Here is a 53,307-nt window from a genome sequence, read left to right on the forward strand (position 1 = left end):
CGAGCTTGATCGCCTCGTCGAAGTCGTGGGTGACGAAGACGATGGTCTTGTGCAGTTCGTGCTGGAGCCGGATCAGCTCGTCCTGGAGGTGGTCGCGGGTGATCGGGTCGACCGCGCCGAACGGCTCGTCCATCAGCAGCACCGGCGGATCGGCGGCCAGCGCCCGCGCCACGCCCACCCGCTGCTGCTGGCCGCCGGAGAGGGCGCGCGGATAGCGGCCGTGGAACTCGCGTGGGTCGAGCCCGACCAGATCGAGCATCTCCTCGACCCGGTCCTTCACCTTCGGCTTCGACCAGCCGATCATCTTCGGGACCAGGGCGATGTTCTCCGCGACCGTCATGTGCGGGAAGAGCCCGGACGACTGGATCGCGTACCCGATCTTGCGGCGCAACTTCACCGGGTCGATGTCGGTGACGTCCTCGTCGCCGATCCTGATCCGGCCGGAGGTCGGCTCGATCAGCCGGTTGATCATCTTCAGCGTCGTCGACTTCCCGCAGCCGGACGGGCCGACGAGGATCACGGTCTCGCCTGCCTTGATGTCCATCGAGACGTTGTCCACGGCCGGGCTCGGGTTGCCCGGGTAGCGCTTGCTCAGGTTCTCCAGCTGGATGGTGGCACCGGAGGTGGCGTTCACGGCGGGTTTCTGTCCGGCTTCCGCCGCGGTCTCAGACACGGATCCCCCTCGGGATGGTGAGCCGCCCCAGCAGTACGTACGCGGCGTCGAAGAGCAGGGCGAGTACGACGATGCCGAGCGTGCCGGCGAGCACCTGGTTGATCGCGTTGGCGCTGCCCAGCGAGGCGATCCCGCGGAAGATCTCGTTGCCGAGTCCGGGCCCGGAGGCGTACGCGGCGATGGCGGCGATGCCCATCAGCATCTGGGTGGAGACCCGGATGCCGGTGAGGATCGGCGGCCAGGCGAGCGGCAGCTCCACCTTGCGGAGCCGGGTGATTCGAGACATCCCGATGCCCTTCGCCGCGTCCACGAGCGCCGGGTCGACGCCGCGCAGCCCGACGATGGAGTTCCGGACGATGGGCAGCAGTCCGTACAGCGTCAGCGTGATCACGGTCGGCGCCACACCGAGTCCGACCAGCGGGATCAGCAGACCGATCGCGGCGAGCGACGGAATGGTCAGGATCGCCGCCGTCGAGGTGATCGCCAGCGATCCGCCCCAGCCGCTGCGATAGCTGACCACGCCGATCAGGACGCCCAGCACCGTCGCGATGACCATGCACTGGAACACCGCGCTGACGTGCTGGAAGGCGTCGGTGAGCAGTTGCTGGTGCCGACTGTCCAGATACTCCCAGAAGCTCAACTCGGCACTCCTCGGCTCAGTCGATGTCCTCCGCCGCCTGTTCGACGAGGGGGATGATGCGCAGGGGTACGGGGTTCTCCATGACGATGGCCGTGGAGGCCCGGACAATGCCATCAAATCCGACAACAAGGTCGATCACCCGTTGGAGATCCGCGTTGGAACGGGCCACGAGCCGGCAGAACATATCGCCGTGCCCGGTGGTGGTGTGCAGTTCGAGCACCTCCGGTACGCCGCCCAAGTGCGCCCGTACGTCGGCCCCTTGACCCTGCTTGATCTCCAGCGTCGCGAAAGCGGTGACCGGGTAGCCGAGGGCGGCCGGGTCCACGTCCGGGCCGAATCCGCGGATGACGCCATTCGACTGAAGACGGTCCAGGCGTGCCTGCACCGTCCCGCGCGCCACGCCGAGCCGGCGTGAAGCCTCCAGTACGCCGATCCTGGGCTCACGCGCCAGCAGCACGATGAGCCGCCCGTCCAGCCGGTCGATCGCCAAGGTCTGCCTCCGGGACGTCGCAACGATGGTCAGTGTGTACAGATAGTCCGCCCATCATGGCCACCCACTGAACAGACTGCCCAGTGAATTCGCGAACTGTTGCGCATCTTGCGAAGCGGGGAGAACCTTCGGACATGACTGAGACGATGCACAGCACCCCCGACAGTGCCCGGCAGGCCGACCCCTTCCCGGTCAAGGGAATGGACGCCGTCGTCTTCGCCGTCGGCAACGCCAAGCAGGCCGCGCACTACTACTCGACCGCCTTCGGCATGAAGCTGGTCGCCTACTCCGGACCGGAGAACGGCAGCCGCGAGACGGCCAGTTACGTCCTGACGGCCGGCTCCGCCCGCTTCGTCTTCACCTCCGTCATCAAGCCGGCCACCGACCACGGCCGCTTCCTCGCCGACCACGTCACCGAGCACGGCGACGGCGTCGTCGACCTGGCCATCGAGGTCCCGGACGCGCGGGCCGCGTACGCCTACGCGGTCGAGCACGGCGCCCTCGGCCTGACCGAGCCGCACGAGGTGAAGGACGAGCACGGCACGGTCGTCCTGGCCGCCATCGCCACGTACGGCAAGACCCGCCACACCCTGGTGGAGCGCGGCGGCTACGACGGCCCGTACCTCCCCGGCTACGCCTCGGCCGACCCCATCGTCGAGCCGCCCGCCAAGCGCACGTTCCAGGCCATCGACCACTGCGTCGGTAACGTCGAGCTCGGCCGGATGAACGAGTGGGTCGGGTTCTACAACAAGGTCATGGGCTTCACCAACATGAAGGAGTTCGTGGGCGACGACATCGCCACCGAGTACTCCGCCCTCATGTCCAAGGTGGTCGCGGACGGCACGCTGAAGGTCAAGTTCCCGATCAACGAGCCGGCCGTCGCCAAGAAGAAGTCCCAGATCGACGAGTACCTGGAGTTCTACGGCAGCGCCGGTGTCCAGCACATCGCGCTCGCCACGAACGACATCGTCGCCTCGGTGCGCGCGATGCGCGCGGCCGGCGTCCAGTTCCTGGACACCCCGGACTCGTACTACGACACCCTGGGCGAGTGGGCGGGCGAGACCCGGGTGCCCGTGGAGACCCTGCGCGAGGAGAAGATCCTCGTGGACCGCGACGAGGACGGCTACCTGCTCCAGATCTTCACCAAGCCGGTCCAGGACCGGCCGACGGTCTTCTTCGAGATGATCGAGCGCCACGGCTCGATGGGCTTCGGCAAGGGCAACTTCAAGGCCCTCTTCGAGGCGATCGAGCGCGAGCAGGAGCGCCGCGGCAACCTCTGAGGGGTACGGGGCCGGGGCACCCGGCTGCGGGGCGACCGCGACGGGCGGGCCGGAGGTTTCCGGCCCGCCCGTCGCGGTTGTGAGGTGTGCTCAGGAACTCTGCTTCGCCCCGGTGACGGAGGCCCCAGTCCCGGTCGCCGAGTGGGTCTGTATCGGTCAACAGTCTTTCCCCGTAAGGCATGTGCCGTCTCCTCGGCCGAGACGACTGGTCCGGCCGGCAGACGGGCCGCGACGGGAGCCCGCTCCGGTTACCCGGGACCTGACGCGAGCGGCGGCCGTGATGGCGATGGGCTGCCCGAGCACGATCCCGAGCAGGACGAGGATCAGTCCGCATGTCTGTTGCAGAGTGAGGGTCTCTTTGGTGATGACGGTGCCGAGCAGTACGCCGGTGACCGGGTTCAGCAGTCCGACCAGGCCGACAGTGGCCGTCGGCAGCCGACGCAGGCCGGCGAACCAGGCGGCGAAGGCGACCGCGGTCGCGACGACGCTGACGTAGGCGAACCCGAGGGCCGCGCCCGCACTGAGCGCGGGCGGTGCGCCTTCGCGGACGACGGCCAACGGCAGCACGACCAGGCCTCCGGCGATGAGCTGCCACGAGGTCGAGGCGAGGACGTCGACCTCGGCGCTCCACCGCTTCGCGAGCACGTAGCCGCAGGAGGACGTCACCATCGCTGTGGCCGATGCCAGGACGCCGAGTGCGTTCAGGGTCACGGTGCCGGTGAGCAGCATCAGGCAGACGCCTGCGATACCGATGCCGCCGCCCAGCAGCGGGAGGCCGCGGGGGCGTTCCGCGATCACGGCCCAGGCGAGCAGCATCAGGACCACCGGTGAGGCCGCCATGACGGTGGAGGCGATGCTCGTCGGCAGCAATTGGGCCGCGAGGTAGACCAGGGCGAAGAAGGACCCCACGTTGAGGGTGCCGAGAACGAGCGACTTCCACCACCACGCCCCGTGAGGGATCTGCCGGCACAACGCCAGCAGCATGGCCCCTGCGGGCAGGGCCCTGATCGCTGATCCGTAGAGCGGGTGGTCCGTGGGCAGGTATTCGTGGGTGACGAAGTAGTTCGTCCCCCAGGCGACGGGGGCAATCGCCGTCACGAGCGTCCATCGCATAGTAGCTTCCACGGAAGCAATATAGCTTCCTCGGAAGCTATGATGAAGCCGTGAACGACTACGAGGATCACGTTGCCCGCATCCAGGCCGAGTGGGCTCGCGAGCGCCCGGATGTGGATGTGAGCCCCCAGGGCGTGATCGGCCGGCTCCACCGCCTCGCCGGTCTTCTGACCGAGCAGTTGTGCCTGGTCTACCGGCGTTACGGGCTGAACGAGGGAGAGTTCGACGTCCTGGCGGCGCTGCGGCGGGCCGGGGACCCCTTCGAGCGCGCTCCGGGCGAGCTGGCCGCGTTCACCATGGTCACCACGGGCGCGATGACCAAGCGCATCGACCGGCTCGAACGCGACGGGCTGGTCACACGCCGCCGGTCCGCCGAGGACGGCCGGGGGCGCGTGGTCGCGCTCACCCCGGCGGGACGGGAGCTCATCGACCGGGCCTTCGCCGACCACATGAGTAACGAACGCCGCATGCTCGACGAGCTCGACCCCGATGAGGCCGCACGTCTGGAAACACTGCTCACCGCCTGGCTGGCACGCGTCGAGCCGCCTCCCGGCGCACCGTGGTGACTTCTTCGGATGTCACGGCCGACGCTTTTCGGCTCGCGGAGACGGTCCCGTGAGGCGCGAGGCGGCCGACGCACAAGGCGTGCGGTTGCCCTGTCCGACGGTCATGGCAGCGGTCACCCTGACGGGCAGGGGCGTGGAGTGTGCGGCCCGCGCGGTGGGTGGGCTCCCTGTGGGGTCACGCGGGCCGGTCCACGTCCCCGCCGTCCCGCACCACATGCGCGTGCCCGGGTCGGGGCGGCTCTCCCGGGGCGCTACGCCGGGAGCATCGCGCGGCGTCCGGGGGCGGCGGAGGACTGTGCCGTCATGCCGCCGTCCACCACGAGGAGCTGGCCGGTGAGGTAGCGGGACTCGTCCGAGGCGAGGAAGACCATGGTGTGGCCGATGTCCTCGGGAGTGCCGAGGTAGGGGAGGGCGTTGCCCCGCCTGAGGCTGTCGACCACCTCCTGGGGGAGGTTGTTCTCCAGGGCGGGGGTCATCACCGCGCCGGGGGCGACGGCGTTGCAGCGGATGTTCTGCGGACCGTACTGGGTGGCGACGGACTTGGTGATGCTGACCACCGCCGCCTTCACGGCGCCGTAGGAGGTCTGGAGTACGTCGCCGACGAGTGCCGCGACGGAGGCGGTGTTGATGATCGAGCCGCCGCCCGCGCGGATCATGTGGGGGATCGCGTGCCGGGAGCCGATGAGGGTGCTGCGCGTGTTGAGGGCGACGGCGCGGTCGAACTCGTCCATGTCCATACGGAGCACGTCGAGGTCGGTGCGCGGGTTGGTGCCGCCGACGTGGTTGCACAGGACGTGGAGGGCGCCGTACTCGTTCACCGTGGCGCTGATCATGTCCGCGATGGAGTCCTCCTCCAGGACGTTCACCGCGAGCGGCAGCGCCTCGCCGCCCGCCGCGGTGATGAGGGCGGCGGTCTCGTCGGCGGCCCGGGTGTCGTGGTCGGCGACGACGACGCGGGCGCCCTCCTTGCTCATGAGCTGGGCGGCGGCGCGGCCGATGCCGCTTCCGGCTCCGGTGATGACGGCCACTTTCTCGTGCAGGCGGTTCATGTTCGTCTTCCTGTCCCTGGGTGTGCTTGCGGGGCTCGCGGTGCGTGCGGCGCCCCGTCGAGGCGGCCGTGACCGGTGCGGCCTCATGCCCCGGACTCCGCCTCGGGCCTCGGTGCCGCAGATGCGGGGCACGGCCTCGGGGCGGCAGTGTGCGCTATGCACGCCTAGTTCAAAGTACACATGATGTGCACTGTGCACAAACTGTCGGGGTGGCGTCGGGCATGCGGGATGATGAGGCGAGGCGTTGCTACGGAAGGGCAGGACCATGGACGAGGCCGAGCGTCGGCTGCGTGATCTCGAACGGGAGCTGACCCTCCTGTCGCGCCACTTCGTCGCCTCGCGCGGTCCCCGCATCGGCCAGAGCCTCGAACGTTCCGCCTACGTCCTGCTCACCCGACTGGAGGACGGCGGTCCGCTCACCCTCAAGGAGCTGGCCCATACGTTCCACGTGGACGTCTCCACCATCAACCGTCAGGTCAGCCCCATGCTGAGGAACGGCCTGGTGGAGCGCATCCCGGATCCCGACGGCGGCATGGCGCGCAAGTACCGGCCCACCGCTTCCGGGCTGGAGCGGCTGAAGGCGGACCGGGAGATCAGTCTCGAAGGGACCACGCGCCTCATCGAGGCGACCGGGTGGGCCGATGGGACGGCCGATCGTTTCGTGGCCCTGCTGGTCGAGCTCAACGCGGGCATCGAGCAGCTCGAAGGGCTCAACGGGACACGCGGCAGGTAGCGGACCGGTCCACTACCCGGTCCGTGCGGCTCTGCTCCGCCTCATTGGCCGGCGAGCAGCTGGTCAGTGCCCAGTGGCGGCGGACTCTTCGGAATCGTCCTCGTCGTCTCCCGCGAACTCGGCCGCATCGGGGAAGACGCCGGTGCTGATGTCACCCGACAGCCAGCCGACCAGGAACTCGACCGCGCCCACCGGATGGGCGTCGTAGTACCAGCCCCGCGGGTTCCAGCAGACGACCGTCCACTCGTCCGGCTTCCCGTCGGTGAGCCAGCACACCCGGTCCCCGTTGTCGGTCCCCGCCCACGGCAGGAGCCCGCCCGGCTCCGGGTAGAAGGGGTACGGACACTTCTCGGGGTTCCGCTTCCGGAAGCCGCGCTCCTGGTCCAGCAGCCGCTTCGCCGGGCCGACGAGCAGGTCCCGCCTGCCGAAGGGCGCAAGCGGTGTCAGGAACTCGGAGAAGTGGTAGGCCCCGTACGTCTCGGCCAACCGCTTGAATTCGGAGGGGAGTTCCAGGGCCAGAGCCGCCTCCACCCCGTCCCAGTCGCCCGTTCCCCACCGGGGCTGCGACGGCGGAGGTACGAGGCGGGTGAGGTCGTCGAACGCGGTCATGGGCCGAGCCTAGGGCCTGTTCGGGACGTACTCCCCGACCGCGGCGCAAGCGCAGGGCGGCAAGCCCGTGCCGTTTCCCGGGCCCGCCCCCGGGGGCGGGCCCGGGAGGGGCGTCAGTGCCCCGACGGCGCCCCCGGCGCCGAGGGCTTCGCCGATGCCCCCGGGGGGCCGGCCGCGCCCTGCTTCGGGGGCGCGGGGGACGGGGCCGGGGCCTGCGGCGGGGCGGACCGTGACGGCTGCGGTTCCGGCGCGGGGGCCGGGGCCTGCGGCGGTGCGGGCGGGGGAGCGGGCTGCATGTCCTGGGGGCCGCCCGAGGGCGGCATGCCCATGGTGTCCAGGGCCTCCTGGGCCCTCGGGGCATCCAGCGGCGAGAACTGCGGGTTGGTGCGCAGCGCCCCCTCCAGGTTGCGGCGGGCCGGACCGAAGTCGCGCAACGCGCTCTGGACCATGCCCAGGTGGTACGCGTACGACGCGTTCTGGCCGCCCGTGTCGACCGCCTTCTGCGCGTACTCCAGCGCCGAGTCCGAATCGCCCGAGCGGTGCAGCGCCCAGCCCAGCGCATCGGCCACCGCCGCGCTGCGGTGCCCGAGGTCCCACTCCGCGCGCAGTTGCTCCGCCGCCGCGTCCGCGTCGCCGTGGGCGGCCTCGAAGCGGCCGAGGAGCAGGGCCTCGTCCACGCCCTGGGTCCGGGCCCGGGACAGCGCCTTGCGCAGCCGCGTGTACTGGTTGACGGAGTCCCCGTCCAGGCCGAGCGACTCGTACAACTCGCCCAGCTCCAGCAGGTACTCGGGCCGAGGGGACCTGGCCAGGGCCGCCTGGTAGTCCCGCTGCGCCTCGTCGGTGCGGCCGAGCGCCGCCAGCGCCCGTGCCCGGCCCGCGAGGGAGGCGTGGTGGGCGCGGTCGGTGCGCAGCGCCGCCCCGTACTGGGCCACGGCCTCCTTCGGCTCGCCCCGCTCCCAGGCCAGATCGCCCAGCCGGGAGAGGCAGGCCGCCTTCTCCGCAGGCGACTTGGCCCGGCTCGCGGCGTCCTGCGCGGTGGCGAGCGCGTCCTCGCGCCAGCCCCGGTCGCGGTACATCTCGGCCGTCCGGCCCAGCGCGGGCACCCCGGCCCGCAGCGCCGTGTACTTCTCCACCGCCGTGATCGCCGACTTCTGGTCGCCGAGGCCGTTGTACGCGTCGATCAGCTCCGGGTACACCGTCCACTGCTTCGGCTGCCGGGCCCGTACCGTCTCGCCCCACTTCTTCGCCGTCACGTAGTCGTGCCGGGCGTTGGCGAGCGAGGCGAGCCCCACCCACGCCGCCTCGTTGCCCCGGTCGCCCGGCTGTACGTTCAGCGAGCGCTTCAGCGCCTGCTCGGCCCGGGTGTAGTACGCCGGGTCCGCCGCCCGCCGCCCCCACTCCACGTACGCCGAGCCCAGCACCGCCCACGACTGCGCGTCCGAGGGATGGGTGCCCACCCACGCCTGCCGGTCCCCGATGAGCGCCGTCAGGTCGGAGAGCGAGGCGGGGGAGCCGGCCGCCGTCGCGGTCATCGCCCGCGACACCGGGCCGGACACCGGCGGCGCCGCGTCCTTGTCCTCGTCGGGCACGGCGACCACCGCACCCGTCACCAGCACCGCACCCGCCACCACGCCGAACGCGGCCCGGCGCAGCGTCGTGCGCAGCGTGGCGGGCGGCGGCTCGGCCAGGGACGCGGGGTCCGGCGGCAGGGCCGGAGGGGATTCACAGGGCGGGGCGTAGGCGGTCTCGGGGGTCTCGGGGAGGCGGTCCGGCCCGGGGGCCGCCGAGGGCTGCTGCGGAGTGACGTCCATGCCGATCACTCTGCGTCAGTACGAAGATCGCACCGCGTCTTGTGATGGCAGGCGCATACGGGTTCACACCAATGGGCCCGGGTGCGAGTCTTGGATCATGGACGATCTTCTCGAACTACTGCGTGCGGGGCTCCCGGCCGAGGCCCTGATCACCGACCCGGACATCACCGCCTCCTACGCCAACGACATGGCGAGCTTCTGCGACGCGGGCACCCCGGCCGTCGTCGCGCTCCCACGCAATGTCGAGCAGGTCCAGCACATCATGCGCACCGCGACGGCGCTGCGCGTCCCGGTCGTTCCGCAGGGCGCCCGCACGGGCCTGTCGGGCGCCGCCAACGCCTCCGACGGCTGCATCGTGCTCTCCCTGATCAAGATGGACCGCATCCTGGAGATCAGCCCGGTCGACCGGATCGCCGTGGTGGAGCCGGGCGTCGTCAACGCGGTGCTGTCCCGCGCGGTCGACGAGCACGGTCTCTACTACCCGCCGGACCCCTCCAGCTGGGAGATGTGCACCATCGGCGGCAACATCGGGACCGCCTCGGGCGGGCTGTGCTGCGTCAAGTACGGGGTCACCGCCGAATACGTCCTCGGCCTCGACGTCGTCCTCGCGGACGGACGCCTCCTCAGCACCGGCCGCCGCACCGCGAAGGGCGTCGCGGGATACGACCTCACCCGGCTCCTGGTCGGCTCCGAGGGCAGCCTCGGCATCGTTGTCAAAGCCGTGCTCGCGCTCAAGCCGAAGCCGCCCAGGCAGCTCGCCCTGGCCGCCGAGTTCCCCACCGCGGCCGCCGCCTGCGAGGCCATCTGCGCGATCATGGAACGGGGTCACACTCCGTCACTCCTCGAACTGATGGACCGTACGACAGTCCGAGCCGTCAACAAGATGGCGAACATGGGCCTCCCCGACTCCACCGAGGCGCTCCTGCTCGCCGCCTTCGACACACCCGACCCTGCCGCCGATCTGGCCGCCGTCGCGGAGCTCTGCACGGCCGCCGGCGCCACCGAGGTCGTCCCGGCGGAGGACGCGGCCGAGTCCGAAATGCTGCTCCAGGCCCGGCGGATGTCGCTGACCGCGCTGGAGACCATCAAGTCCGCCACGATGATCGACGACGTGTGCGTACCGCGCTCCAAGCTCGGGGCCATGCTGGAGGGCACCGCCGCCATCGCTGAGAAGTACGGCCTCACCATCGGTGTCTGCGCCCACGCGGGCGACGGCAACACCCACCCCGTCGTCTGTTTCGACCAGGCCGACGCCGACGAGTCCCGGCGGGCCCGCGAGTCCTTCGACGAGATCATGGCGCTCGGCCTCGAACTCGGCGGCACGATCACCGGCGAACACGGCGTGGGCGTACTCAAGAAGGAGTGGCTCGCCCGGGAGCTCGGCGAGGTGAGCGTGGAGCTGCACAGGGGCATCAAGCAGGCCTTCGACCCGCTGGGACTCCTCAACCCCGGCAAGGTGTTCTGAGCGCGGAACCCCGGCCCACGCGGCCGCCGCCTCCTCGGCCCGCCCCCTCAACTCTCCCCGTCCTGCGCGTCGTCCGACGGCCAGGGATCACTCATCCACAGGTCGTCGGCCGGCAGCGGCGCGAGCAGCTCGGCGAGCCCCTCGTCGATGCCGAGCCGCTCGGACTCCGTGCCGGGCGGGACCACCCGCAGCGTCCGCTCCACCCAGGCGGCCACCGCGGCGGACGGCACCTCCAGCAGCGCGTTGCCGTCCGGAGAGGTCAGCGCCACGCAGATGATGCCGCGCCCCTCGATCTTGGTCGGCCAGATCCGTACGTCCCCGTGCCCGCACGGCCGGAACACGCCCTCCACCAGCAGATCGCGGGCGAAAGTCCAGTACACGGGGGCGTCCGAGCCGATGTGAAAGGTGATGTGCACGGCGTACGGGTCCTGGGTGCGATACGTCAGCCTGGCCGGCACGGGGATGCTGCGCTCGGGCGACAGGACCAGCTTGAGCTCCAGCTCGCGTTCCACGACGGTGTGCATGAGGCGTCCTTTCGAGACCTGTGAGCCGGTCCCGCGACCGGCCTTCACAGGGAGAGAGCGCCCTCCCCGCCATCCATTACGCGACTTCGGGGAAAAAAGTTTGGCGTGACCGGAAAGTGGCCCAAACACCCGGACCGGCACGGGGGTACGCGGGTGTCTGGTAGATGTGGACCCCTGTACTGAGACTCGAAGAGATACGGGACCACGGTGATGAGCGCCCCAACCCCGGCACCCGGTGACGAAAGCCCCCGCGAGGGCTACTACCCCGATCCGTCCATTCCCGGATACGTCCGGTACTGGAACGGCGCCTCCTGGGTGCCCGGTACGAGCAGGCCCGCCCCGCAGAGCGGCGAGGCGATGCCTTCGGGGCCCGCCCCGGAGCCGGCCGAACCGCAACGGCCGGGCCCCGCGCCGGTGGACGAGACCGGCCCGATGTTCTTCGACGAGGATCCGCCGGCCGACGTCCGGTCCGAACCCTCGCCCGCCTGGCAGGCCGACGTCTCCCGGCAGAACGGCTTCGGCGGCGAGCGCGACCGCCGGGTCTCCTGGGGCGGCGGGCAGCCCGCGCAGCAGGGCGGCCGGCCGGAGCCGGGTCCCGATCCGCGTTCGCCCGAGGGCAGTTCGCCGGTGGCCGACACGCCCGGGGACCGCTCCCCGGCGCTCCGTTCCTCAGGTGACCGTTCACCGGCCCTCCGCCCGCGTGCCGACGTCGTACCTGCGGACCCGCGCCTGCCCGTGCCCCAGGCCCCGGCCCCGGGCCCGGCCCCGGCCGCCGGTGCGCTGCCGGGCATGCGGGACGGCGGTGACCGGGCGGAGAACACCGTCGCCATCCGGGTCGCCCGCTCCGGCCGGTCCGGACAGTCCGGCCGCCCGGGTCGCGGGAACCGCGATGCGCAGGAGCCGCCCGCCGAGGGCACGATGACGATCCGCGCGATCGGCCCGGCCACGCCTGCCACCCCGACAGCCCCACAGGCCCCGGGGCCGGCCGCACCGGTCGCACCGGTCGCACCGGGCCCCGCGGGGCAGCAGGGGCCCGCGTTCCCTCAGCAGGCTCAGGCACCGCAGCAGGCTCAGGCGCCTCAGCAGATCCAGACACCTCGGCAGGCTCAGGCGCCCCACCAGCCCCAGGCCCCCCAGCAGCCCAGCCAGATCCGCCAGCCCAGCCAGACCCGTCAGCCGAACCAGTCCAACCAAGCCCACCAGACCCCACAGCCTCAGGCATCACACCAGGAACGCCAGGAACACCAGGCCCAGGGGCCCGACCAGCCCGTCGTGCCCTGGAAGCCGCCGGTGAACGACCACTTCCAGCAGTTGGCGGCGGCGCAGTCGGCCGCCCGTCCGGCCGCGCTGGGCAAGCGGTTCGCCGCCCGGCTCATCGACACCGTGGTGCTGGCCGCGCTCGTCGGCGCCGTGGCCTTCCCCCTCGCGACCCGGGCCACGGACCACATCAACGAGAAGATCGACGCGGCCAAGCTGTCCGGTGAGACCGTCACCGTCTGGCTGCTGGACTCCACCACGGCCGGCCTGGCCGGCGGGGTCCTCGTCGCGTTCCTGGTGCTGGGCGTGCTCCTGGAGGCCGTGCCGACCGCGAAGTGGGGCCGTACGCTCGGGAAGAAGCTCTGCGGGCTCGGCGTACGGGACATCGAGTCCGGTTCGTCGCCCACCTTCGGTGCCGCCCTGCGCCGCTGGCTGGTGTACGGCGTGCTGGGGCTCCTGGCCATCGGCGTGCTCAACGTGCTGTGGTGCCTGTTCGACCGGCCGTGGCGCCAGTGCTGGCACGACAAGGCGGCCCGCACCTTCGTGGCCGGCTGAGGAACCGTACGGCCGAGAGACCGGCACGGCCCACAGACCCGCACGGCTGACGGCTCATCGGGTGATGGGCCGTCGGGCGGTCTCCGTTCCCCCGAAAGCACCTGAGCCGTTGCGGGCGCCCCTGCGGCGGGGTGCACTGCCCCCATGAGCAACGATCAGCCGACGTCCGGTCAGCCGCCCGAGGACGACCCGTTCCTCAAGAAGCCGCAGGAGCCCCAGCCGCCGTCGGGCTCGCCCTACGACAGCGCGCCGCCGCCCCCGCCGTACGGCCCCGGCCCCCACGGCGGAGGCCAGTTCGGGGCCGCCGATCCGCTGGCGGGCATGCCGCCGCTCGCGGAACCCGGCAAGCGCATCCTGGCCCGGCTGATCGACTTCCTGATCATCTCGATCCCGCTGTATCTGATCTCCCTGCCCTGGGGCGGCGCGGTGGAGGTCTCGAACGACAACAACGGGAACGACGGCGTCGGCGACATCTTCGCCCAGACGTACAGCGGCCATCAGCTGCTCTGGTCGCTGATCGGCCTGGTGATCTACGTCGGCTACGACACGTACTTCACGCACAAGGACGGCCGCACGCCCGGCAAGCGGCTGCTGAAGCTGCGGGTCGCGATGCTCAACGACGGCAGCGTGCCGGACACCGGGAGTTCCTTCCTGCGGGCCGTGGTGCTGTGGCTGCCGGCGCTGCTGTGCTGCCCGTGCCTGTGGTGGCTGATCAACATCGTGCTGATGTTCACGGACAAGCCGTACCGGCAGGCACTGCAGGACAAGGCGGGCAAGACGGTGGTGGTCACCACCAACGGCCGGAACACCGCCTGAGCCGAACCGGGCGGGCCGTCAGCCCGTCAGCGCCGCAGCGAATGCTCGCCCACCTGCGCGGAGGCGCGTGCGGCCGGGATCGTGCGCTGTACGCGGCCCAGGTCGTGGCCCTCGGCCTCGTGGGCGGGGCCGGCTTCCCGGTGGGCGGAGACCGAGGTACCGGACGGCGCGGTGCGGCGGTGCGTCGGCGCGGGCACCCTGACGGCCACCAGCAGCCCGAGCGCGAGCCCGGCCGCGGCGATCACGGCGATGCCGAGGTCCGAACTCGTCCGGGACAGCAGCAACATGGCGAGGGTCGAGAAGACAACGGTGACCGAACCGTAGGAGAGCTGTGCAGCAGTAGGACGCGGCATGGCGTTATCCGTCCTCGGGGCGTCGGATGGGCGGTCTCTCAACACGGTCGCACTGTCAAGCGACTCTACGACGGTGGATGCCCTCGCGGAACGGGTAGTAAGCATGACCTAACCCACAGTGCCGGTGCACGGGGGGCGCACGGAGTCATTCTCTCCGCCAATCATGGCCATCGGCGCGCCGGTTGGCTGCGGAGCAGTCGTCCGGATAGCGGAAATGTGCTCCTGCATAGTGCACTTGGTCTGTTCAAGTCAAGGTCTGTCTTTTCTCGCGTAACTCCGGTCAAATGTCGTCACTTGTGACGCGTTTCCGCGCGCGGCCCTCTCACACCCCCAGGTCGCAGTCGCGGGCGCCGGGGAGGACTGCATCACGTGATCATTAAGAGACGGGCGCTTCGTACCGGAGCGGTTGTCGTGGCCATGGCCGCGACCGCTGCCACCGCATCCGCCTTCGCCACCGCTCAGGCTGATGAAAAGGCGTCGGGCACCACTGCCTCCGCCGTCGACCGCCGGGACCCGGGGTCGAACGAGGGCAACGCGCACAACCTGGAGGGCCCGTTCAGCAAGCAGCAGGACGCTCAGCGTCAGGCCGCGCTCGAACAGGTCATATCCGGCGACAAGAAGGTCTCGACGCGCGGCGGTTCCAACGTCGTCAAGCTCGACGACAAGAAGTACGTCGAGCTCGGCCGCGAGAAGACCGACAAGATCTTCACCATCCTGGTGGAGTTCGGCGACAAGGTCGACAACACGACCATGTTCGACCCGGACGGCGACGGCCCCAAGCCCGCCGTCCCGAAGTACGGCGGCACGCCGGGACCGGCGCACAACAAGATAGCCAAGCCGGACCCCAAGAAGGACAACAGCACCGCCTGGCAGGCCGACTACAACCAGGCCCACTTCCAGGACCTGTACTTCGGCACGGGCGCGGGCAAGAACTCGCTCAAGACGTACTACGAGAAGACGTCCTCCGGGCGCTACTCGGTGGACGGCGAGGTCTCCGACTGGGTCAAGGTCCCGTACAACGAGGCCCGTTACGGCTCGAACTACTGCGGATCGACCAACTGCGCCAACGCCTGGGACATGATCAAGGACGGCACCAACGCCTGGGCCGCCGATCAGAAGGCCAAGGGCCGTACACCCGCGCAGATCAAGGCGGATCTCGCGCAGTACGACCAGTGGGACCGTTACGACTTCGACGGTGACGGCAACTTCAACGAGCCCGACGGCTACATCGATCACTTCCAGATCGTGCACGCCGGCGAGGACGAGTCCGCCGGTGGCGGCGTCGAGGGCACCAACGCCATCTGGGCGCACCGCTGGTACGCCTACGGCACGGACGCCGGCGCGACCGGCCCGTCCGACAACAAGGCCGGCGGCACCCAGATCGGTGACACCGGCATCTGGGTCGGCGACTACACCGCGCAGCCCGAGAACGGCGGCCTGGGCGTCTTCGCCCACGAGTACGGCCACGACCTCGGTCTCCCGGACCTCTACGACACCACCAACACCGCCGAGAACTCGGTCGGTTTCTGGTCCCTGATGTCGGCGGGATCCTGGCTCGGCACCGGTAAGAACAGCATCGGTGACCTGCCCGGTGACATGACCGCCTGGGACAAGCTCCAGCTGGGCTGGCTCAACTACGGCGAGGCCAAGGCCGCGACGAAGTCCACCCACAAGCTGGGCGTGTCCGAGTACAACACCAAGGACAAGCAGGCGCTCGTCGTCACGCTGCCCGACAAGGAAGTCACCACCGCCGTCACGGCGCCCGCCGAGGGTGCCAAGCAGTGGTGGAGCGACATGGGTGACAACCTCAACAACACCCTGTCCCGCCCGGTCGACCTCACCGGCAAGTCCAAGGCCTCCCTCGACCTCGCCGGCTGGTGGGACATCGAGGCGGACTACGACTACCTCTACACCGAGGTCTCCGACAACGGCGGCACCAGCTGGACCGCGATCGACGGCACCGCCGACGGCAAGGCCATCCCGCGCGACGCCAGTGACAAGCCGGCCCTGACCGACGTCTCGGGCAAGTACCAGAAGCTCTCGTACTCGCTGGACGCCTACGCGGGCAAGAAGATCGACGTCCGCTTCCGCTACGCCACCGACGGCGGCGCGGGCGGTGTGGGCTTCGCGGCCGACACCATCGCGGTCAACGCCGACGGTGCCGCGCTCTTCACGGACAACGCCGAGGGCGACGACAACGGCTGGACCGCCAAGGGCTTCTCGCGGGTCGGCACGTCGTTCACCAAGGACTACCCGCAGTACTACCTCGCGGAGAACCGCCAGTACGTCAGCTACGACCAGACCCTCAAGGTCGGCCCGTACAACTTCGGCTTCTCCAAGACCCGTCCGGACTGGGTCGAGCACTACCCGTACCAGAACGGTCTGCTGATCTGGCTCTGGGACACCTCCCAGAAGGACAACAACGTCTCGGTCCACCCGGGCAAGGGCCTGATCCTGCCGGTCGACGCGCACGCCAAGCCGCTGAAGTGGGCTGACGGCACGGTCATCCGCAACAAGATCCAGCCCTTCGACGCACCGTTCAGCTGGTACCCCACCGACGGATTCACGCTCCACAACGGTGACGTGGCCACGAAGATCAAGCCGCAGTTCGGCGTGCCGGTCTTCGACGACCACAAGGGAACCTACTGGTACAAGGAGAACAAGACCGGAAGCGTGCAGGTCGCTGACACCAACACCAGGATCTCGATCATCAGCGAGCCGCTCAGCGGCTCCACGATGACCGTCCGGGTTGGTGCCTCGCACAAGTAATCCGGTATCACCGCAGGTCAGAGCATGATCGGCCGTCGCCCTCTAGCGGGCGGCGGCCGATCGTGTTTAGGTGCCTCTTGTTCAGTTTCTTATTGACACGACGTCTCACGGGGGAGTGCGGAGTATGGCCGGCGGAGGATTCAGCAAGTTGCCGAACGGGAGCGTGGTCGTCGCGATCACCTTGGCGAGCCCGGCCCAGAGCGTGGGTCCTGACACCCCGGTCCGCGTCCTGGTGCACGCGGCGAACCGGGCCCGCGCACTGACCCGGCTGCGCAATCTGGGACTGCGCGCCGTCTACCTCCGGGGCAACGCCGAGCCGCCCACGCCGGACGAGATCACCGCCGTCCTGCACCATCCCGACGGCGTCCTGTGGCGCGCGAGACCCGAGCGGGCCCAGGAACTCTGGCACCCGATCCGGGCGCTCCTGAGGCCCGCCCTGCCGGCCCGGCAGAGCTGACCGGCTCCGGCCCGCCGCACCACCGGCTTGCCGGCGAGCGCCTACACCACCGGCTTGCCGGCGAGCGCCACGCCCGCCTCCCGCAGCTCCGCCAGGGCCCGCTCCGTGGTCGCCGGCGCGACGCCCGCGGTCAGATCGAGCAGTACGTGCGTGGTGAAGCCCTCACGGGCGGCGTCCAGCGCGGTGGCCCGGACGCAGTGGTCGGTGGCGATGCCGACCACGTCGACCGAGTCGACCCCCCGGTCGCGCAGCCACTCGGCCAGCCCCACACCGTTCTCGTCCAGGCCCTCGAAGCCGCTGTACGCCGCGGCGTACGCACCCTTGTCGAAGACCGCGTCGATGGCCCCGGAGGCCACCGCGGGCGCGAAATTGGGGTGGAAGCCGACCCCTTCCGTACCGGCCACGCAGTGCGGCGGCCAGGAGTGCTCGAAGTCCGGTGCCGAGGAGAAGTGATCGCCCGGGGCGATGTGGTGGTCACGGGTGGCCACCACGTGCCGGTAGCCGGGCTGGGCCTCACCGATCAGGTCCGTGATGGCGGCGGCGACATCGGCACCCCCCGCCACCGCGAGGCTCCCGCCCTCACAGAAGTCGTTCTGAACGTCCACGACGATCAAGGCGCGGTGCATGGCGGGTGTCCTTCGGTGGGGGAGAGGGGGTGTGACGCTTACGGGGAGTGTGACGGTTACGGGGATGGCCCCGAGCCTAGAGACTCGGGGCGCACAATCAAGCCCGGCGGGGGGCGCATCCCATGCGCTTCGGGCTTCGGGGGAGATCCGGGACCCCGCGGCTGCCGGGTCGCCCCGGCAGCCGCTCACCCCTTCACAGGTACTCGGTGGGAATCACCGGCTCGCCCCGCGACAGCTGCATCGCGGACATCGGCAGCCCGGCCCGCGCGGCGATGTGCCGCTCCCGGGCCGCGTCCAGCGGCTCACGGGCGACCACCTCGCCGCCCCGGACCAGCTCCACCAGCAGCTGCCGGTCCGCCAGCTCCGGCGGCACCGGGCCGGTGCCGATCACCTCGGCCTCGGCCACCCCGTCCTCGTCCAGCCGGCGCGCCGCCCACTTGCGGCCGCCGATGGAGGTCTTCGCGCCCAGCGACTTCTTCGCCACCGGCCGCAGCGGGTCCGCCGGATCGGCGGAGGCGGCCCGCGCCACCAGCTTGTAGACCATCGAGCAGGTCGGCTGCCCGCTGCCGGTCACCAGCTGGGTGCCGACCCCGTACGCGTCCACCGGCGCGGCGGCCAGCGAGGCGATGGCGTACTCGTCCAGGTCCGAGGTCACCACGATCTTCGTGCCCGTGGCGCCCAGCTCGTCCAGCTGCTGGCGCACCCGGTGTGCGACCAGCAGCAGGTCACCGGAGTCGATCCGGACCGCGCCCAGCTCCTTCCCGGCGACCTCCACCGCCGTACGGACCGCCGCCGTCACGTCGTACGTGTCGACCAGCAGCGTCGTGTCGCGCCCCAGCGAGTCGACCTGGGCCCGGAACGCGTCGCGCTCGGAGTCGTGCAGCAGCGTGAAGGCGTGGGCGCTCGTCCCGACGGTCGGGATGTTGTAGCGGAAGCCCGCGGCCAGGTCGGAGGTGGTGTCGAAGCCGCCGACGTACGCGGCACGGGCCGAGGCCACCGCCGACAGCTCGTGAGTGCGGCGCGCGCCCATCTCGATCAGCCCGCGCCCGCCCGCGGCCGACGACATCCGCGAGGCCGCGGCGGCGATCGCCGAGTCGTGGTTGAGGATCGACAGGATCACCGTCTCCAGCAGCACGCACTCGGCGAAGGAGCCCTCGGCCCGCAGGATCGGCGAGCCGGGGAAGTACACCTCGCCCTCCGGGTAGCCCCAGATGTCCCCGCTGAAGCGGAAATCGGCCAGATAGTCGAGCGTCGGCCCGTCGACCACGTTCTGGTCGCGCAGGAAGGCGAGCATCTCGTCGTCGAAGTGGAAGTTCTCGACCGCGTCCAGGACCCGCCCGGTGCCCGCGACGACGCCGTAGCGCCGCCCCTCGGGCAGCCGGCGGGTGAACGCCTCGAAGACCGAGCGCCGGTCGGCGGTGCCGGCCTTCAGCGCGGCCTGCACCATCGTGAGCTCGTACTGGTCGGTGAAGAGCGCTGTCGAGGGCACACCGACCCGTCGCCCAAGGTCCGCAGAGTTCATGCCGGGGATGCTACCCCTATTTCGTCAAAGTGACGAGATGGGGGTGCCGTGACCGGCGCGGTGCCGGGGCCGTTTGTGCGATGCCCCCTCCCGAGTGGCAGCATGGGGTAGGTGAGCGTCGCCCCCGTAGAGATCGAACGTCCCGAATCGGCCGAGGAGAACCTCGTTGTCCCCGAGCCCGACGTCCCCTGGGTGACGCTGGTCCACAACGACCCGGTCAACCTCATGAGCTACGTCAGCTATGTCTTCCAGGCCTACTTCGGCTATTCGAAGGACAAGGCCCACAAGCTCATGCTCGACGTCCACCAGAAGGGCCGCGCCGTCGTCTCCAGCGGAAGCCGCGAGGAGATGGAGCGCGACGTCCAGGCGATGCACGGTTACGGGCTCTGGGCCACACTCACCCAGGACCGCAACTAGCACCGCACGCCCTCCGCCCTGCCCTGTCCCGCCCCGCACGCCCGACCACCATCGGAGAGAACCCATGGCCGGCCACTTCGAGGCCACCCCCGGCGGCGGCGCGGCCGTCGCGCTCGACGAGGTGGAGGTCGCGATCCTGCGCTCCCTCGCCGTCCAGCTGCTGGAGCTCATCGGCCCCGGCGACGAACCCGCCGAGGGCGAGGACCCGCTCGCCGCGCTCTTCGCCGAGGGCCCCAGCGAACCGCCCAGCGACCCCGCCCTGGCCCGGCTCTTCCCCGAGGCCTACGGCGACGGGGACGACGAACTGCGCGCCGCCTCTTCCGAGTTCCGCCGCTTCACCGAGAACGACCTGCGCACCCGCAAGCGGGACGACGCCCTGGTCGTCGTGCGCACCCTGGACGGACTCGCGCCCGTCGGGGACGGCGGCGCCGTGCTCAGGCTCGACGCCGCCGAATGCCGCAGCTGGCTGGGGTCCCTCAACGACCTGCGCCTGACCATCGGCGCCCGCCTGGAGGTCTCCGACGAGGACGGCGGGGAGGAGGGCTCGCTCTACCGGCTGCCCGACAGCGACCCGCGCAAGCCCATGGTCATGGCCTACCTCTGGCTGGGCGGCCTCCAGGAAACGCTCATCGAGACCCTGATTCCGTAACGCGGCGCACCGGCCGAACCCGGCGTGTTCGCTCAGAGGACGCTCAAATCCTAATAACGATCACGTCACCTGTTCGGCCTTTTTTGCAGTGAGCTGAACCCCGTTGTCCCCTTTTTCCTGTGGCATGCGCCACATAATGTCCGGTGGATCACCGTTGTGCCCGTGATAAATCTTCACGACCACTCGGGGACGCCACCCCTGTTCCCGAGGGCGCTATCGGCCGGTGACCACCGGCGGCACTCCATCCATATCCGGGGGGATCAGGACCTGATCCGCAGCCGCAAGGCGCGGATCAGCGTGGAGAAAGGGCGCACCACATGACATCGGCGAAGGTCGAAGAGGGACAGGAAGAGCCGCAGGCCACAGCTGCGGACGCAACCTCGGCCGAGGGCTACCAGCGCGCCCTCGGAGCACGCCAGATCCAGATGATCGCCATCGGCGGGGCCATCGGCACCGGCCTTTTCCTCGGCGCCGGCAAGGCCATCGCCAAGGCCGGACCCAGCCTCGTCCTGGCCTACGCCATCGCGGGCCTGGTGATCTTCTTCATCATGCGGGCACTGGGCGAACTCCTCATGTACCGCCCGGTCTCGGGTTCGTTCTCCGAGTACGCCCGCGAATTCATCGGGCCCTTCGCGGGATTCGTCACCGGCTGGACCTACTGGCTTTTCTGGGTGGTCACCGGAATCACCGAAGTCACCGCTGCGGCCCAGTACATGACGTTCTGGTTCGACATTCCGCAATGGGTCTCCGCGCTGGTATTCACTATCATTCTGTACGGCGTGAACCTGATTTCCGTGAAGCTCTTCGGTGAGCTCGAATTCTGGTTCTCGATGGTCAAGGTCACCGCCATCGTCGGCATGATCCTCATCTGTGCCGGAATCCTCACCCTCGGCTTCTCCGACGCCGGCGACACCGCGTCCGTCACCCACCTCTGGGCCGACGGCGGCTTCTTCCCGCACGGCATCAAGGGCACCCTGATGACCCTGCAGATCGTGATGTTCGCCTTCCTCGCCGTCGAGCTGGTCGGTGTCACCGCGGGCGAGTCCAAGGACCCCAAGACCGTCCTGCCCAAGGCCATCAACACCGTGCCCTGGCGCATCGCCGTCTTCTACGTCGGCGCGCTCGTCATGATCCTCTCGGTGGTCCCCTGGACCGAGTTCTCGCCGGACGTCTCCCCGTTCGTCGAGGCCTTCAAGAAGATGGGCCTCGGCGTCGGAGCGGGCATCGTCAACTTCGTCGTCCTGACCGCCGCGCTGTCCTCCTGCAACTCCGGCATGTACTCGACCGGCCGGATGCTGCGCGACCTCGCGCTCAACGGCCAGGGACCGAAGTTCTTCACCCGGCTGACCAGGAGCGGCACCCCGCTCGTCGGCACCACCGTCTCGGCCGCCCTCATGCTCGTCGGCGTCTGGATCAACTACCAGTGGCCCGGAGACGCCTTCACCTACGTCGTCTCCTTCGCCACCATCTCCGGCATGTGGGCCTGGATCATGATCCTGATCAGCCAGATCCGCTACCGCCGGCTGGCCGACCGCGGAGTGCTCCCGCAGTCCAGCTTCCGGGCCCCCGGCGCCCCGTACACCAGCGTCTTCGCGCTCGCCTTCATCGGCATGGTCATCGTCATGATGGGCATCGACAAGGACGCCCGGATCTCGCTGTACTGCGCCCCCCTGTGGGCCCTGATCCTGGGCGTCTCCTACCTGGTCCTCAAGGCACGCAACCCCGGGAACAAGGCCTTCACCGGCCGCTGAGAACACCGGCACAACCCCGGTGCGGGCAACCGCCCCAAGGGTCGTGTCCATGATGCGGGCCGCCGCGTACCACTCCTCGGTACGCGGCGGCCCGTCGTCCTATCCTGGGCGCCATGCTGACCATCACCCAGGCGCTGTACGACCAGATCGTCGCGCACTCCCGCGCCGACCACCCCGACGAGGCGTGCGGCGTGGTCGCCGGTCCGGCCGGAACGGGCCGCGCCGAACGCTTCATCCCCATGCTCAACGCGGCCCGCTCGCCCACGTTCTACGAGTTCGACTCGGCGGATCTGCTCAAGCTCTACCGCGACATGGACGACCGCGACGAGGAGCCCGTGATCGTCTACCACTCGCACACGGCGACCGAGGCCTACCCCTCGCGCACCGACGTCACCTACGCCAACGAACCGGGCGCCCACTACGTCCTGGTGTCGACCGCCGACGCCGACGGGGCCGGGCCCTTCCAGTTCCGCTCCTACCGCATCGTGGACGGCGAGATCACCGAGGAGGACGTCGAGGTCACCGGCGCCCCCGACGCCGCCTGACCCCCGCGCCACCGGCAGGACAGGGCCGCCGAACCGGCCCTGTCCACCTGTCGAACGCCCACCATCCACCAGGTGAGATCACATTCCAGATTCCGGACCGGGAATCGATACGATGAGCCCATGGTTCTCCATGACGTGAGCGACAAGACGCCGGGCACGCTGCTCGTGGCGCGCCTGCACGTCGATCTGTGCCGACTTTCCAGCGCGATCTGTACGAACCGCCGGCCCGCCGGCCGCGAGGCCTGAGCCGGGCCGAGGGCAGGCGCCGCCCGGCCGGGCACCACCCGCACCCGCACCACGACACACGTTCCACCCCGCGCGGGGGCAGAGCCGCGCGCCCCATGCCCACCGTCACCACTCCGCTTCGACAGGAGCCCACGCCATGGCCATCGAGGTCCGCATCCCGACCATCCTCCGCACCTACACCGACGGCGCCAAGGCCGTCGAGGCCAGCGGAGAGACCCTCGCCGACCTCTTCACGGACCTGGAGACCCGCCACACCGGCATCCGCGAGCGCATCGTCGACGGTGACCAGCTGCGCCGCTTCGTGAACGTGTACCTCAACGACGAGGACGTCCGCTTCCTCGACGGCATCTCCACCAAGCTCAGTGACGGCGACAGCATCACCATCCTCCCGGCCGTCGCCGGCGGCATGAACTGATGCGCTACGACAGCCCGCTCGCCGCAGTGGGCAACACCCCGCTCGTCCGCCTGCCGCGGCTGTCACCGTCGGACGACGTCCGCATCTGGGCCAAGCTGGAGGACCGCAACCCCACCGGCTCGATCAAGGACCGCCCCGCGCTCCACATGGTCGAGCAGGCCGAGAAGGACGGCCGGCTCACCCCCGGCTGCACCATCCTCGAACCCACCAGCGGAAACACCGGCATCTCGCTCGCCATGGCGGCGAGGCTCAAGGGCTACCGCATCGTCTGCGTCATGCCCGAGAACACCTCGCAGGAACGGCGCGACCTCCTCACCATGTGGGGCGCCGAGATCATCGCCTCCCCGGCGGCGGGCGGCTCCAACACCGCCGTCCGCGTCGCCAAGGAGCTCGCGGCGGAGCACCCGGACTGGGTGATGCTCTACCAGTACGGCAACCCCGACAACGCCGGCGCCCACTACGCCACCACCGGCCCGGAGATCCTCACCGACCTCCCCTCGATCACCCACTTCGTGGCCGGCCTCGGCACCACGGGCACCCTCATGGGCGTCGGCCGCTACCTCCGCGAGAACGTCGAGGGCATCAGGATCGTCGCCGCCGAGCCGCGCTACGACGACCTGGTCTACGGCCTGCGCAACCTAGACGAGGGCTTCGTCCCCGAGCTGTACGACGCCTCGGTCCTCACCACCCGCTTCTCCGTCGGGTCCGCCGACGCCGTCACCCGCACCCGCGAACTCCTCCAGCAGGAGGGCATCTTCGCGGGCGTCTCCACGGGAGCCGCGCTGCACGCCGCGATCGGCGTGGGCAACAAGGCGGTCAAGGCCGGTGAGCGCGCCGACATCGTCTTCGTCGTCGCGGACGGCGGCTGGAAGTACCTGTCGACGGGCGTCTACACCGCGCCCACGACGGAAGCCGCGATCGAAACGCTCCAGGGCCAGCTCTGGGCGTAGCACGAACGACGCACGACAGCGCACTCACACACGGAGGGCGGACCGGGACCCCGGTCCGCCCTCCGCCGTTCACGCCCTACGCCCGGCGGCCACCTCGTACCCGCTCCCACACCTGCGGGTCCAGCTCGCCGACCCGTCGCCGGAAGTCCCGCACGGCCACCCGGCGCAGCTCGTCCGTCTCCAGGAAACTGTCCCGCCCCCGCGCGTCGCCGACCGTGCCCCGGGGAAGCGCGATGACCCCGGGACGCTCCCCGTGGTCCTTGCTCGTGATCTTCGCGACGTGAGCGACCCCGCCCCGTACCGACATCACGAGACACGGCCGGTCCTTCGATCCCGGCCCGTCCTCGAACGGCACCTCGGCCCACCAGATCTCACCGGCCCTCGGCTTTCCGCCGACTGCCGGCCTCTTGCCGCGCCCCGGACCCGCCGGCGGCCGCGACCGTCCTCCGGAGCGCCCCTGCGGCCGCCGCCCGCCACGCTTGCGCCCGTCGTTCAGCGCCGCGACGAGCCCGAGCAGGAGGACGAGGGCGAACGCGATCCACCAGCCGGTCATATTCATGTCCCGAAGGTACCGCCAGGGCCGGCGCTTCCATCGAACCGGTGACAGCACAGGTGAGTTCCCCCACAACGACACTCCTCGAAGGAGCGACCGCCTCTTTCGCGCCTTACGCTCAACAAACCGCTCAACGCACACGTACGAACCGCACGAACCGCACGAACCCTCCCCGTTCCCACTCTCGGAGGTTCACGCTCCATGAAGCTCACCGTCGTCGGATGCTCCGGCTCGTTCCCGTCCGCGGGATCGGCCTGCTCGAGCTACCTCGTAGAGGCCGACGGCTTCAGGCTGCTCCTCGACATGGGCAACGGCGCCCTCGGCGAGCTGCAGCGCCACGTCGGTCTCTACGACCTCGACGCCATCTTCCTCAGCCACCTCCATGCCGATCACTGCATCGACATGTGCGCGTACTTCGTCGTCCGCTACTACCCGCACGAGGGCGGACGCCTGGCCCCGATCCCGGTCTACGGCCCCGACGGCACCGAGCAGCGGCTCACCACCGCCCACGCGGACACCCCGTCCGAGCACGCGATGGGCGAGGTCTTCGACTTCCACACGCTGAAGCCGGGCTCGTTCGAGATCGGCCCCTTCTCGGTCCGTACGGAGAAGCTCCGCCACCCCGTCGAGACCTTCGGCATCCGCGTCGAGCACGGCGGCAGCGCGCTCACGTACTCCGGCGACACCGGCACCTGCGAGTCCCTGGACGAGCTGGCCGAGGGCGCCGACCTCTTCCTCTGCGAGGCGTCGTTCGTGCACGGCAAGGAGGACATCCCGGACCTCCACCTCAACGGCCGCCAGGCCGGCGAGCTCGCCGCCCGCGCCGGGGTGGGGCGCCTGGTCCTCACCCACATCCCGCCGTGGACCGACGCCGGACGCAACCTGTCCGACGCCCGCGAGGTCTTCGACGGCCCGACCGAGCTGGCGGTCCCGGGCGCGGTCTACGAGATCTGACGGCGCCGGTCCCGTACGCGGGGCGAAGCCGGCCCCGTACGCACGAAGAGGCCCTCACCTTCCGCCGGGAAGGTGAGGGCCTCTTCGTATGTACGGGGCCGACCGGGCTTACGCCTTGGTCAGGTCCTCGACCTCTTCCTCGGGCTCACGGCCCGGGGTGGTGAGGTTGAACTTGGTGATCGCGAAGCGGAAGAGCACGTAGTAGAGCGCTCCGAAGACGAGACCGATCGGGATGATCATCCACGGCTTGGTCGCCAGGTTCCAGTTCAGCGCGTAGTCGATGAAGCCCGCCGAGAACGTGAACCCGGCGTGCACGCCGAGCGCCCAGGTGACGGCCATCGAGATGGCGGTCAGGACGGCGTGGATCGCGTAGAGCACCGGCGCGATGAACATGAACGAGAACTCAATCGGCTCGGTCACACCGGTGACGAACGAGGTCAGCGCGAGGGAGACCATCATGCCCATCACGGCCTTGCGGCGCTCGGGGCGAGCGGCGTGAGCGATGGCGATGGCGGCGGCCGGGAGGCCGAACATCATGATCGGGAAGAAGCCCGACATGAACTGACCGGCGGTCGGGTCACCGGCGAAGAAGCGGTTCAGGTCACCGTGCACGACGGCGCCCGTGGCGTCGGTGAAGTCACCCAGCTGGAACCACGAGACGGTGTTGACGAACTGGTGCATGCCCACGGGCAGCAGCGCGCGGTTGATCAGGCCGAAGAGTCCGGCACCGAAGGAGCCGAGGCCCGTCATCCACTCGCCGAAGTCGGCTATGAGGTCGCCGATCGGCTCCCAGACCAGACCGAAGAACACACCGAAGATCACACCGACGAAGGCCATGACGATCGGGACGAGACGGCGGCCGTTGAAGAAGCCGAGCCAGTCGACCAGCTTGGTGCGGTGGAGCTTCTGCCACAGGACCGCGGTGACGAGACCCATCAGGATGCCGCCGAGGACACCCGGGTTGTTGTACGTCGCCGCGGTGTCCGCGCCCTTCTGGATCACCGCTTCGGTGACCGGGAAGGCCTTGAGGACGTTGCTGTAGACCAGGAAGCCGACGAGGCCTGCCAGGGCGGTGGAGCCGTCCGACTTCTTGGCGAAGCCGATCGCGACACCGATGCAGAAGAGCAGCGGCAGGTTGTCGAAGACCGCCGCACCCGCGGTGGCGAACACGGAGGCGACTTTGTGCCAGCCGAGTCCGTCGTCACCGAAGACGTCGGGCTGGCCGAGGCGGAGCAGAATGCCCGCGGCCGGCAGCACGGCGATCGGCAGCTGGAGGCTGCGTCCTACCTTCTGCAGGCCCTGGAACAGGCCGGAGCCCCGCTTCTTCGCGGGGGCCGCCGTGGCGGTGGCCGTACTCATCAACTTCCTCCAGTAGGCAAGGCGCCGCCAGGGACAGGTTTTTTTGGTGGGCGACGACTCAAGAAACGCGGCAGAACGCCACGTGGTCTGGACCACTCAGTGGTGTAGACCAGTTTTAGCACGGTGAGGGTTAGATAAGGAACCTGCAATTTCCGACTACTTCGCAGTAGCCATCGCGCACGCACCGTGACATGCCGAAGGCCCCCGGACCGAGTGGTCCGGGGGCCTTGGCGGGAGGGGCTACGGCCCCTGTCCAGCGGCTATTTCGTGAGGTTGCTCTCGATCTCTTCCTCCACCTCGTCGGGCTCCCGACCCGGGGTCTGGAGGTTGAACCTGGTGATAGCGAACCGGAAGATCACGTAGTACACCACCGCGAACCCGAGGCCGATCGGGATGATCAGCCATGGCTTGGTGGCCAGACTCCAGTTGATGACGTAGTCGATCAGGCCCGCCGAGAAGCTGAACCCGTCCTTCACTCCCAGCGCCCACGAGAGCGCCATCGACACACCCGTCAGCACCGCGTGGATCGCGTACAGCAGCGGTGCCACGAACAGGAACGAGTACTCGATCGGCTCCGTGATTCCCGTCACGAACGACGTCAGGCCGACCGACACCATCAGGCCGCCGACCGCCTTGCGGCGATGCGGCTTCGCGCAGTGGTAGATCGCCAGCGCCGCCGCCGGCAGCGCGAACATCATGATCGGGAAGAACCCCGTGGTGAACTGACCGGCCGTCGGGTCGCCCGCGAGGAACCGGTTGATGTCACCGTGCACGACAGTCCCGTCCGGCTTCGTGAAGTCACCGAACTGGAACCAGACGAACGTGTTCAGGAACTGGTGCATACCGATCACGAGCAGGGCGCGGTTGGCCACACCGAAGATGCCCGACCCCAGCCAGTCCAGATCCACCAGCCACTTCGAGAAGCTCGTCAGACCGTCGCCGATCGGCTGCCACAGCCACGCGCACAACGCCGCGAAGAGCAGGCCGACGAACGCCATGATGATCGGGACGAGACGCCGGCCGTTGAAGAAGCCCAGCCAGTCCACCAGCTTGACCCGGTGGTACCGCTGCCAGAACCAGGCCGCCATCAGCCCCATCACGATCCCGCCGAACACCCCCGGGTTCTGGTACGCGGCCGCCGTCACCTGCGCGTCGCCCGTGACACACGTACCGAACCAGACACCGCCCGACACGAACGTCGAACCCTCGTCGCAGTCCACCGGGAAGGCGTGCAGCACCGCGTAGTAGACGAGGAAGCCCGTCACCGCCGCCAGCGCCGTCGAACCGTCCGCCTTCTTCGCCATCCCGATCGCCACACCGACACAGAACAGCAGCGGAAGACCGAGCCCCGAGTCGAGCAGCGCACCACCGGCCGCCGCGAACACCTTGGCGAGATTGGTCCAGCCCAGACCGTCGTCACCGAACACGTCCGGCTGGCCGAGCCGGTTGAGAATGCCCGCCGCCGGGAGCACGGCGATCGGCAGCTGAAGGCTGCGCCCCATCTTCTGCAGGCCCTGGAACAGACCGCTCCACCACTGCTTCTGTGGGATCGCTGCGCTGCTCGAGCTCATCGGCGTCCTCCCGGAACACGGCACAATTGGGGGTTGTTGCACACTGGTGTAGACCAGTTGCGGTACGGTGCGGAGCCCGCCCGGAAGACAGGGCGCCGGTGATCGTCATCATTGGCGATGGCTCGGCTGCCCGCCCGCGAAGTTGGGCCAACCGTGCGTTACCGTGACGAAACGGACCCATGGTGGGCCGTCACATGTACGTGAAGAACCAGGGAGAAGGCCATGGCCAGCAAGGCTGAGAAGATCGTCGCCGGGCTCGGCGGAATCGACAACATCGAAGAGGTCGAAGGCTGCATCACCCGCCTCCGCACCGAGGTCATCGACCCGAGCAAGGTCGACGAAGCCGCGCTCAAGGCCGCCGGAGCCCACGGCGTCGTCAAGATGGGCACCGCGATCCAGGTCGTCATCGGCACCGACGCGGACCCCATCGCCGCCGACATCGAAGACATGATGTGACCCACCGCTGAACCCGTACGGGCCCCCGGGCCCGACACCCGCAGGCCCCGCCCCACCAGGACGGGGCCTGCGGTGCGCCCGGCACCGGCCGCGGCCGGCCCACGCCCCCCTCGCACCGCGAACGGCCCGCCCCGCGCACCCGATAAAGTCGACGCCATGTCTCGTATCGACGGCCGCACCCCTGACCAGCTCCGCCCCGTCACCATCGAACGCGGATGGAGCAAGCACGCCGAAGGATCCGTACTCATCTCCTTCGGCGACACCAAAGTCTTCTGCACCGCCTCCGTCACCGAAGGCGTCCCGCGCTGGCGCAAGGGCAGCGGCGAAGGCTGGGTCACCGCCGAGTACTCCATGCTGCCCCGCTCCACCAACACCCGCGGCGACCGCGAATCCGTACGCGGCAAGATCGGCGGCCGCACCCACGAGATCAGCCGCCTCATCGGCCGCTCGCTGCGCGCGGTCATCGACTACAAGGCACTCGGCGAGAACACCATCGTCCTGGACTGCGACGTCCTCCAGGCCGACGGCGGCACCCGCACCGCCGCCATCACCGGCGCCTACGTCGCGCTCGCGGACGCCGTCGCCTGGGGCCAGAGCAAGAAGATCATCAAGCACGGCCGCAAGCCGCTGACCGGCACCGTCTCCGCCATCAGCGTCGGCATCGTCGACGGCACCCCCCTACTCGACCTCTGCTACGAGGAGGACGTCCGCGCCGAGACCGACATGAACGTCGTCTGCACCGGCGACGGCCGCTTCGTCGAGGTCCAGGGAACCGCCGAGGCCGAACCCTTCGACCGCGACGAGCTGAATGCCCTCCTCGACCTCGCCACCGCCGGCTGCGTCGACCTCACCGCGTTCCAGAACGACGCACTCACCCGCACCCTCGGCGCATAGCCACCAGGTCAGGTAAAGAAGCAACCAAGTCCCCACGCACAGCGTCGATACGGGTACGGGCGCACGGGTCGAACCGTGCGCCCGTCCGCGTATCCGCACCCGGGGAGGGACCACACCATGGCCGCGCGCCACCGACGCCACCGCACCGCACTGGCCGTCACCGCCGTACTGCTCACCGCCACCGCGGCAGCCGGCTGCGGCGCCCTCGACAAGGCGATGGACTGCGTACAGACCGCCGACGCCATCGCCACCAGTGTGAACAACCTCCAGCAGGCCGTCAGCAACGCCTCGAACGACCCCAGTCAGGCCTCCGAAGCCCTCGACGACATCGAGAAGGAACTCGGCAGCCTCGGGGACAAGACCGACAACGCCGACCTCAGCAAGGCCGTCGACGACCTCCGTGACGGCGTCGGAAACGTCCGCGCCTCCATCGACAAGGGCGACGAGACCCCCGACATCACCCCGGTCACCGACGCGGCAAAGGAGATCGGCAAGGTCTGCACCCCGTAATCGGCCTATGCCCGAGGCGGCGATAATCGACGCATGACCCGCCTCATCCTCGCCACCCGCAACGCCGGGAAGATCACCGAACTCCACGCGATCCTCGCCGACGCAGGCCTCACCCACGAACTCGTCGGCGCGGACGCGTACCCCGAGATCCCCGACGTCAAGGAAACCGGCGTCACCTTCGCGGAGAACGCCCTCCTCAAGGCGCACGCCCTGGCCCAGGCCACCGGCCACCCCGCCATCGCCGACGACTCCGGCCTCTGTGTGGACGTACTCGGCGGCGCCCCCGGCATCTTCTCCGCCCGCTGGGCCGGCACCCACGGCGACGACCGGGCCAACCTCGACCTGCTCCTCGCCCAGCTCTCCGACATCGACGCCCCGCACCGCGCCGCCCACTTCGCCTGCGCCGCCGCCCTCGCGCTCCCCGACGGCACGGAACGCGTGGTCGAGGGCCGCCTGTCCGGCACCCTGCGCCACACCCCGTCCGGCACCCACGGCTTCGGCTACGACCCGATCCTCCAGCCGGAGGGTGAGACCCGCACCTGCGCGGAGCTGACCCCGGCGGAGAAGAACGCGATCAGCCACCGCGGCCTGGCCTTCCGGGCACTGGTACCGGTGGTGCGGGATCTGGTGGGGTGAGTTCTCGGATACGCGAACGGCCTGCGCTCCGACTGTCGGGGCGCAGGCCGTTTCGCTCAGTGCGGCGGAAGGGATTCGAACCCTCAAGCCGTTTCACGGGCCACAGATCCTAAATCTGCTGTGTCACCTCTGCACCACCGCCGCCGGACGCCTGACATGCTACCGGGCGCCGGCAGGCGAGTTCTATGCCTGCGCTTTTCGGCGGCCTCGTACGGATCAACGAACCGATTATCGGGGAGTCGCGTCCGATATCCGGCAAGATGCGGAATGGCCCGCCCCGCTTCGGTGATGTCCGAAGCGGGGCGGGCCATTCCGTGCAGGCGTGGGGTCAGAACTTCGGGTCCGGGGTCTGGGAGTGCACCAGTTCCTCCGCCTCGGCGGTCGTCTCCACCGAGGGCGGCGAGCCGTCCAGGGGCTTGTTGGCCGTTTCCTTCATGCAGGCCACGGCGATGACGCCGACCACGGCCGCGCCCATCGCGTAGTACGCCGGCATCAGGTTGGTGCCCGAGACGCTGATCAGGGCCGTGATGACGAACGGCGTCGTACCGCCGAAGATCGACGCCGACAGGTTGTAGCCGACCGACAGGGAGCCGTAGCGGACCTGGGTGGGGAACAGGGCCGGGAGGGCGGCGGACATGGTGCCGAGCATGCAGACCAGGGAGAGGCCCAGCATCAGCATGCCGAGGGAGACGGCCGGGATGCTGCCCTGCCGGATGAGCAGGAAGGCGGGCAGGGAGAAGATCAGGAAGCCCAGCATGCCCGTCATCAGGAGCGGCTTGCGGCCGAAGTGGTCGGAGAGCTTGCCGACCTGGCTGATGATCAGCATCAGGAAGACCATGACGCCGAGCAGGATGAGCAGTCCGTGGGTCTCGCTGTAGCCGAGCTCGTCGGAGAGGTACGTCGGCATGTACGACAGCAGCATGTAGTCGGTGATGTTGTACGCGCCGACCAGGCAGATGCAGAGGATCAGCGTCGGCCAGTAGTCGCGGAAGATCTTGGCGAGGTCGCCCTTCGCGGTCACCTCGACGCCGTCCGCGGCCTCGGTGGCGTGTGCGGTGCCGCCCTCCAGCTTCTGGAAGGCCGGGGTCTCGTCCAGGCGCAGTCGCAGGTAGAGGCCCACGAGGCCGAGCGGGCCGGCGACGAGGAACGGGATGCGCCAGCCCCAGGACTCCATCTGGGTGTCGTTGAGGAGCGCGTACAGCAGCGTGACCAGACCGGAGGCCCCGACGTAGCCGGCGAGCGTGCCGAATTCGAGGAAGCTGCCGAAGTAACCGCGTCGCTTGTCGGGGGCGTACTCGGCGATGAAGGTGGAGGCGCCGCCGTACTCACCACCGGTCGAGAAGCCCTGGAGCATCCGGAAGAAGATGAGCAGGACGGGCGACCAGAGGCCGATGGAGCCGTGCGAGGGAATGAGGCCGATCGCGAAGGTGCCGATCGCCATCATGATCATGGTGAGGGCGAGGATCTTCTTGCGGCCGACCTTGTCGCCCATGGGGCCGAAGAACATGCCACCGAGGGGGCGCACGAGGAAGGCGACGGCGAAGGTCGCGAAGGAGGACAGGAGCTGGGTGGTGTCGCTCCCTCCCGGGAAGAAGACGTGACCCAGGGTCGCGGCCATGTAGGAGTAGATGCCGAAGTCGAACCACTCCATGGCGTTGCCGAGCGACGCCGCCTTCACGGCGCGCTTGACCGCCTGGTCGTCCGTGATCGTGATGTCCGTCCGCCGCAGCTTGGGATTCTGCCGTTTGCGGATGGCGCGGAAGAGGGCGGGATGCCGTTTGACCGCTTCGGGGTCGGCCGCCTGATGGGGGTCGGAGGCCGCCATGGCCGGGTCCTTTCCTCGGTGGGTGTTCCAGGGAAGGCTTCTGCGCGGTCATGGCGGTCGCAAACCGAATCGGCGAGAGATTGGGATGTCCATCACACTTTTTCGGCCATTCGGCCCAACCTCCGGCCGCCGGCTGCCGGTGTCAGATCCCCAGGTCCCTGATGATCTTCGCGACGTGACCGGTGGCCTTGACGTTGTAGAAGGCATGCTCGATCTTGCCCTCTTCGTCGACGACGACCGTGGAGCGGATGACGCCCGTCACCGTTTTGCCGTAGAGCTTCTTCTCGCCGAAGGCGCCGTAGGCCTCCAGGGTCTCCTTGGACGGGTCCCCGACCAGGGTGACCTTGAGGTTCTCCTTCTCGCGGAACTTGGCGAGCTTCTCGGGCTTGTCGGGGGAGACGCCGATGACGTCGTATCCGGCGCCGGCCAGCAGGTCGAGGTTGTCGGTGAAGTCGCAGGCCTGCTTGGTGCAGCCGGGGGTAAGAGCCGCCGGGTAGAAGTAGACGATGACTTTGCGGCCCTTGTGGTCTGCGAGCGCGATGTCGTTGCCGTCGGCGTCCGGAAGGGTGAAGGCGGGGGCGGTGTCGCCGGTCTTCAGTCGCTCGCTCATGGTTCTCCTCGTTGGTACGTGGGGTGTACGGGACCGAGAGTAATAGGGGTGCCGCCGGGTGCGGGGGCGGCCGAGCTGACAGACTGTCGATGAAGGTTTACCGGACGAGGACCACGGAGGCGGCGCAGTGTCGGATGCCAGGAGCCCTGCGCAGATCGAGGCGGACATCATCACCAGGCGTGAGCAGCTCGCGGTGGTGCTCGATGAGATCGGGGTGCGGGTGCACCCGAAGACGATCATGGGCGACGCGAAGGCGAAGGCCGCCGAGGCCGTGGACCGGACGGCCGGGCGGGCGTTCGTCGCGGTGAACCGGACGGTGTCGGACGTGAAGGCCCAGTTCGTGACGGAGGACGGCAGGCCGCGGCTGGAGCGGGTCGTTCCGGCGGCGCTGCTCGCGGTGGGTGTGGTGGGTCTGCTCACGGTGTCTACGCGGCGGCGCAAGAAGTAGACGGCGCGGGAAGTAGAGGGAGCGGGGCGCGGCCGGGGTGCCCCCTCGGGCGTGCGGCGGCGGGTCGGCCAGGTAGGTTGCGGGGCGTGAGCGAGAACGCGGACGACAAGCTGCCCATCCGGATGCTGCACGACCGTGTGCTGGTCCGGTCCGATTCGCCCGAGGGCGAGCGCCGTTCCGGCGGGGGCATCCTGATTCCGGCGACGGCCGCGGTCGGCCGCCGTCTGGCGTGGGCCGTGGTGGTGGCGGTGGGGCAGAACGTGCGGTCGGTGGAGCCGGGTGACCGGGTGCTGTACGACCCCGAGGACCGGGCCGAGGTCGAGGTGCGGGGGGTGGCGTACGTGCTGATGCGGGAGCGCGATCTGCACGCGGTGGCGGCGGACCGGTTCGAGGGCTCGGTGGATTCGACCGGCCTGTATCTGTAGCCCCGATTGTGGTGTGCAAGGCCTGGTGACCGTTGTCACCAGGCCTTTTGCCTGTTCTTTGCTACGGTGGTGGGACCCCGACGAGACGCGCCGTACCGGGCTTCGCAAAGACGACGCATCCGTGTTGTTCGCGTGTTCGTGTCGTCGGAGGTTCTGTCATGGCGTGGGTTCTGCTGGTGATCGCCGGTCTGCTGGAAGTGGCCTGGTCGATCGGGATGAAGTACACCGAGGGGTTCACCCGGCTGTGGCCGAGTGTGTTCACGGGGCTCGGGATCGTGGCGAGCATGGTGTTGCTGTCCCATGCGGCGCGGACGCTGCCCATCGGTACGGCGTACGGCGTGTGGGTGGGTATCGGCGCGGCCGGTGCCGCGGTGCTGGGCATGGTGGTGCTGCATGAGCCGGTGACGGCTGCCCGGATCTTCTTCGTGTGTCTGCTGCTGGTGGCCGTCGTGGGGCTGAAGGCGACGTCGGGTCACTGACGGGTCCCGCCGGGCCTTCGGTCCGCTGACGGGTCCCGCCGGGCTTTCGCGGGGACAGGCCCTAGAGGCGGCCGGGGGCGCGGGTGCCCCGGGCGCCTTCCAGGAGGCCGCCGGCGGTGCCCGTGCCGTTGTCCGTTCCGCCGTTGTCCCCGCCGCCGCTGTCGCCGCCCCCGGTGTCCGTGCCCCCGTCGGTCCCGCCGTCCGTGCCGCCTCCGGTGTCGGTGCCTCCGGCATCGGTGCCGCCGGTGGGTGTGCCGGTGGTGGCGGGCGGGCTCTGCGGGGTGGACGGGGTGGTGGGCGGCGTGCTGGACGGGGGTTTCGAGGTGGCGCCGGAGGGGGTTCGGGACGGCTGACCGGTGTTGCCGGGTGCGCTGCTCTGCGTGCTGGGCAGTTCGGTCTCGTCGGTGCCGCTCTCCAGGTCGAGCGTGAAGTCCTGGACGGGGGTGCCGCGCAGGGCGGCGCCGGTGTACTGGGCCCAGGTCTCGGCCGGGGCGCCGCCGCCGTTGATGCGGGGCAGCCCGAGTGCGCCGTAGAGCGGCTTCTGCACGCCGGTGGTGGGGTCCTGGCCCATGACGGCGATGACGGTGGCCAGTTCGGGTGTGTAGCCGGCGAACCAGGCGGCCTTGTCCTCCTCGGCGGTGCCGGTCTTGCCGGCGGCGGGACGGCCCGCGCCCTGGGCGGCGGTTCCGGTGCCGCCGTCGACGACGCTCCGCAGGATCGAGGTGGTGGTGTCGGCCGCCTGGCGGCTGACGGCCTGTTCGGTGCTCCGGTCCGGGAGCTTGACGGCCACGCCGTCCTTGGTGACCTTGTCGACGAGGACGTGGGCGCCGTGTCTGCCGTGGCCGGCGAGCGTGGCGTAGGCGTCGGTCATGTCCAGGACGCTGGCGGTCGAGGGGCCGAGCGCGATCGACGGGGACGCCGTGAGGTCGGGGGTGTCCTTGGGGATGCCGAGGCCGACGGCGGTCTGGCGGACCTTGCCGGGGCCGACGTCCTCGGCCATCTGGGCGTAGACGGCGTTGACGGACTTGTCGGTGGCGGTGCTGACGGTGATGGGCCCGTAGCTCTTGTCGTCCTCGTTGGCGGGGGCGTAGCCGGTGGGTCCGTCGGGGCCCTGGACCATGCGCTTGTTGGTGCCGTCGTAGAGGGTGGTGGGCGTGATGCGCCGGCCGTCCTGGGTGGTGGAGCCGTTGGCGACGGCTGAGGTGAAGACGAACGGCTTGAAGGTGGAGCCGACCTGGTAGTCGGTGCGGGTCGCGTTGTTGACGTACTGCCTGGTGTAGTCGATGCCGCCGTACATGGCGACGACGCGGCCGGTCGCGGGGTCGATGGAGGCGCCGCCGACGCGGACGTTGCGGTCGGCCTTGCGCTCCTTGCTCGTCTTGGACATGACGTTGTCGTCGACGGCTTCGACGAGGGCGTCCTGCTTCTTCTTCTCCAGCGTGGTGGTGATCCGGTAGCCGCGGGTGGCGAGGGTCTTCTCGTCGAGGATGTCGTTGCGGACGAGGTAGTCCTCGACGGCCTGGATGATGTAGCCGCGCTGTCCGGAGAGGCTGTTGGCGGGCTTGACCCGGCCGGGCGGGGGGAAGGTCATGGCGGCGCGTTCGGCGGCGCCGAGCCAGTCCTCCTTGACCATGCCGTCGAGTACGTAGTTCCAGCGGGCGACGGCGGCGCCCTTGTTCTCGGGGTGGGTGATGACGTCGTACGCGCTGGGCGCGTTGAGCAGGGAGGCGAGGTAGGCGCCCTCGGCGGTGGTGACGTCGCCGATGTCCTTGCTGTAGTAGGCCTGGGCGGCGGCCTGGATGCCGTAGGCGTTGCGGCCGAAGTAGCTGGTGTTGAGGTAGCCCTCGAAGATCTGGTTCTTGGATTCCTCGCGGTTGAGCTTGATCGCGATGAAGAATTCCTTGATCTTGCGGCCGACGGTCTGTTCCTGGCCCAGGTAGTAGTTCTTGACGTACTGCTGGGTGATGGTCGAGCCGCCCTGTTTGCCCTTGCCGGTCAGGGTGTTCCAGCCGGCCCGGAACATCGCCTTGATGTCGACGGCGCGTTCGGAGTAGAAGTCGCGGTCCTCGGCGGCGAGGACGGCGTGCTGGACGGGGCGGGGGACCTGGGCGAGTTTGATGTTCTCCCGGTTGACCTCGCCGTCACGGGCGATGACGCTGCCGTCCTTGTAGAGGTAGACGTTGGACTGGGCGGTGGCGCTGGCGTTGGCGGAGGGGATGTCGACGAGCTGGTAGCCGGCGATGAAGCCGCCGATCAGGACCAGGGCGATGAGAAGGATGCCGCCGAGCACCATCCGCCAGGTGGGCAGTGCGCGGCGCCAGCCCGTGCGCTTGGGGCGTTTGGGCTTCTTCTGCTTGGCGCCGGATGCCGCGGTCCCGCCGGTCGCCGCGCTCTCCCCGGTCGCTCCCGTCCCTCCTGCCTCCCCGCTCCTGTCGCTTCCGTTCCGGCCGGGCTCGTCTCCGGGGGCGGCAGCGTCGGCAGGCAGGTCTCTGGGGCGCCAGCCCCTGGGGTCGGGGTCCCCGTTCTGCTGCTGTGGCTCGTCGCTCATGTCGGTGCAGACTCCTCGGCCGCGGTCAGTTCTCCCATACTGCCCTTTGCTCCGGTATATCCACCGGATCTGTCCCCGAAAAGCGGTCGCGGCGGCTGCCCCGGCTGGACTAGGCTCGTGCGCTTTGGTGCCGCGTGCCGGGCGGCGTCCGATCGACGGGGGTGGGGTGCGGTGCGGCTCTATGCGGTGGTGGCGGCGGGCGGGTTCCGGCGCTATGCCACGTACCGGATTGCGACGGTCGCGGGGATCTTCACCAACACCGTCTTCGGTTTCATCATGGCGTACACCTATGTGGCGCTGTGGGACGAGCGGCCGCACCTCGGCGGCTACGACATGTCGCAGGCGCTCACGTACGTGTGGCTGGGCCAGGCCCTGCTGATGACCTGCGCGATGATGGGCGGCGGTTTCGAGGACGAACTGATGGAGCGGATCCGTACCGGGGATGTCGCGGTCGACCTCTACCGGCCGATCGATCTCCAACTGTGGTGGCTGGCAGGGGATCTGGGGCGTGCCTCGTTCCATCTGCTGGGGCGCGGGATCGTGCCGATGCTGCTGGGGGCGATGGCCTTCGATCTGGCGCTGCCCACCTCGCCGGGGATCTGGCCGGCGTTCCTGGTCTCGGTGGGGCTGGGGGTCGTGGTGAGCTTCGCGATCCGCTATCTGGTGGCGCTGTCCGCGTTCTGGCTGATGGACGGGGCGGGGGCGGCGCAGATCGCGTTCCTGGCGGGGATGTTCTTCTCCGGGCTGCTGCTGCCGCTGAACCTGTTCCCGGGACTGCTGGGCGAGGTGGCGCGGGCGTTGCCGTGGTCGGCGCTGCTCCAGGTGCCCGCCGATGTCTTCCTGGGGAAGCGCACGGGGTGGGGTCTGGTGCGGGCGTACGGGTTCCAGGCCGGCTGGGCGCTGGCGCTGTTGATGGTGGGGCGGCTGATGCAGTCGGCGGCGACGCGGAGGGTGGTGGTCCAGGGTGGCTGAGGCGCTGGAGGCGGTCGGGACGGAGGCGCCCGCCGCGGTGTTCGAGCCCCGGTCGCGATTGGCCGAGGGGGTCAGGGCGTACGGGCTGATCGCCGCGATGTGGCTGCGCTCGACGATGGCGTACCGGGCGTCGTTCGTGATGACGGCGTTCGGCAACTTCGCGGCGACGGCGTTCGACTTCGTCGCGATCATGCTGATGTTCTCGCACGTGGACGTGCTGGGCGGATACACGCTGCCGGAGATCGCCCTGTTGTACGGGGCCGCAGGTACGGCGTTCGGCCTGGCGGACCTGGTGATGGGGTCGATGGACCGGCTGGGCCGGCGGGTGAGGGACGGGACGCTGGACACGCTGCTGGTGCGGCCGGTCCCGGTGATCGCGCAGGTGGCGGCGGACCGCTTCGCGCTGCGCAGGCTGGGGCGGATCACGCAGGGGGCGCTGGTGCTGGGCTACGCGCTGGTGACCCTGGACATCGAATGGACCGTTGCGCGGGTGCTGATGGTGCCCCTGATGCTGCTGAGCGGGGCGGCGATCTTCGGGGCGGTGTTCGTGGCCGGGGCGGCGTTCCAGTTCTTCGCGCAGGACGCCTCGGAGGTGCAGAACTCCTTCACGTACGGGGGCAACACGCTGCTCCAGTACCCGCCGACGGTCTTCGCGACGGATCTGGTGCGCGGGGTCACGTTCGTCGTGCCGCTGGCGTTCGTGAACTGGCTGCCGGCCCTGTACGTCCTGGGCCGGGACTATCCGCTGGACCTGCCGGACTGGGTGGCGTTCCTGCCGCCGGTGGTGGCGGCGCTGTGCTGGGTGGTCGCGGGGCTGGCCTGGCGCGCGGGCCTGCGGGCGTACCGGAGTACGGGAAGTTGACGGACATCGAGCGGGGCGGGGCATCGGACATGAGCACGGACAGCAGCTTCATCGAACTGGACGGCCTGGAGAAGGTCTTCGACGTCCGCCGCCGCACGGGCTTCCTGCGCAGCGAACGCCGCGAGGTGCGGGCCGTCGACGGCATCAGCTTCCGGGTGGCGCGCGGTGAGATGGTCGGCTACATCGGCCCGAACGGGGCGGGGAAGTCGACGACGATCAAGATGCTGACGGGCATTCTCACCCCGAGCGGCGGCTCGCTGCGGGTGGCGGGCATCGACCCCTCCCGGGAGCGGACGAGGCTGGCGCACCGGATCGGGGTGGTCTTCGGGCAGCGCACCACGCTCTGGTGGGACCTGCCGCTGCGGGACTCGTACCGGCTGGTCCACCGGATGTACCGGGTGCCCGACGCCCGCTTCCGGGCCAATCTGGAGCGTTGCGTCGAACTCCTCGACCTGGAGGAGCTGTTGGACGTCCCGGTGCGGCAGCTCTCGCTGGGGCAGCGGATGCGCGGCGACATCGCGGCGGCCCTGCTGCACGATCCGGAGGTGCTGTACCTCGACGAGCCGACGATCGGTCTCGACGTGGTGTCGAAGGCCAAGGTGCGTGGATTCCTGCGGGACCTGAACGCGGAGCGCGGTACGACGGTGCTGCTCACCACCCACGATCTGACGGACATCGAGCAGTTGTGCAGGCGGGTGATGGTGATCGACCACGGCCGTCTGATGTACGACGGGGCGTTGTCCGGGCTGCACGAGGTGGGGGAGAGCGAGCGGACGCTGGTGGTCGATCTGGAGCGCGAACTCCCGCCGATCCGGCTTGAGTCGGAGCCCGCCGTGCGCACGGTGAAGGTGGAGGGGCCGCGGCAGTGGCTGGCGTTCCCGGCGTCCGCGTCGGCGGCGCCCCTGGTGGCGCGGATCGCCGCGGAGTACCCGATGGTGGATCTCTCGGTGCGGGAACCCGACATCGAGGCCGTGATCGCGAAAATGTACGCCTCGGCCAAGGCTCCGGCCGCGGGGCCGGATGCGGCGACGGCCACGGGGGCTGCGGGCAGGTAGTCCGGTGACGGAAGTCCGGGCTTTCAATAGGCTGCGCGCTATGACTAGCGAACTTCCGGACATGCGTGCCTCCGACGCCGAGCGTGAGCGTATCGCCGAGATTCTGCGCGAGGCGGTGGCCGAGGGCCGGCTGGAGATGGAGGAGTTCGAGCAGCGCCTCGAAGCGGCCTACAAGGCCCGTACGCACGGGGAGTTGGAGCCGATCGTCCGCGACCTCCCGGCCGTCGGCGCGGCGGTGGCGCCGGTGGCGCCCGCGGGGCAGGTCCTGACCGGTTCGATGGCGCGCTGGTCGGACCGGGTGGGCAAGCCCGCGACGTCGGGCGGTGCCTTCGCGTTCTGGGGCGGGTTCCGCCGCCGGGGCAACTGGACCGTCGGCCGGAAGTTCACCGCCTTCGCGATGTGGGGCGGCGGTGAGATCGATCTGCGCGAGGCGAACTTCGAGGACCGTGAGGTGGTCATCCGCTGCTTCACAATCATGGGCGGTATGCAGGTGACGGTTCCGCCGGACCTGAACGTCGAGGTCCGGGGCATCGGAGTCATGGGCGGCTTCGGGGAGAGCACGAAGGATGAGGGCGTCCCGGCCCCGGACTCTCCCCGGGTGCGGATCACCGGCTTCGCGCTGATGGGCGGCGTCGGCGTGGAGCGCAAGCGGAGCAGGGCGGAGAAGCAGCGGCTGCGGGACGCGGAGCGCTCACGCGGCCGGCTGGAGAAGGGCGACGGGGGGACCGGGGCGGGCGACCGGTAGCCCCCGCCCCGCGCCCTCTCCCGCTGTCGCCGCCCCGCTGTCCCGCCGCCCCGCCGTTCCTCAGAGCGCGTCGGACGACGGCCGGACGCGTACCAGGTCGGCCGGGTTCACCAGGGAGCCCAGGCGCTGGTAGCCCGCGTCGTTCAGGTGGAGATGGTCACCGCAGTCGTAGGCGGGGTTGAGCCGGTACGGGTGGACCGGGTCGCGCATCTCGCGGTCGAAGTCCAGGACCTGGTCGAAGACCCCGCCGGCCCGGATCGTCTCGTTGACCCGGTTGCGTACGGCGTCCTGCGCGGGGGTCCAGCTGCGGTAGCCGTCGTACGGCATCAGGGTGGCGCCGACGACCCGCATCCCGTGCGCGTGGGCCTGCTGCGTCATGGTGCGCAGGGCGTCCGTGATCCGCTGCGGGTCGGTCTGCTGGGGGAAGCCCTGCACGTCGTTGACGCCGAGGGCGATGATGACGGTCTTCGCGCCGCTGACGTCCAGCACATCGCGCCGGAAGCGGTCGAGGGCGCGCGGCCCGATGCCGTCGTGCAGGATGCGGTTGCCGCCGATGCCCTGGTTCACGACCGCGTACCGGCCGTTCATCCGGTCGGCCAGGACGTCGGGCCAGCGGCTGTTCGCGTCGGTGGTGGAACCGGTGCCGGCGGTGAGCGAGTCACCGAGCGCGACGACGGTCCCGGCGGCGGTCGTGCTGCGCACGTCCACGGCCGTGAGGTAGCGCCAGACGGTGCTGCGCCAGGTGCCCTGCGCGGTCTCCACGTAGGAGCTCTGGTGGCTGTTGGGGTGCACGGTGATCGGGCCCCGGGCGGTGGGGGTGCGCAGGGTGACGACGAGGTCGGAGTCGGCGGCGACCGGGACGACGACGGGGTCGCTGACGATCTTCCCGCCCACGCCGATGGTGGTGGCCGGGGCGCCCCGGAACGTCACCGGGCGGGTGTTGACGGTGACGTCGTCGACCAGCAGCGGACGCGTACCGAAGAGGTTGGAGAGGGTGATGCGGGCGGCGTTGCCGCCGACGCTGGTGTGCACGACATTGCGGATGGTGCGGTGGGTCAGGTCCTGGTCGTGGGTCGGGTCGGTGGCTCCGAGGACGGGTGCGGCCGCCCAGGTGGCGAGCCAGAGCCCGGTGGAGTGCGCCGGAGCCGCCGGCGGCCGGGCCGTGCTCTGCGGTGCGGCGGACGCGGAGGCCTTCGCCCGGGGCCCGGAGAACAGCATCGAGCCGGCGAACGCCACGACGGCGGCGAGCGCGGCGGTGCCGGTCACGAGAGCTATGAGCAGGGCGTACCCCTGGCGCCTGGGCATGGGCGGTGTGTCTCCTTTGTTGGCGGGCCGGTTCCATGATGCGGCAGGGCGCGGGGAACTCAACGTGCGGCCCGGGAGTAGGTCGGGTAAGGACAATGCGTACGGGGCGTCGGGGGACGATGCGTACGCGGACGGGTGGAGCGGATGGAACGGATCGAAGGCACCGGAACCGGCGAGCGGGACACCGGTACGGCGGCGGCCGAAGGCGCGGCTTCGAGCACGGGCGGCAGGAGCGCGGGGACCCGCCGCCCCGCCTCCCTGGCCTCGTTCGCGTACACGGCGGCGGACGAGGAGAAGCGTCGCGGCGTACGCCGTATGAAGACCACGGCCACGGGCCTCCTTCTGCTGGTCGCGCTCGTGTACGTCCTCGCCACCTGGGCGAAGAACGAGGGGGTGGGCGGCTGGCCGGGCTTCGTCGCCGCGGCCGCCGAGGCGGGCATGGTGGGTGCGCTGGCCGACTGGTTCGCCGTCACGGCACTCTTCAAGCGTCCGCTCGGCCTGCCGATTCCGCACACCGCCATCATTCCCACGAAGAAGGACCAGCTCGGGGCCTCTCTCGGTTCCTTCGTGGGCGAGAACTTTCTGTCGGGCGATGTCGTACGGGAGCGGATTCACTCCCTCGGCATCGGCGGCAAGGTCGGGGCGTGGCTCGCGGAACCGGAGCACGCGGACCGGGTCACGGCCGAGCTGGCGACCGCGCTGCGCGGTGCGCTGACCGTGCTGCGCGACTCGGATGTGCAGGCCGTGGTGGGTGAGGCGATCACCCGGCGGGCGAACGCGGCGGAGGTCGGCCCGAGCCTCGGCAAGATGCTGGAGAAGGTCGTCGCCGACGGCGGGCACCGCAGGGTGGTGGACCTGGTGTGTGTCCGGGCTCACGACTGGCTGGTGATGCACGGCGATTCGGTGATGGACGCGGTGCAGGGCGGTGCGCCGGGCTGGACGCCCCGGTTCGTGGACAAGCGGGTGGGGGAGCGGGTCTACAAGGAGCTGCTGCGCTTCCTCACGGAGATGCGCGACATGCCGGGGCACCCGGCGCGCGGCTCGATCGACACGTTCCTGACGGACTTCGCCGCCGACCTCCAGACCGACTCGGAGACCCGGGCCCGGGTGGAGCGGCTGAAGTCGGAGGTGCTGGGGCGCGGTGAGGTGCAGGACGTCATCGCGTCCGCCTGGTCCTCGGTCCGCACGATGGTCATCGCGGCGGCCGAGGACGAGCAGAGCGAACTGCGCCTGCGCGCCCGCGCCTCCTTGATGTCCCTGGGCGCCAGGCTGGCGACGGACGGCCGCCTCCAGGCGAAGCTGGAGGGCTGGCTGGAGGACGCGGCGGTGTACGTCGTGACGACGTACCGGACGGAGATCACGTCGCTGATCAGCGACACGGTGGCCGGCTGGGACGCGGACCAGACCTCGAAGAAGATCGAGGCCCACATCGGCCGCGACCTGCAGTTCATCCGCATCAACGGCACGGTGGTGGGCGCGCTGGCCGGACTGGCGATCTACACGGTGTCGCGGGCGCTGGGAGGCTGACCCGGGCGGCCGGCCCGGCAATTTCGGGCCCGTCCGGCGATTGAGGACCGACGGCGCCCGGGGGTGCGCCCGCGCCTCGCCCGGTCCGGGCGCGCCCCGGGCGCACCCGCGCCCCGGGGTCAGGCCGCGCGTCGCGTGACCGCCCAGGACGCGGCGGCCACCGTCCCCGCCGCGGTGAAGACCGCGGGCCACGCCCCGATCCGCTTGGCGAGCGGGTGCGATCCCGCGAAGGCGGCGACATAGGCGGTGGTCAGCCCGGCGGCGGCCCGCGCCCCGGCCCGCCGGTTCCACTCGTACGCCGCAGCGGTGCCCGCGGCGGCGAGGGCGACGCCGCCCAGCGGACGCTTCCTGGTCCACCGCGCGACGGCGTACCCGCCGACCAGTCCGCCCGCCGCCACTGCCGTTGCCGGAATCCTCGCCATCGCGGCCACCTCCACCTTCGGGTCCGTCGTCCGGTACCGCTTCTCGGGCCCGGATACCGGAACCGAGGCTAACGCGGCTTTCGGGCGACCCGTCGCCGAGGGGGTGTACGTGCGTTTACCCTAGGAGTCCGGGGGTGAACGCACGTACACCCCTGCCTTGCCGCCGAGCACCGTACGGAGAGCCATGCCCGCGGACATACCCGTCCCAGCCGACGCCGCGCCCCCCGCAGTCCAGGCCCCGCACCCCCGCTTCGCCGTCGGGGTGCTGGCGTTCTGCGGCGTCGTGGTCGCGGTCATGCAGACGATCGTCGTCCCGCTGCTCCCGCACATCCCCCAGCTGACCGGAGCCACCCCCGCCGCGGCGAGCTGGCTGGTCACCGTCACGCTCCTCACCGGCGCGGTCTTCACCCCGGTCCTGGGCCGGGTCGGTGACATGTACGGCAAGCGGCGGGTGCTCGTCGCCTCGCTCGCGGTGCTGGTGGCGGGCTCGGTGCTCTGCGCGGTCAGCTCGCACATCGGGGTCCTGATCACCGGGCGCGCCCTGCAGGGTGCGGCGATCGCCGTCGTCCCGCTGGGCATCAGCATCCTGCGCGACGAGCTCCCGCCCGAGCGCGTGCTGTCCGCCGTCGCGCTGATGAGCTCCACGCTCGGGATCGGCGCCGCGGTCGGGCTGCCGGTCGCCGCCGTGGTCATCGAGAACTTCGAATGGCACACGATGTTCTGGGTCTCCGGCGTGATCGGACTCATCGACATCGCGCTGGTCCTGCGCTGTGTACCGGAATCCCCGCTGCGCAGCCGGGGCCGCTTCGACGCGGTCGGCGCGCTCGGCCTGTCCGCCGCGCTGGTCTGCCTGCTGCTCGCGGTCACCCAGGGCGCCGACTGGGGCTGGGGCTCGGTCCGGACGGTCGGCCTGCTCGTGACGGCCGTCGTGGTGGCACTGCTGTGGGGCGCGTACGAGCTCCGCGTCGCGACGCCCATGGTCGACCTGAGGGTCTCCGCCCGCCCGGCCGTACTGCTCACCAACATTGCCGCGCTGCTGATCGGATTCGCGTTCTACGCGAACTCGCTGGTCACCGCCCAGATGGTGCAGGAGCCGAAGGCCACCGGTTACGGGCTCGGCGCCTCGCTCGTCGTCAGCGGGCTGTGCCTGCTGCCCGGCGGTGTGGCGATGGTGGCGCTCTCGCCCGTATCGGCGCGGATATCGGCCAGGCGCGGCCCGAAGGTCAGTCTCGCGCTGGCGGCCGGGATCATCGCCGTCGGGTACGGGGTGCGCTACTTCACCAGCCACAGCCTGTGGCTGATCGTCGCCGGGGCCACCGTCGTCGCCTCGGGCACGGCGATCGCCTACTCGGCCCTGCCCGCCCTGGTGATGCGCGGGGTCCCGGTCAGCGAGACCGGGGCGGCCAACGGGCTCAACACCCTCATGCGGTCGATCGGCCAGGCCTTCTGCAGTGCGACCGTCGCCGCGGTCCTGGCCAACATCACCTTCCGGGCGGGGGGCCGGACGGCTCCGACCCTGCACGCGTACCAGCTGGTCTTCGTGATCGCGGCGGGGGCGGCGCTCGCCGCCCTGGTCGTCACGCTGTTCCTGCCGGGCCACGGGCAGGCGGGGGCGGGTACGGTCAAGGAGAGCCGCAAGGCGCCGGACATCCGCGAAGGCGGTGTACGGACAGCACAGACCCAGGAGGGCGCATGACCGGCGGCCAGGCCACCGCACCGGCCACCGGGTCCGCGGAAGCGGGCACCGGCAGGGGCGCGATCCTGCGCGCGGCCCGGCGGGCGTTCACGCAGCGCCCGTACGCCGAGGTGACGATCCGCCAGATCGCCGCGGACGCCGGGGTGAGCCCCGCCCTGGTGGTCAAGCACTTCGGCCGCAAGGAGGAGCTGTTCAACACCGTGGCCGACTTCGGCCCGGCCGCCGCCGAACTGTTCGACGCGCCGCTCGCCCTGCTGGGCCGCCACATGGTCGTCACGCTGGTGGTCCGGCGCCGCGAGCTCAAGTCCGACCCGCTCCTGCGCGTGGTGTTCTCCCTCGGCAACCAGGACGAACGCTCACTGCTGCGCGACCGGTTCCACGAACAGGTCACCGACGCCCTGACCGCCCGGCTCTCCGGCCCGGACCGGACCCTGCGCGCCGAGCTCCTGGCCGGACACCTGCTCGGCCTCGGCGCCACCCTCAGCCTGCACCGCGAGGGAGCCGGTGCCCTGGCCACCCCGGAACGCATCGCCGACCTCTACGCACCCGCGCTCCAGAAGCTGATCACGGGCTGAGCGGTTCGGAGGAGCCCCTGGAGTGGACGGCGAAGCTCCGCACCGCGCTGGCCGGTGACACCTCCACGGCCGGCCTGGAGAAGCACGTCAAGGACCTGGTCGGCGCCCGCGACCGCATCAGCACCTGGATGCAGGACCACCCGGAGGACTCCCGCTGAGCGGCCCGGACCCCGGGCCGGGCGGTCACTTGCCCAGCTTCGCGGCCAGCGCGGCCCGCCGGGCGAACGTCTCGTCCCTGGCGGCGGCCATCTCACGCAGGGCCGTCTTCCGCTCCCGCTGCGCCAGCCGGTCCAGATAGAGGTGGCCGCGCAGGTGGTCCGTCTCGTGCTGGAGGCAGCGGGCGAAGTAGCCCCGGCCCTCGATCACCAGCGGATTGCCGTCCTTGTCCCGGCCGCGTACGACCGTACGGTCCAGCCGGGCCACCATCCGGTAGGGGCCGGGGACGGAAAGGCACCCCTCGGACTCCTCGACCAGCCTGCGCTCCCCGGGCGGTACCTCGTCCAGGACCGGATTGGCGATGTGCCCGACATGGCGCACCCCCCAGTCGTCCGTGATGTCCCACATGAACAGCCGCAGGTCCACATCGACCTGGTTGGCGGCGAGCCCGGCGCCCTCAGCGACCTGGTTGGTGGCGAACATGTCGTCGACCAGCCGCGAGAGTTCGGCGGAGCCGAACTCGGTGACCTCCCGGCACGGGCGGCGCAGGACCTCCTCCCCGACGACGGTGATCCGGCGCACCGAGCCCCGCTCGGTCTCCGGCGCGAACCGTGGGAAGGAGTCGACGGGTACGCCCTGCACGTGTACCCGGCGGTCCCGCGAGGTGTCGTCGAAGCGAGCGGCCATGGGGGTGATCAACGCCTTCCGCGCACAAGGGAGTCGGCCGCAGGGCGGCCGGTTTGACCGAACGCTTTGCAAAGTAGCACTCTTTGCAAAATGAGCGATGAGAAGCGTCAAGCGGCGTCCACCGGCCCACTGCCGTACCGGGCCCGCAAACCGCTCCCGGACCACCCCGTCCGCGTAGCCTTGCTCGACCTGCTCGCGGAGGTGGGCACGGTGACGTCCACCGAGGCCGCCGCCCGCCTCGGCCACAGCTCCGGCCTCTGCTCGTTCCATCTGCGCCAACTCGCCGCGCACGGCCTCATCGAGGAGGCGCCGCACAAGGGCGGCCGGGTGCGGCCGTGGCGGCTGCGCTGGGAGCCCGCGGGTGAGCCGCGGGACCGGGAGGGGGTGGCGGAGTTCGACGTGCTCGCGCGCGGGCTGGAGGACGAGAGCTACCGGCACTGGCTGAGCCACCGCGATCGCGCGCCGGCCGAGTGGCGGCAGGACGAGTCCTTCAGCGCCGTCGTCCACCTCACCCCCGCCGAGGCGGCAGAATTCGCCGCATCCGTACGGGACTTGCTGGCGGTCTACCGCGAGCGCGAGGACCATCCAGGGGCGCGCCCCGCAGACGCCGTGGCCGTGGCGGCGGTCACCAGGCTGTTTCCCCTGCTGGCCGACAACCCGGGCCGCCCGCAGCCGGCCTGACGGGCTGAGGACTACTCGGTCCCCGCCCCGGCCCCCGTGTCCGAGTCCGCGTCCGAAGCGGATTCCGCCAGCACCGCGAGCACCTTCGCGAGCCGCTCCCGCGCGCCCGCCTCCGTGATGATCCCGTCCGGGCCGACCGCCTGCCGGTCCACCGGAACCCGCACGCAGGCGTCCACGACGACGGCGGCGCCCGTGTAGCCGAGCACGGTGCGCAGCGTCGCCTCCGCGCCCAGGCCGCGACCCGGCGCGGCCGCGCTGACCCAGGCGACCGGCTTGTCGCAGATCTCGGTACCGCCCACCGTCCAGTCGAGGAGGTTCTTGAACGCCCCCGGTAGGGTCCCCGCGTACTCCGGGGTGCAGATCAGCAGGGCGTCGGCCGCGTCGATCGCCGCGCGCAGCCGGGCCACCGGCTCCGGCAGCGGCTCGACGTCGTCATCGGGGTTGAAGTGCGGAAGGGCGGCGGGCCCCTCGTGGAGCACGGTCCGCACCCCTGTGGGCGTCACGGCCCGCGCGGTGCGCAGCACCGTCTCGTTGGAGGAACCGGACCGCAGGCTTCCGGACAGCAGAAGGATCACACGTGGCGTCGGCATGCCCGCACAACCGGCCGGACCCGGCCGCTCATTCCCGTACCTGCGCGGGCCGGTCCCGGACTGACGACACCGAGCCGGGGCCGGGAGTGGCTCCTGCTCCAGTTCGGCGACCACCTGGTCGCCGCTCAGCTCACCGGTCGTCCGGAATCCCAGCTTCCGGTAGAACTCCTCGGGCCCGTGCGCGCCGGGCACGTACGTGACGGTCGTACGTGTCTGTCCGCGGCGCCGCAGCTCGTCGTTGACGGCCTCCACCGCGAAACGCCCGTAGCCCCGGGCCTGTTGACCGGCGTCGATGTTCAGCCGCCAGAGCCCGGAGCGGGGCCGGTCGCCGGGCTGCCCGGGGTGGAAGCGCACGTCGAGGAAGGCCATCACGAAGCCCACGATCCGCTCGCCGTCCACGATCAGCCGGGGCCACGCGGTCTCGGGCGAGGCGTAGGCCTGGGCGAGCGACCAGGCGACCGGCTTCACGAGCCCGTCCTGGTCGGGGCGGACCCGCAGGGCGCAGGCTTCCTCGACGTTGTCCGAGGTGACGCTGGTGAGACGGGGTGACGAGGACATCCCCGCAACCTACCTGCGCGGCCGGCCCAGCACCTGCGGATATCGGCCGCACCGCCCCCGTCCCCGTACCGCCCGGAGCCGGATCAGCTGAAGACGACCGACCGGAGCTTGAGCCGGCTGGAGGCGTTGCCCCCGTTGGGGCGCAGGGTGTAGTGGTCGCCGGTGCAGTCCGGGCCGGTGAAGACCGTCGCGGTCGCATCGGTGTTGTTCCAGGGCTTGTCGGCGGGGCCCGAGGTGTCCGGGTCCGCGACTCCGGGCAGGGTGACGCAGTCCCGGCTGGGCGGCGCGAGCAGGGCGACCGCCTGCCGGTGCCCGAGCGGGGTGGTGTACGTGTAGGCGAACTCGCCTTCGGCCGCGCTGGCGGAGCCGGGGAGGCTGACGACGAGCGCGAGGGCGCCGAGGGCGGCTGCCGCAGTGGTACGAAGTCGCATGGTGGGAGCACTCCTTGTGGGGTTCGCCGTGCGGTTCGTTCGAGCCGCTCGGGTTGTTCGGGCCGTTCGGGCCGTTTCGCGGCCGGGGCGGAACGAAGCAAGATCGTTCCGCCCCGAGTCTGTCCCGGCACCGGCCCCGCCGGGCCGCTGATTCACTCGGTCGCTGTACGGCTCACCCGAACGGGAACCGCCGAATCGGTTCGCCGACGGCCATCTGGGTCACGCGTTCCGACCGGCAGCCCGTGGGCCCGGCCGTGTTGTGCAACCCGCACGGCCGCGTCAGGATCGGCGGAGCTGCGGCAACCGCGCACGCCACACCGAATCCGACCTGGAGGCCCCGCCGTTCATGAGTGATTTCAGCATCCACCGCGGACAGGTGCACCACGCCTGGGACCGGACGGTCAAGCCCGTCGCCACGCTCGCCCCCGGCGACGAGGCGGTCCTGGAGTTCCAGGACGCGGGTGGCGGTCAGCTGACCGCCGCGTCGACCGCCGCAGACCTCGCCGAGCTGGACTTCGGCACCCTCAATCCCGTCACCGGTCCCCTGTACGTGACCGGGGCCGAGCCCGGTGACGCGCTGGTCGTCGACATCCTCGACGTACAGGTCGGGGAGTGGGGCTGGACGGCCTGCCTGCCCGGGTTCGGGCTCCTCACGGACGACTTCCCGGACCCGTACCTGCGCGTCTCGACGATCACCGGTGGATACGCCGAACTGCTGCCCGGACTGCGCATCCCGGTGGTGCCGATGATCGGGACGATCGGCGTGGCCCCGCCCGAACCGGGACCGCACTCGGTCATCCCGCCCCGCCGCTGGGGCGGCAACATGGACATCCGCCACATCGGCCCCGGCGCCCGGCTCATCCTGCCCGTCGGGGTGGCGGGCGCCCTGCTCTCGGCGGGCGACGCGCACGCCGCGATGGGCGACGGCGAGGTCTGCGGTACGGGCGTGGAGACGGCGGCGACGGTGCGGCTGCGGGTGGACGTCCGCAAGGGCGCGGCGCCCCGCACCCCGGTGATCGAGACGGACCCGGTGAGCGCCAGGACCGGCGCGGCCCTGGCCACGACGGGCATCGGGCCGGATCTGATGGCGGCGGCGAAGGACGCGGTGCGCGCGCTGATCGACGAGATCTCGGCCCGGACGGGCCTCGTCCCGGAGGACGCCTATCTGCTGGCGAGCGTGGCGGCCGACCTGAAGATCTCCGAGATCGTGGACGCGCCGAACTGGGTCGTGTCGGCCCATGTGGAGCGGGAGTTGTTGGGCGGGGCGCGGGGGTAGCGGCCGGCACCGCGGGTGAGGGTGTGAGAGGGAGCATCCGCCCTGTCGCCCCTCACCCGCGCGGCTTCCGCCTCAGCGGCCCGCGTTGCGCCGGAGGGCCACGTCCACCGTCATGTACGTACGGGTCCACGGGGACGTACTTCGCGAACCGGAGTCCGGGGATCGCCGACGTCGGCCGTGATGTCGAACTCCGCGGTCGAGTGGAACGCAGCGACGCGCCCCGACACCCGGATCCGGTCGAACGGGGAGAGCACCGAGAAGCCGCTCGGCGCGGTGACGTCGAGGGCGACACCGTCGGAGCGCCCCTCGGCGTCGTGGAGTGCATCCGCGACGGGAAGGCCGTGGCCCGCCCACAGGCGTTCGACCGCGGTCATTTCCTCTTGCACTCCCCGTATCCGCCGCACCCCGATCCGGGCCCGGCCGTTCAGCCCGTCGCGTTGCGCCAGACGGTCACGTCCACCGTCATGTACGTGCTGGGTGAGTCCTCGGACGAGTGGCCCTGGTACGTCAGCAGGCCCATGTGGCCCGTGCCCGTGGTGATGCAGACCTGGCGCCCCTTGGAGAGCTTTTCCACGGGGATGTTCTGCGCGAACCGGGTCTCCGCGCGGCAGGCGGCCAGCGAGCCCGCCTGTCCCGGATCGAGCAGGACCAGCTTCCCCCCTTCGCTCTCCGCGTCGAGGTAACCGCCGCTGTCGTAGGACAGTTCGTACCCCTGGTCCTCGCCGTCCTGCGGCCGGAGGTCCTCGTCGCCGAGCGTCAGGTGGTAGCCCTCGGTGAGATTGATGGACTTGTACTCGGCGGGTTCCGGGTCGGCCTGCGGGGTCGGCTCGGCAGCGGGCTCGCCGCCCTTGTCATCGGCCGACGGCGTATCGGCGGCGTCCGGCGAGGTCTCGGCCTTGGGGGAGGTGCTGTTCGTCGGGGAGGCGTTGTTCTGCGTCTCCTTCCCGTCGTCCTTGAGCACGTAGTACGCGGCTCCGGCGCCCGCGATGGCGAAGACCAGCGCGGCGGCGATGGCGATGGCGGCGATGCGGCCGCCACGGCGCTTCGGGGGCGTGGGAGTGAGGTGGGTCTGCTGCCCCGGGGGCGGCACGTGCCCGGGGTGGGTCTGCGCCTGGACGGGGAACTGGCCCGACGTGTGGGCCGGGTTCTGGTGCTGGACCTGCGGCTGAGGACCCGAGGGGTACTGCCGGCCGGGGTGGGCGGGCTGGGTCGGCTGCGCGTGCGGTGCCTGGAGGGGGTAGCCGGTCTGGGACGTGTCGGCGTACTGGCCGGGCGGCGGGGTCGGAGCCGGGCCGAAGCCCGGAGGCGGGGTGCTCGGTGCCGCCGGAGTGGTCGGTGAGTACGCGGCCGGGCCGGGAGCCGCGGTCGGGGCGGTGGTCGGAGGCGGCGGGGTCTGGGCGGGGGCCGGGGCCGCCGCTCGTACGGTGATGTCGGCGGCGACCGGGCTCGGCAGCCAGTCCTCGGGGCGGCGCAGCACCGTCTCCGCGTTCGCGGTCTGGCAGAGCTCGATCACCTCGGCGACCGACGGCCGGGCCTCCGGGTCCTTGGCCAGGCACCGGCTGACCAGCTCCATCAGCCGTTCCGGAACGCGGCTGAGGTCGGGCTCCTCGTGGACGATGCGGTAGAGCACCCCGTGCGAGGTCCCCTCCCCGAAGGCGGGCGCCCCCGCCGCCGCGAACGCCGCGACCTGGCCGAGGGCGAAGATGTCGGTGGCCGGGGTGACCCGGCGCCCGGCGGCCTGCTCCGGTGCCATGAACGACGGGGTGCCGATGGTGACGCCGCTGCCGGTGAGCGAGGTCGCGTCGGCCGCGTACGCGATGCCGAAGTCGATGACGCGGGGGCCGTCCGCGGCGAGCAGCACGTTGGACGGCTTGAGGTCGCGGTGCACGATGCCCGCGCCGTGGATGACGTGCAGTGCCTCGGCCATGCCCGCGATCAGCAGCAGGACGGCCTCGACCGGCAGCGCCCCGTGCGCGACGACCGCGTCGGCGAGCGAGGGTCCGGGCACATAGGCGGTGGCCAGCCACGGCTGCGCGCCCTTGGTGTCCGCGTCGATGACCGGCGCGGTGAACAGCCCCTGCACGCGCTGCGCGGACTGCACCTCCTGGGCGAACCGCCGCCGGAACTCGGGGTCCTCACCGAACTCCGGCCGGATCACCTTGATGGCCACGGGCCGCCCGCCGGGCGTGTACGACAGGTACACCTTGCCCATGCCGCCCG

Annotated in this window: 56 protein-coding genes, 1 tRNA gene, 1 pseudogene and 1 riboswitch (2 of these 59 only partly in view); of the genes and pseudogenes, 32 read left to right on the top strand and 26 right to left on the bottom strand. The window is 70.5% G+C overall.

The window, feature by feature from the left end:
- The 3 genes in view from EDD93_RS15805 to EDD93_RS15815 are tightly spaced (at most 16 nt apart) and all read right to left on the bottom strand, a layout consistent with a single transcriptional unit that may run on beyond the window.
- On the bottom strand, positions 1 to 673 hold the 5' portion of the coding sequence (locus EDD93_RS15805) for an ABC transporter ATP-binding protein (RefSeq protein ID WP_123525749.1). It extends 590 nt beyond the left edge of the window; 673 of the gene's 1,263 nt are visible here — the first part of the coding sequence; it begins with the start codon at positions 671 to 673; its stop codon lies beyond the left edge, outside the window.
- Positions 666 to 1,313: an ABC transporter permease gene (locus EDD93_RS15810; RefSeq protein WP_123525750.1), complete on the bottom strand. Its 648-nt coding sequence runs from the start codon at positions 1,311 to 1,313 to the stop codon at positions 666 to 668. The genes EDD93_RS15805 and EDD93_RS15810 overlap by 8 nt, the downstream gene beginning before the upstream one ends.
- Before the next feature lie 16 nt (positions 1,314 to 1,329).
- Positions 1,330 to 1,803, bottom strand: coding sequence for an Lrp/AsnC family transcriptional regulator (locus EDD93_RS15815; RefSeq protein ID WP_123525751.1), 474 nt, complete (start codon positions 1,801 to 1,803; stop codon positions 1,330 to 1,332).
- Between the two features lie 134 nt (positions 1,804 to 1,937).
- Here EDD93_RS15815 and hppD point away from each other — a divergent pair, with 134 nt between their 5' ends.
- Positions 1,938 to 3,083, top strand: coding sequence for a 4-hydroxyphenylpyruvate dioxygenase (hppD, locus tag EDD93_RS15820; protein ID WP_123525752.1), 1,146 nt, complete (start codon positions 1,938 to 1,940; stop codon positions 3,081 to 3,083).
- A gap of 156 nt (positions 3,084 to 3,239) precedes the next feature.
- Here the strand turns inward: hppD and EDD93_RS15825 are convergent, their stop codons facing one another.
- Positions 3,240 to 4,196, bottom strand: coding sequence for a DMT family transporter (locus tag EDD93_RS15825; protein WP_123525753.1), 957 nt, complete (start codon positions 4,194 to 4,196; stop codon positions 3,240 to 3,242).
- A gap of 50 nt (positions 4,197 to 4,246) precedes the next feature.
- On the opposite strand from EDD93_RS15825, the gene EDD93_RS15830 reads away from it, so the two are divergent.
- Positions 4,247 to 4,762, top strand: a complete 516-nt coding sequence (locus EDD93_RS15830) for a MarR family winged helix-turn-helix transcriptional regulator (RefSeq protein WP_123525754.1) — start codon at positions 4,247 to 4,249, stop codon at positions 4,760 to 4,762.
- A 251-nt stretch (positions 4,763 to 5,013) separates the two neighbouring features.
- On the opposite strand, the gene EDD93_RS15835 is transcribed toward EDD93_RS15830, so the two are convergent.
- Positions 5,014 to 5,811 (bottom strand): SDR family NAD(P)-dependent oxidoreductase, encoded by a 798-nt coding sequence (locus EDD93_RS15835; protein ID WP_123525755.1) that lies wholly within the window; start codon positions 5,809 to 5,811, stop codon positions 5,014 to 5,016.
- A gap of 265 nt (positions 5,812 to 6,076) precedes the next feature.
- On the opposite strand from EDD93_RS15835, the gene EDD93_RS15840 reads away from it, so the two are divergent.
- Positions 6,077 to 6,544 carry a MarR family winged helix-turn-helix transcriptional regulator gene (locus EDD93_RS15840; protein WP_123525756.1) on the top strand — a complete coding sequence of 156 codons (468 nt, stop codon included), beginning with the start codon at positions 6,077 to 6,079 and terminating at the stop codon, positions 6,542 to 6,544.
- 63 nt (positions 6,545 to 6,607) lie between these two features.
- Here EDD93_RS15840 and EDD93_RS15845 read toward each other — a convergent pair whose 3' ends face one another.
- Together EDD93_RS15845 and EDD93_RS15850 are read right to left on the bottom strand one after the other, a co-directional pair.
- Positions 6,608 to 7,153, bottom strand: coding sequence for an SMI1/KNR4 family protein (locus tag EDD93_RS15845; protein WP_123525757.1), 546 nt, complete (start codon positions 7,151 to 7,153; stop codon positions 6,608 to 6,610).
- A gap of 113 nt (positions 7,154 to 7,266) precedes the next feature.
- Positions 7,267 to 8,964 carry a tetratricopeptide repeat protein gene (locus EDD93_RS15850; protein ID WP_123527797.1) on the bottom strand — a complete coding sequence of 566 codons (1,698 nt, stop codon included), beginning with the start codon at positions 8,962 to 8,964 and terminating at the stop codon, positions 7,267 to 7,269.
- Positions 8,965 to 9,061: 97 nt separating this feature from the next.
- Between EDD93_RS15850 and EDD93_RS15855 the strand changes: the two genes are divergently transcribed.
- A complete protein-coding gene (locus tag EDD93_RS15855; RefSeq protein WP_123525758.1) occupies positions 9,062 to 10,429 on the top strand; it encodes an FAD-binding oxidoreductase in 1,368 nt (455 codons plus the stop codon).
- 47 nt (positions 10,430 to 10,476) lie between these two features.
- On the opposite strand, the gene EDD93_RS15860 is transcribed toward EDD93_RS15855, so the two are convergent.
- Entirely contained in the window at positions 10,477 to 10,953 is a 477-nt protein-coding gene (locus tag EDD93_RS15860) for an SsgA family sporulation/cell division regulator (protein WP_123525759.1), read from the bottom strand.
- Between the two features lie 210 nt (positions 10,954 to 11,163).
- Between EDD93_RS15860 and EDD93_RS15865 the strand changes: the two genes are divergently transcribed.
- The gene (locus EDD93_RS15865; RefSeq protein ID WP_123525760.1) at positions 11,164 to 12,765 is read left to right on the top strand and encodes an RDD family protein; all 1,602 of its coding nucleotides are present in this window, start codon (positions 11,164 to 11,166) and stop codon (positions 12,763 to 12,765) included.
- Between the two features lie 144 nt (positions 12,766 to 12,909).
- Positions 12,910 to 13,581, top strand: coding sequence for an RDD family protein (locus EDD93_RS15870; RefSeq protein WP_123525761.1), 672 nt, complete (start codon positions 12,910 to 12,912; stop codon positions 13,579 to 13,581).
- Positions 13,582 to 13,607: 26 nt separating this feature from the next.
- On the opposite strand, the gene EDD93_RS15875 is transcribed toward EDD93_RS15870, so the two are convergent.
- A complete protein-coding gene (locus EDD93_RS15875; RefSeq protein WP_123525762.1) occupies positions 13,608 to 13,934 on the bottom strand; it encodes a hypothetical protein in 327 nt (108 codons plus the stop codon).
- A 369-nt stretch (positions 13,935 to 14,303) separates the two neighbouring features.
- On the opposite strand from EDD93_RS15875, the gene EDD93_RS15880 reads away from it, so the two are divergent.
- Positions 14,304 to 16,703: an immune inhibitor A domain-containing protein gene (locus EDD93_RS15880; protein ID WP_185092332.1), complete on the top strand. Its 2,400-nt coding sequence runs from the start codon at positions 14,304 to 14,306 to the stop codon at positions 16,701 to 16,703.
- 124 nt (positions 16,704 to 16,827) lie between these two features.
- The gene (locus tag EDD93_RS15885; protein ID WP_185092333.1) at positions 16,828 to 17,160 is read left to right on the top strand and encodes a hypothetical protein; all 333 of its coding nucleotides are present in this window, start codon (positions 16,828 to 16,830) and stop codon (positions 17,158 to 17,160) included.
- A 41-nt stretch (positions 17,161 to 17,201) separates the two neighbouring features.
- On the opposite strand, the gene EDD93_RS15890 is transcribed toward EDD93_RS15885, so the two are convergent.
- Entirely contained in the window at positions 17,202 to 17,786 is a 585-nt protein-coding gene (locus tag EDD93_RS15890) for an isochorismatase family protein (RefSeq protein ID WP_123525763.1), read from the bottom strand.
- A gap of 193 nt (positions 17,787 to 17,979) precedes the next feature.
- Positions 17,980 to 19,308: a nicotinate phosphoribosyltransferase gene (locus EDD93_RS15895; protein WP_123525764.1), complete on the bottom strand. Its 1,329-nt coding sequence runs from the start codon at positions 19,306 to 19,308 to the stop codon at positions 17,980 to 17,982.
- A 111-nt stretch (positions 19,309 to 19,419) separates the two neighbouring features.
- Between EDD93_RS15895 and clpS the strand changes: the two genes are divergently transcribed.
- The 7 genes from clpS to EDD93_RS15930 all read left to right on the top strand — a co-directional run bounded on the left by clpS (position 19,420) and on the right by EDD93_RS15930 (position 24,281).
- Positions 19,420 to 19,725 carry an ATP-dependent Clp protease adapter ClpS gene (clpS, locus tag EDD93_RS15900; RefSeq protein WP_123525765.1) on the top strand — a complete coding sequence of 102 codons (306 nt, stop codon included), beginning with the start codon at positions 19,420 to 19,422 and terminating at the stop codon, positions 19,723 to 19,725.
- A gap of 64 nt (positions 19,726 to 19,789) precedes the next feature.
- Positions 19,790 to 20,374: a DUF2017 domain-containing protein gene (locus EDD93_RS15905; RefSeq protein WP_123525766.1), complete on the top strand. Its 585-nt coding sequence runs from the start codon at positions 19,790 to 19,792 to the stop codon at positions 20,372 to 20,374.
- 317 nt (positions 20,375 to 20,691) lie between these two features.
- Positions 20,692 to 22,125 (top strand): amino acid permease, encoded by a 1,434-nt coding sequence (locus EDD93_RS15910; protein WP_123525767.1) that lies wholly within the window; start codon positions 20,692 to 20,694, stop codon positions 22,123 to 22,125.
- Positions 22,126 to 22,238: 113 nt separating this feature from the next.
- Positions 22,239 to 22,670: a Mov34/MPN/PAD-1 family protein gene (locus tag EDD93_RS15915; RefSeq protein WP_123525768.1), complete on the top strand. Its 432-nt coding sequence runs from the start codon at positions 22,239 to 22,241 to the stop codon at positions 22,668 to 22,670.
- Positions 22,671 to 22,790: 120 nt separating this feature from the next.
- The gene (locus tag EDD93_RS40225; protein WP_260255956.1) at positions 22,791 to 22,916 is read left to right on the top strand and encodes a putative leader peptide; all 126 of its coding nucleotides are present in this window, start codon (positions 22,791 to 22,793) and stop codon (positions 22,914 to 22,916) included.
- Between the two features lie 136 nt (positions 22,917 to 23,052).
- Positions 23,053 to 23,331, top strand: coding sequence for a MoaD/ThiS family protein (locus EDD93_RS15925; RefSeq protein ID WP_123525770.1), 279 nt, complete (start codon positions 23,053 to 23,055; stop codon positions 23,329 to 23,331).
- Positions 23,331 to 24,281: a PLP-dependent cysteine synthase family protein gene (locus EDD93_RS15930; RefSeq protein ID WP_123525771.1), complete on the top strand. Its 951-nt coding sequence runs from the start codon at positions 23,331 to 23,333 to the stop codon at positions 24,279 to 24,281. The genes EDD93_RS15925 and EDD93_RS15930 overlap by 1 nt, the downstream gene beginning before the upstream one ends.
- A 76-nt stretch (positions 24,282 to 24,357) precedes the next feature.
- Here EDD93_RS15930 and EDD93_RS15935 read toward each other — a convergent pair whose 3' ends face one another.
- Positions 24,358 to 24,840, bottom strand: coding sequence for a type II toxin-antitoxin system PemK/MazF family toxin (locus tag EDD93_RS15935; protein ID WP_123525772.1), 483 nt, complete (start codon positions 24,838 to 24,840; stop codon positions 24,358 to 24,360).
- Between the two features lie 195 nt (positions 24,841 to 25,035).
- On the opposite strand from EDD93_RS15935, the gene EDD93_RS15940 reads away from it, so the two are divergent.
- Positions 25,036 to 25,788, top strand: coding sequence for an MBL fold metallo-hydrolase (locus EDD93_RS15940; protein ID WP_123525773.1), 753 nt, complete (start codon positions 25,036 to 25,038; stop codon positions 25,786 to 25,788).
- 108 nt (positions 25,789 to 25,896) lie between these two features.
- On the opposite strand, the gene EDD93_RS15945 is transcribed toward EDD93_RS15940, so the two are convergent.
- Both EDD93_RS15945 and EDD93_RS15950 read right to left on the bottom strand, forming a co-directional pair.
- Positions 25,897 to 27,147 (bottom strand): PTS transporter subunit EIIC, encoded by a 1,251-nt coding sequence (locus EDD93_RS15945; RefSeq protein WP_123525774.1) that lies wholly within the window; start codon positions 27,145 to 27,147, stop codon positions 25,897 to 25,899.
- Between the two features lie 260 nt (positions 27,148 to 27,407).
- Complete coding sequence (locus EDD93_RS15950) at positions 27,408 to 28,718, bottom strand: PTS transporter subunit EIIC (protein ID WP_123525775.1); 1,311 nt, start codon at positions 28,716 to 28,718, stop codon at positions 27,408 to 27,410.
- 222 nt (positions 28,719 to 28,940) lie between these two features.
- Here EDD93_RS15950 and EDD93_RS15955 point away from each other — a divergent pair, with 222 nt between their 5' ends.
- The 4 genes from EDD93_RS15955 (at position 28,941) to rdgB (ending at position 31,214) form a co-directional block, all read left to right on the top strand.
- Positions 28,941 to 29,174: a glucose PTS transporter subunit EIIB gene (locus tag EDD93_RS15955; RefSeq protein WP_019886687.1), complete on the top strand. Its 234-nt coding sequence runs from the start codon at positions 28,941 to 28,943 to the stop codon at positions 29,172 to 29,174.
- 156 nt (positions 29,175 to 29,330) lie between these two features.
- Positions 29,331 to 30,068, top strand: coding sequence for a ribonuclease PH (rph, locus tag EDD93_RS15960; protein ID WP_123525776.1), 738 nt, complete (start codon positions 29,331 to 29,333; stop codon positions 30,066 to 30,068).
- A gap of 117 nt (positions 30,069 to 30,185) precedes the next feature.
- Positions 30,186 to 30,578 (top strand): hypothetical protein, encoded by a 393-nt coding sequence (locus EDD93_RS15965; protein ID WP_123525777.1) that lies wholly within the window; start codon positions 30,186 to 30,188, stop codon positions 30,576 to 30,578.
- Positions 30,579 to 30,611: 33 nt separating this feature from the next.
- Positions 30,612 to 31,214, top strand: coding sequence for an RdgB/HAM1 family non-canonical purine NTP pyrophosphatase (gene rdgB, locus EDD93_RS15970; protein WP_123525778.1), 603 nt, complete (start codon positions 30,612 to 30,614; stop codon positions 31,212 to 31,214).
- A 60-nt stretch (positions 31,215 to 31,274) separates the two neighbouring features.
- Here rdgB and EDD93_RS15975 read toward each other — a convergent pair.
- From EDD93_RS15975 to bcp, 3 genes are all read right to left on the bottom strand, one after another.
- Positions 31,275 to 31,358 (bottom strand) — tRNA-Leu (locus EDD93_RS15975).
- A 184-nt stretch (positions 31,359 to 31,542) separates the two neighbouring features.
- Complete coding sequence (gene proP, locus EDD93_RS15980) at positions 31,543 to 33,039, bottom strand: glycine betaine/L-proline transporter ProP (protein WP_123525779.1); 1,497 nt, start codon at positions 33,037 to 33,039, stop codon at positions 31,543 to 31,545.
- Between the two features lie 142 nt (positions 33,040 to 33,181).
- Positions 33,182 to 33,649, bottom strand: coding sequence for a thioredoxin-dependent thiol peroxidase (bcp, locus tag EDD93_RS15985; protein WP_123525780.1), 468 nt, complete (start codon positions 33,647 to 33,649; stop codon positions 33,182 to 33,184).
- A 127-nt stretch (positions 33,650 to 33,776) separates the two neighbouring features.
- On the opposite strand from bcp, the gene EDD93_RS15990 reads away from it, so the two are divergent.
- From EDD93_RS15990 to EDD93_RS16000, 3 genes are all read left to right on the top strand, one after another.
- Positions 33,777 to 34,097 (top strand): DUF3618 domain-containing protein, encoded by a 321-nt coding sequence (locus tag EDD93_RS15990; protein ID WP_123525781.1) that lies wholly within the window; start codon positions 33,777 to 33,779, stop codon positions 34,095 to 34,097.
- An 86-nt stretch (positions 34,098 to 34,183) separates the two neighbouring features.
- Complete coding sequence (locus EDD93_RS15995; protein ID WP_123525782.1) at positions 34,184 to 34,522, top strand: co-chaperone GroES; 339 nt, start codon at positions 34,184 to 34,186, stop codon at positions 34,520 to 34,522.
- 55 nt (positions 34,523 to 34,577) lie between these two features.
- Positions 34,578 to 34,642, top strand: a riboswitch (guanidine-III (ykkC-III) riboswitch).
- A 38-nt stretch (positions 34,643 to 34,680) separates the two neighbouring features.
- Positions 34,681 to 35,001, top strand: a complete 321-nt coding sequence (locus EDD93_RS16000; protein ID WP_024491021.1) for a multidrug efflux SMR transporter — start codon at positions 34,681 to 34,683, stop codon at positions 34,999 to 35,001.
- Positions 35,002 to 35,062: 61 nt separating this feature from the next.
- On the opposite strand, the gene EDD93_RS16005 is transcribed toward EDD93_RS16000, so the two are convergent.
- On the bottom strand, positions 35,063 to 37,549 hold the full coding sequence (locus EDD93_RS16005) for a transglycosylase domain-containing protein (RefSeq protein ID WP_123525783.1): 2,487 nt from the start codon (positions 37,547 to 37,549) through the stop codon (positions 35,063 to 35,065).
- Between the two features lie 171 nt (positions 37,550 to 37,720).
- Here EDD93_RS16005 and EDD93_RS16010 point away from each other — a divergent pair, with 171 nt between their 5' ends.
- From EDD93_RS16010 to EDD93_RS16025, 4 genes are all read left to right on the top strand, one after another.
- Complete coding sequence (locus tag EDD93_RS16010; RefSeq protein ID WP_123525784.1) at positions 37,721 to 38,521, top strand: ABC-2 family transporter protein; 801 nt, start codon at positions 37,721 to 37,723, stop codon at positions 38,519 to 38,521.
- Positions 38,514 to 39,383: an ABC transporter permease gene (locus EDD93_RS16015; RefSeq protein WP_123525785.1), complete on the top strand. Its 870-nt coding sequence runs from the start codon at positions 38,514 to 38,516 to the stop codon at positions 39,381 to 39,383. Before EDD93_RS16010 ends, EDD93_RS16015 begins: the two co-directional genes overlap by 8 nt.
- 29 nt (positions 39,384 to 39,412) lie before the next feature.
- Positions 39,413 to 40,438 (top strand): ATP-binding cassette domain-containing protein, encoded by a 1,026-nt coding sequence (locus tag EDD93_RS16020; protein WP_123527800.1) that lies wholly within the window; start codon positions 39,413 to 39,415, stop codon positions 40,436 to 40,438.
- 61 nt (positions 40,439 to 40,499) lie between these two features.
- Positions 40,500 to 41,183 carry a DUF1707 domain-containing protein gene (locus EDD93_RS16025; RefSeq protein ID WP_123525786.1) on the top strand — a complete coding sequence of 228 codons (684 nt, stop codon included), beginning with the start codon at positions 40,500 to 40,502 and terminating at the stop codon, positions 41,181 to 41,183.
- A gap of 60 nt (positions 41,184 to 41,243) precedes the next feature.
- On the opposite strand, the gene EDD93_RS16030 is transcribed toward EDD93_RS16025, so the two are convergent.
- On the bottom strand, positions 41,244 to 42,488 hold the full coding sequence (locus EDD93_RS16030; protein WP_123525787.1) for an SGNH/GDSL hydrolase family protein: 1,245 nt from the start codon (positions 42,486 to 42,488) through the stop codon (positions 41,244 to 41,246).
- A 144-nt stretch (positions 42,489 to 42,632) separates the two neighbouring features.
- Between EDD93_RS16030 and EDD93_RS16035 the strand changes: the two genes are divergently transcribed.
- Positions 42,633 to 44,015: a DUF445 domain-containing protein gene (locus EDD93_RS16035; RefSeq protein ID WP_123525788.1), complete on the top strand. Its 1,383-nt coding sequence runs from the start codon at positions 42,633 to 42,635 to the stop codon at positions 44,013 to 44,015.
- 119 nt (positions 44,016 to 44,134) lie between these two features.
- Here EDD93_RS16035 and EDD93_RS16040 read toward each other — a convergent pair whose 3' ends face one another.
- Positions 44,135 to 44,437, bottom strand: a complete 303-nt coding sequence (locus EDD93_RS16040; RefSeq protein ID WP_123527801.1) for a hypothetical protein — start codon at positions 44,435 to 44,437, stop codon at positions 44,135 to 44,137.
- A gap of 184 nt (positions 44,438 to 44,621) precedes the next feature.
- On the opposite strand from EDD93_RS16040, the gene EDD93_RS16045 reads away from it, so the two are divergent.
- Together EDD93_RS16045 and EDD93_RS16050 are read left to right on the top strand one after the other, a co-directional pair.
- The gene (locus tag EDD93_RS16045; RefSeq protein ID WP_123525789.1) at positions 44,622 to 46,133 is read left to right on the top strand and encodes an MFS transporter; all 1,512 of its coding nucleotides are present in this window, start codon (positions 44,622 to 44,624) and stop codon (positions 46,131 to 46,133) included.
- On the top strand, positions 46,130 to 46,708 hold the full coding sequence (locus EDD93_RS16050; protein WP_123525790.1) for a TetR/AcrR family transcriptional regulator: 579 nt from the start codon (positions 46,130 to 46,132) through the stop codon (positions 46,706 to 46,708). The genes EDD93_RS16045 and EDD93_RS16050 overlap by 4 nt, the downstream gene beginning before the upstream one ends.
- A 183-nt stretch (positions 46,709 to 46,891) precedes the next feature.
- On the opposite strand, the gene def is transcribed toward EDD93_RS16050, so the two are convergent.
- On the bottom strand, positions 46,892 to 47,551 hold the full coding sequence (def, locus tag EDD93_RS16060) for a peptide deformylase (protein WP_123525792.1): 660 nt from the start codon (positions 47,549 to 47,551) through the stop codon (positions 46,892 to 46,894).
- Between the two features lie 90 nt (positions 47,552 to 47,641).
- Here def and EDD93_RS16065 point away from each other — a divergent pair, with 90 nt between their 5' ends.
- Entirely contained in the window at positions 47,642 to 48,232 is a 591-nt protein-coding gene (locus tag EDD93_RS16065; RefSeq protein WP_123525793.1) for a helix-turn-helix domain-containing protein, read from the top strand.
- Positions 48,233 to 48,243: 11 nt separating this feature from the next.
- Here the strand turns inward: EDD93_RS16065 and EDD93_RS16070 are convergent, their stop codons facing one another.
- From EDD93_RS16070 to EDD93_RS16080, 3 genes and pseudogenes are all read right to left on the bottom strand, one after another.
- A complete protein-coding gene (locus tag EDD93_RS16070; RefSeq protein ID WP_123527802.1) occupies positions 48,244 to 48,822 on the bottom strand; it encodes an NADPH-dependent FMN reductase in 579 nt (192 codons plus the stop codon).
- A gap of 96 nt (positions 48,823 to 48,918) precedes the next feature.
- Positions 48,919 to 49,380, bottom strand: a pseudogene (locus tag EDD93_RS16075) (GNAT family N-acetyltransferase); the annotation flags it as partial.
- Between the two features lie 83 nt (positions 49,381 to 49,463).
- Entirely contained in the window at positions 49,464 to 49,811 is a 348-nt protein-coding gene (locus EDD93_RS16080; RefSeq protein WP_123525794.1) for a hypothetical protein, read from the bottom strand.
- A gap of 346 nt (positions 49,812 to 50,157) precedes the next feature.
- Between EDD93_RS16080 and EDD93_RS16085 the strand changes: the two genes are divergently transcribed.
- A complete protein-coding gene (locus EDD93_RS16085; RefSeq protein WP_123525795.1) occupies positions 50,158 to 51,087 on the top strand; it encodes an acetamidase/formamidase family protein in 930 nt (309 codons plus the stop codon).
- A 110-nt stretch (positions 51,088 to 51,197) separates the two neighbouring features.
- On the opposite strand, the gene EDD93_RS16090 is transcribed toward EDD93_RS16085, so the two are convergent.
- Both EDD93_RS16090 and EDD93_RS16095 read right to left on the bottom strand, forming a co-directional pair.
- On the bottom strand, positions 51,198 to 51,461 hold the full coding sequence (locus EDD93_RS16090; RefSeq protein WP_123525796.1) for a hypothetical protein: 264 nt from the start codon (positions 51,459 to 51,461) through the stop codon (positions 51,198 to 51,200).
- A gap of 50 nt (positions 51,462 to 51,511) precedes the next feature.
- Positions 51,512 to 53,307: the 3' portion of a serine/threonine-protein kinase gene (locus EDD93_RS16095; protein WP_123525797.1), read on the bottom strand. It continues 109 nt past the right edge of the window; the window shows 1,796 of its 1,905 coding nt (coding positions 110–1,905); its start codon lies beyond the right edge, outside the window; it ends in the stop codon at positions 51,512 to 51,514.

The organism is Streptomyces sp. 840.1, assembly GCF_003751445.1.
GTDB lineage: Bacteria > Actinomycetota > Actinomycetes > Streptomycetales > Streptomycetaceae > Streptomyces.

What these genes read in the sequence shown, in the direction of transcription:
- EDD93_RS15935 (WP_123525772.1), bottom strand. Translation starts at nt 24,840, where the DNA reads ATGAATATGACCGGCTGGTGGATCGCGTTCGCCCTCGTCCTCCTGCTC.
- EDD93_RS40225 (WP_260255956.1), top strand. Translation starts at nt 22,791, where the DNA reads ATGGTTCTCCATGACGTGAGCGACAAGACGCCGGGCACGCTGCTCGTG.
- EDD93_RS15850 (WP_123527797.1), bottom strand. Translation starts at nt 8,964, where the DNA reads ATGGACGTCACTCCGCAGCAGCCCTCGGCGGCCCCCGGGCCGGACCGC.
- hppD (WP_123525752.1), top strand. Translation starts at nt 1,938, where the DNA reads ATGACTGAGACGATGCACAGCACCCCCGACAGTGCCCGGCAGGCCGAC.
- EDD93_RS15885 (WP_185092333.1), top strand. Translation starts at nt 16,828, where the DNA reads ATGGCCGGCGGAGGATTCAGCAAGTTGCCGAACGGGAGCGTGGTCGTC.
- EDD93_RS15955 (WP_019886687.1), top strand. Translation starts at nt 28,941, where the DNA reads ATGGCCAGCAAGGCTGAGAAGATCGTCGCCGGGCTCGGCGGAATCGAC.
- EDD93_RS15855 (WP_123525758.1), top strand. Translation starts at nt 9,062, where the DNA reads ATGGACGATCTTCTCGAACTACTGCGTGCGGGGCTCCCGGCCGAGGCC.
- EDD93_RS16005 (WP_123525783.1), bottom strand. Translation starts at nt 37,549, where the DNA reads ATGAGCGACGAGCCACAGCAGCAGAACGGGGACCCCGACCCCAGGGGC.
- EDD93_RS15870 (WP_123525761.1), top strand. Translation starts at nt 12,910, where the DNA reads ATGAGCAACGATCAGCCGACGTCCGGTCAGCCGCCCGAGGACGACCCG.
- EDD93_RS15945 (WP_123525774.1), bottom strand. Translation starts at nt 27,147, where the DNA reads ATGAGTACGGCCACCGCCACGGCGGCCCCCGCGAAGAAGCGGGGCTCC.
- EDD93_RS16070 (WP_123527802.1), bottom strand. Translation starts at nt 48,822, where the DNA reads ATGCCGACGCCACGTGTGATCCTTCTGCTGTCCGGAAGCCTGCGGTCC.
- EDD93_RS16065 (WP_123525793.1), top strand. Translation starts at nt 47,642, where the DNA reads ATGAGCGATGAGAAGCGTCAAGCGGCGTCCACCGGCCCACTGCCGTAC.
- rdgB (WP_123525778.1), top strand. Translation starts at nt 30,612, where the DNA reads ATGACCCGCCTCATCCTCGCCACCCGCAACGCCGGGAAGATCACCGAA.
- EDD93_RS16085 (WP_123525795.1), top strand. Translation starts at nt 50,158, where the DNA reads ATGAGTGATTTCAGCATCCACCGCGGACAGGTGCACCACGCCTGGGAC.
- EDD93_RS15860 (WP_123525759.1), bottom strand. Translation starts at nt 10,953, where the DNA reads ATGCACACCGTCGTGGAACGCGAGCTGGAGCTCAAGCTGGTCCTGTCG.
- EDD93_RS16000 (WP_024491021.1), top strand. Translation starts at nt 34,681, where the DNA reads ATGGCGTGGGTTCTGCTGGTGATCGCCGGTCTGCTGGAAGTGGCCTGG.
- EDD93_RS15840 (WP_123525756.1), top strand. Translation starts at nt 6,077, where the DNA reads ATGGACGAGGCCGAGCGTCGGCTGCGTGATCTCGAACGGGAGCTGACC.
- EDD93_RS15825 (WP_123525753.1), bottom strand. Translation starts at nt 4,196, where the DNA reads ATGCGATGGACGCTCGTGACGGCGATTGCCCCCGTCGCCTGGGGGACG.
- EDD93_RS15905 (WP_123525766.1), top strand. Translation starts at nt 19,790, where the DNA reads ATGGCCGGCCACTTCGAGGCCACCCCCGGCGGCGGCGCGGCCGTCGCG.
- EDD93_RS15930 (WP_123525771.1), top strand. Translation starts at nt 23,331, where the DNA reads ATGCGCTACGACAGCCCGCTCGCCGCAGTGGGCAACACCCCGCTCGTC.
- EDD93_RS15910 (WP_123525767.1), top strand. Translation starts at nt 20,692, where the DNA reads ATGACATCGGCGAAGGTCGAAGAGGGACAGGAAGAGCCGCAGGCCACA.
- EDD93_RS15865 (WP_123525760.1), top strand. Translation starts at nt 11,164, where the DNA reads ATGAGCGCCCCAACCCCGGCACCCGGTGACGAAAGCCCCCGCGAGGGC.
- EDD93_RS15965 (WP_123525777.1), top strand. Translation starts at nt 30,186, where the DNA reads ATGGCCGCGCGCCACCGACGCCACCGCACCGCACTGGCCGTCACCGCC.
- def (WP_123525792.1), bottom strand. Translation starts at nt 47,551, where the DNA reads ATGGCCGCTCGCTTCGACGACACCTCGCGGGACCGCCGGGTACACGTG.
- EDD93_RS15940 (WP_123525773.1), top strand. Translation starts at nt 25,036, where the DNA reads ATGAAGCTCACCGTCGTCGGATGCTCCGGCTCGTTCCCGTCCGCGGGA.
- EDD93_RS15925 (WP_123525770.1), top strand. Translation starts at nt 23,053, where the DNA reads ATGGCCATCGAGGTCCGCATCCCGACCATCCTCCGCACCTACACCGAC.
- EDD93_RS15895 (WP_123525764.1), bottom strand. Translation starts at nt 19,308, where the DNA reads ATGAACTCTGCGGACCTTGGGCGACGGGTCGGTGTGCCCTCGACAGCG.
- EDD93_RS16035 (WP_123525788.1), top strand. Translation starts at nt 42,633, where the DNA reads ATGGAACGGATCGAAGGCACCGGAACCGGCGAGCGGGACACCGGTACG.
- EDD93_RS16025 (WP_123525786.1), top strand. Translation starts at nt 40,500, where the DNA reads ATGCGTGCCTCCGACGCCGAGCGTGAGCGTATCGCCGAGATTCTGCGC.
- EDD93_RS16030 (WP_123525787.1), bottom strand. Translation starts at nt 42,488, where the DNA reads ATGCCCAGGCGCCAGGGGTACGCCCTGCTCATAGCTCTCGTGACCGGC.
- EDD93_RS15835 (WP_123525755.1), bottom strand. Translation starts at nt 5,811, where the DNA reads ATGAACCGCCTGCACGAGAAAGTGGCCGTCATCACCGGAGCCGGAAGC.
- EDD93_RS16045 (WP_123525789.1), top strand. Translation starts at nt 44,622, where the DNA reads ATGCCCGCGGACATACCCGTCCCAGCCGACGCCGCGCCCCCCGCAGTC.
- proP (WP_123525779.1), bottom strand. Translation starts at nt 33,039, where the DNA reads ATGGCGGCCTCCGACCCCCATCAGGCGGCCGACCCCGAAGCGGTCAAA.
- EDD93_RS16080 (WP_123525794.1), bottom strand. Translation starts at nt 49,811, where the DNA reads ATGCGACTTCGTACCACTGCGGCAGCCGCCCTCGGCGCCCTCGCGCTC.
- EDD93_RS16090 (WP_123525796.1), bottom strand. Translation starts at nt 51,461, where the DNA reads ATGACCGCGGTCGAACGCCTGTGGGCGGGCCACGGCCTTCCCGTCGCG.
- EDD93_RS15915 (WP_123525768.1), top strand. Translation starts at nt 22,239, where the DNA reads ATGCTGACCATCACCCAGGCGCTGTACGACCAGATCGTCGCGCACTCC.
- EDD93_RS15950 (WP_123525775.1), bottom strand. Translation starts at nt 28,718, where the DNA reads ATGAGCTCGAGCAGCGCAGCGATCCCACAGAAGCAGTGGTGGAGCGGT.
- EDD93_RS15875 (WP_123525762.1), bottom strand. Translation starts at nt 13,934, where the DNA reads ATGCCGCGTCCTACTGCTGCACAGCTCTCCTACGGTTCGGTCACCGTT.
- EDD93_RS16050 (WP_123525790.1), top strand. Translation starts at nt 46,130, where the DNA reads ATGACCGGCGGCCAGGCCACCGCACCGGCCACCGGGTCCGCGGAAGCG.
- EDD93_RS16020 (WP_123527800.1), top strand. Translation starts at nt 39,413, where the DNA reads ATGAGCACGGACAGCAGCTTCATCGAACTGGACGGCCTGGAGAAGGTC.
- bcp (WP_123525780.1), bottom strand. Translation starts at nt 33,649, where the DNA reads ATGAGCGAGCGACTGAAGACCGGCGACACCGCCCCCGCCTTCACCCTT.
- EDD93_RS16040 (WP_123527801.1), bottom strand. Translation starts at nt 44,437, where the DNA reads ATGGCGAGGATTCCGGCAACGGCAGTGGCGGCGGGCGGACTGGTCGGC.
- rph (WP_123525776.1), top strand. Translation starts at nt 29,331, where the DNA reads ATGTCTCGTATCGACGGCCGCACCCCTGACCAGCTCCGCCCCGTCACC.
- EDD93_RS15845 (WP_123525757.1), bottom strand. Translation starts at nt 7,153, where the DNA reads ATGACCGCGTTCGACGACCTCACCCGCCTCGTACCTCCGCCGTCGCAG.
- EDD93_RS15890 (WP_123525763.1), bottom strand. Translation starts at nt 17,786, where the DNA reads ATGCACCGCGCCTTGATCGTCGTGGACGTTCAGAACGACTTCTGTGAG.